The organism is Pseudomonas sp. Y24-6, from assembly GCF_020295325.1.
GTDB classification, from domain to species: Bacteria; Pseudomonadota; Gammaproteobacteria; order Pseudomonadales; family Pseudomonadaceae; genus Aquipseudomonas; species Aquipseudomonas gregormendelii.
This window is the reverse complement of the sequence record NZ_JACBXG010000003.1, coordinates 285,494-343,164: the sequence shown is the minus strand read 5'-3', so window position 1 is coordinate 343,164 and position 57,671 is coordinate 285,494. Positions and strand designations below refer to the sequence as shown.

Below are 57,671 nucleotides of genomic sequence, written 5' to 3'. Positions count from 1 at the left end.
AACATTGAAGTCAACGCAAGCGCGAGAGTCTCTACTGTGGCAGCTGGCGCCTTCTGGACGAAGAGATCGCCATTATTACCATGTTCAAACGCATATAATACAAGATCTACCGCATCGGCCAACGTCATCATAAAGCGTGTCATATTTGGATCGGTAATGGACAACGCTTGGCTTGCTCTTATCTGGTCAATAAACAACGGAATAACCGAACCGCGCGAGGCCATTACATTTCCATAACGCGTGCCGCATATGACAGTCTTGGTTTCATCGACATTTCGAGATTTTGCGACCATGACTTTTTCCATCATCGCTTTCGAAATACCCATTGCGTTAATTGGATACACGGCCTTATCTGTGCTTAAGCACACTACACGCTTGACTTCGTTCTGAATCGAAGCTTCAAGCACATTATCAGTGCCGATCACGTTGGTTTTAACAGCTTCCATCGGGTGGAACTCGCAGGAAGGCACTTGCTTCAGTGCTGCGGCATGGAAAATATAGTCCACCCCGCGAGTAGCGTTTAAAACGCTTTGGTAATCACGAACATCGCCTATATAAAATTTCAGTTTCGGACTGGCATAGCGCTTGCGCATATCATCTTGCTTTTTCTCATCCCGACTAAAGATCCGAATTTCATTGATATCTGTAGAAAGAAATCTTTTCAGAACGGCATTCCCAAAGGAACCCGTACCTCCAGTGATAAGCAGCGTTTTATTTTCGAACATCACCAAGCCCTTATAAAGTCAATATTTGCCGGCATAATCATAGCCCATCAGAGGCAAGCGTTCCATTATCACTCTCACCAGGCAATGAATCCAGCGTGGTTACAGACGGCGCAAATGCAATGGCCGCAGTCGCGAAACCAATCAAAAGCATCCCATTTGAGGAAAATATGTATGGATTAATCGCTGATATCGCAGAATATAGAAATATCGAAGGGGCAATCCATGGATACCCAGACTTCGCTACCTTTCCGCTGAGCGACAGAAATGCAAGCAGGAAAACCAGCATCGCGGTCCCGAACAAACCAAATACTCGAAGGAGCTCTACGTACGTTAGCTCTGTCTTACTAGCCCCCTCTGGCAACATGTTCTGTAGAACCGGTGACCACACATGTGCGTTGAATCCCTGACCGAACAATACCACCTGAGGACTGGCGAAAATTTCGCCATAACTTCCCAGATATCCTATCTTCGTCGCATTACTCTGTTCCCCGGCTCCAAACATCTCATTTACGATAGGTACATCGATAAACACTAAAGCGATAAAAGCCAAGATGATCGATAACAATATCAACGCGATGGCACCTCGTCCAAACCGGTGCCACATCCATACAAAAACAGGAGCGCACAGAGATAAAATTATGCTCGCACGGGTACCTGACAGAAATAATGCAAATACAGGAAGCATTAGAAACACAGCAGCTTTGAGAGAAGGCCTGTCCAACATCTTCCATGTTTCATGACAAAGTAGAAAAATTAGCATTGGCGATGCTATAAAATATATATAGTAGAACGCTACACCTGCGTATTCTCTCTCACCAACGTAAGCCACACCATTAGCAACAAAAAAGTAGACGAAGTCAGTGAACGTACCTGTAGCAATAAATAGGAAGCTAACTAGAATTACAGCACATAAAAGCCGCAGCGATACCACGAGTGCGCGATAGGCCCACCATAGATAACCTGGCGCTAGATACAACAGTGAACAAACCATATAAACAGCAGCTGAGATGTAAGATGTATCTATGAATACGCCAGATACACCCCCTCGCAAGACTGCCATTAACAAGCCATAGGCGGGTAGATAAAGTACAAATAAAACAAATGCAAAAATATAAAATGCATCCAAGCGCATTCTCGCGCTTTCCAGGACAACTGTTAATCCAAGAACAACATAGACAAGAGCTATCGCCGCAAACTTGATGTGATAAATCTGGCCTATCGGATCAAACAGACAGGCAATCCACAGCAAATAAATTGATAAAATGCCCAGCTTCGGTGCCTTGGAAATTTCAGTTTGAATATTCAATGTCAGATCCGCGCGATTCAGATATAAAAAACTGTAGGACTGAGCTTAAAGAGGGGGCTTCCCCCCTCAGGCGCGTTCAGCCTTACTTAACAGTCTTAAAAGCCGGCGCTACTTAACCAACCCTCACTACTGAAAGCCACCTGCAGTTACAGTTTCCACATATCCCGATTCAGCCTGAAGCTCGAAAGATATACAAGCAGGCGGGAAAAATTCATGAATCGGTTTGGCCCTAAAGCGTAAAGCGCCATTTTCATTAGCTTGTTAACTATCAAAAACTTGCTTTTGTTACTTTCAATATCACCAAAACCAGTCGGTTGGTACCCCGACTTGTCGCTGATCAAATAGTTCTTCTTTGCAAATGCTGCTACAGGTCCATTCGAATCAAACGGATCATGACCACGAGGCAGATCATTCAAAACACTCGCATATGCACGTCGCAAAGTTGGCGATACATAATCGCCATTAGACATATAGTCAAAACCATATCTGGTTTTCGAAATCGGAATTTTCAAACGCTGCAATGACTTATTGTAGCGATGGGCCAGTTCAGAATAGTCAGTTCGCCCAGTCTCTCTGTCGGCAAATTCGCGCTTGCTCAATAAATCTGGATTTTTTTCGTCAAAGGAGCTGAAGTGGAAAAAAATCAGACGGTATTCGTTATTAATCAAATACCCGCCCTGCGGATTTACGGAAACTACGCGCTCATGCGCATTCCAGAAGGCCACATTAAAACCAAGATCAAAAGAGATATGCAGCTTCGGAAAAAAACACGGAGCAATACTCACCCACTTTTGATCAGTTGATAATCCAAATTGAGTTTCAAAATAACAAAGATCAAGACAGCGCTCGTTCCACCAATTCAGGAATCTGACACTCTCCGACGAACTATTAACTGCAAAAAACCCCAAGTTAAACGAGCCAAAACGCATCATACCCACATCACCTTCCGGATGAGGAGTTACATAATGCGGCGTAAGAATTATCTCTTCTTCATCAAGAAGATTCAGAATAGGATCAAGCGAGTTAAACAAGCACGTATCAGGATCCAAAAATATTACTTTCTGCGCTGACTCCAGCAGCCTTAGCGCTAACCAGGGTTTCAGGCTAGTACTAAATTCGGTAATATCATATTTAAATGCGTAATGACTGAAGTTTTCTAAACCAAGATCCTCAACCCATTCAAAATCTGCCAAATCATGCGGCAGATCGCCTTCAATTTTCTTATCAAATATAAAGATCTTCAGCTTCGGGTGATTGAAAGCCGCGAGCGACTCAGCCAACACCAAAGCTTTCGGCAAATAAGCCAAATTACAGACGGTGAAAACTTTGTAACCTGTATTTTCTACGCTGTCTGAATTAGACATTTTTATTACGCCTCCAGAAATTGGCAACCCGCACATAAACTTGAGTAACGAGGTAAATAGAAAACAACCGAACGAAAACCTTCAAAAATTTCCACTCACCATTCAGCAGCGAGTATGTAATCAACCTGACGCTGGAAACAGAAGTATCCACGATACGCTTGAACGAATATGGCCTGAACTGATATTCTTTTCCTAGGAATGAGTAAATACTGTCTTCTTGCTCCGTGACATGATCAAAACCTGGCGTGTATGAGCACTCCCCGATCTTCATGTTGTTCTTGGAGGAATCAAGGCAAAACTTATAATCAACACCATCAACAAAATAGCTATGGTCATGCCATCCCAATTTTTTAAGGTTCTTTAAAAAATAAAGGCTTCCGCTATTGATGGCCAAAAGAACATCTCTCAGTCCGTCATTCGTAGCGTCTTTGTCGACATTTTTGGCGTTGAATAAGAAGGCGCTGTATTCCGAAACAAGATGTTTTTTATCTGAATAAAATTGCTCTACGAAATCCAAAGTTTCTTTGCTGAATCCCGTATCCTGATCGAAAAACATCAATGCTTGGAAATTATCTGCCTCCGCCTGAGCACAAACTGTAGAAATGCCATACCCCAGACCGACATTATTGCCACATGTAAAATACTCGATACCTTCTTGATTCTTGGCTAGCTGCTTTACAGAATCATTAGAAGGTGAATTGTCGAATATATATACGCTGTGACCTGCCTCCACGGCCATCTTCAGCCGACCCAGCAGATTTTCACCAGCGTTGTATACAACTATCCCTATGGCTACTTCGCGGCGCATATGGCCCCCTTCTTGTTCCCTGAAAACACATTGCGCGCTAGCACAAACATTAAAGACATATCAATGAATGCCCTCATCACCCAGACCACAACCGCTCCAATCAGGCCGAAATTATGCACAAAGATAAATAGGCAGGGGAAATATATAAAAAATTCTGCCAAATGCACGAGTGCCGTGCCCTTCACATTTCCTGCCGCTTGCGCGGCGGCATGAGGAACTTGTGCGATGGAATTGAACAGAATCCCGACAGCCAATATTGATGCGAGACGCCAGGAGTGCTCGGCAAAATCCTGCCCCAGCCACAGCGTCATTCCCCACAGTGACCCTACGGATGCAACAGAACATATAACCAACATCACAACCGCGATGAGCAATGCAGATTTTTTGAAAAGCCTTTCCGCAGCCGCGATATCTACCGCAATCAGCGCCGACAACTTGGGAAACAGCGCAGCAGTTAACGCCGCTGGAAGTATTAAAAACCTGATCAAAACTTCAAATGGCACAGTGTAATAAGCCACCAAACTGGCGCCCACAACAGATGAAATAACAAATCTGTCCGCAGTTACCATTAAAGGGCTGATGAGATTCGACAAGGTCATCCAAGAACCGAACGTCAGCAACCCCCTCACCTCTTCAGGATGGGATTTCGGTTTGATCCAATAGAATTTTGTTTTCTGACGAACCAAGTAGGCGTGTGCCAAGAAAACGATAAATCTAGACAAGACCAGACTCGCTACCATCCATTCTAACATCGGCCCCCAAATCAGCACTGTGATAGCCGGCATGCCAAAATTTGCCAACCCAAGCAACACTCTCAAAAGATTGACGTTGCCAAACTCTTCATAGGCTTCCAGCACCCCCCTTAGACCGGACGTCAGTGTAGTCAAAGGTATGCCCACAGAGGCTATCAAGAGAGATATGACAACATCATGCTGTAACTCAGGGCTGACACTCAACCATCGCATCCCTAAGGGAAATGCTGTACACGCAAGCAGTACCCCGCCAAAAACTCCAGCCGCCAAAACCATGACAAGACCGAGATTTATAATTCTTGAAACTTCTTCGTTCGTCCCACCGGCGAGTTTTTTAGCAACGGTTTGAGTTAACGCACGACCGAGACCGAAATCAAACAAGCTAAAATAGCCTATCAAAACCCAGACAAGAGTTAAAATTCCGAATATCTCAACACCCGCGCTGTTCAGCAAGAAGGGTATCGTCACAGCCCCCAACAAAAATGGGGCTCCGCTGCCTATCAAGTTCCACAATGTATTCTTTCTAAGAGACATTCTAATAGCTCACGTAATGAAATCATGCGGCCTCCGAACGACTCCAGAGTCCCGGCGTGGATTGCATTCCTCCGGATCACCGCCGAGTCGGCGGTAAACCTTATTTTGTCAGATCCCTGCCAATCTAACAGGCCCGCCTCGCCGGCCAAACATTCTCACGCGATACCGGGACCTCTTCAGTATCTTCTCTAAGAGTTGGATAATTGCGTGAAGCTATGACAAAACTAGGCACCCTTTTTGGTCAGTACCAAATAACGAATCAATGCAACCATGACGCCTAGTACCGTGCCCAGCAGCAGTCCCAGAAGAATGATCAGGCCTTTCTTTGGCTTGATGGGGCGGTCTGGTTGTTCGATAGGACCATCTTGCCGGTAAACAGAAACGGTCTCTGGACTAACCTGCAGATCTTGATAAAAACTTTGCTTGATCTGCAACGCTCTCAGCTTTTCGATGAAGGGGTCATCAGACTTACGATTTTCCAGGTTTTCGATTTCAGCTTTGAGCGCTTTGCTACCACGCATGTAAGTCAACTGTCCATCCATTGCCGCAGACACCTCAGCAGACAGGTTGCTAGAGATAATGGGTGGGTTTTGCAGACCAATTGCCTCGGCAATCGTAAGCGCTTCTCGCAATCGCGTAATAGAGTCCTGGCGGATTCGGCTCTCGGTCTCCTGAATGGTGCTGATCTGCTGACCGAGGTTCCGGGCCCGGACCTCCGCTTCGCGCGTAGTGTTTCTTATCATTTCGTTCTCGGCAGCACTACCCGCCCTGGCTGCAAATGTTTTCACCCACTCAGTGACTTGGGCGGCGTCCTCACCCTCTGCGGCGATTGAATAGCGATCTGGCTGCTCCTTGGTAGGAAAACCGATAGTCAGCTCTCTCAAGAATTTGGAATACAGTACATCTTGCGAACCACCGCGCTCGGACTCTGAGAGTGAAGGCAGGTAAGTGTCCTTAAAAAAGGCGCGACGCAATGTTTCGCTCTGCAGGCAACGTGTGAACACGTCATAGACATCTTTGATCGTAAAAGGTGTCAGTTCTGAGTCTCTGGTCCGCCCGTAGTTAAAATCGGCAATTCCGTTCAAGGTAGGCGGCTGGAGATAAACGCGGGCCTCATAGACAGGCTTACTGACGAATGCATACGTTGCAGCTGCCAGTGTTACGATCAAGGCAACGCCCACGATCAAAAATTTTTGAGCCCACAACGCCACAACCAGTTCATACAGGTTGATCTCATTCATGCCCTGCGTGTTTGCCGGGTTGTTCGCCATATCAGGTTTAACCTTTTCAATATTTCGGTGGATTGGATGCAAATGTCATCCTCTTCAGCATCCATTTATCAGCTTCTGCCTCCCCCATCTGACGCACTGCCATCAGATTCCTTGCGGGCGAGAATCGAACAATGGAAGTCGCGCACTGGCATCCTCCAAAAATCGGTAAAACTTGATGATTTGAGATCAGTAGCAGGTTCTGTTGCTTCCCGCAGATCAGCATCGATACAGGCAATACATATCCTGAACTTTTCTTCTCCAAGACATCACCATCATCTACCGGTGCAGTAATCTATCCCAGGGAACCTTGTCACAGGGATGGATTACTGCATACGTAGGTGCTTAGCGACTTGGATAACCGCTCAGACATCAAGTCTCTCGATTCAATGGGAAGGATTATCCAGCAATTTCTGCAGATACTGACCATAGCCCGTTTTCTTCAATGCCGCTGCTTGAGCGGCCAACTGGTTGGCCGTGATCCAACCGCTGTTGTAAGCGATTTCTTCGAGGCAAGCGACTTTCAGGCCCTGCCGTTGCTCAATTGTATGCACGAAGTGGCTTGCCTCAAGCAGGGAGTCGTGTGTCCCTGTATCCAACCAAGCAAAGCCCCGGCCCAGCATTTCAACATTCAGGGCGTTTTTCGTAAGATAGGCACGATTTACATCGGTGATTTCCAGCTCACCACGCTCAGAAGGTTGAATGCTCTTTGCAATTTCCACGACTTCGTTATCGTAGAAGTACAAACCAGTGACTGCGTAGCTGGATTTTGGCTTAAGCGGCTTCTCTTCGATGCTTAAAGCGCGACCAGACTTATCAAACTCGACAACACCAAAGCGTTCCGGATCGGAAACATGGTAGCCGAACACCGTCGCGCCATGTTGCTGGGAGGCGGCTGAGCGCAAGTTGTCGGAAAAGTGCTGACCGTAGAAAATATTATCTCCCAGAATCAGGCAGCAAGGATCCTTACCAATGAACTCTTCACCGATGATGAAAGCTTGTGCCAGGCCATCAGGGCTAGGCTGCTCTGCATAGGTGAGTTTGATACCGTAAAGACTGCCGTCACCCAGAAGTTTTTTGAAACATGGAAGATCTTCAGGAGTCGAGATGATCAGAATTTCACGCATACCCGCGAGCATTAGTACCGACAAAGGATAGAAAATCATCGGCTTATCGTAAATCGGTAGCATTTGCTTCGAAACACCCAACGTAAGTGGGTGGAGCCGAGTGCCTGAGCCGCCTGCGAGAATGATTCCTTTACGATTTGTTGTAGTCATTTGTTCAAAACTTCCATAAGCATTCGGGATACGCCACTTTGCCAATCCGGCAAGTGCAAAGAAAAATTGTCACGCAGCTTCCGAGTATTCAGTCTCGAATTCAAAGGACGGCGTGCAGGCGTTGGGTACTCAGTAGTATTTATGGGATCTACAGCTTTGACAGCGAGCTGTTCGGCGTTGGCCTTGGCGAATTCGATCACGTAAGTTGCGTAGCCATGCCATGAAACCTCACCGCTTGCTGCCAAGTGGTATAGACCTGACAGTTCTGGGCGCAGCACAACTTGCTGGATCGCTAACGCCGTCACATCTGCAATCAGATCGGCGCCCGTGGGCGCCCCTATCTGGTCAGCGATGACATTTAATGTTTCGCGATCTTTAGCCAGTCGAAGCATGGTCTTGGCAAAGTTGCTTCCACGAGCACCGTATACCCAACTGGTGCGGAATATCAGATGCTTGCATCCGGATTCAATGACCGCTTGCTCTCCCGCCAACTTGCTGGAGCCGTAATGATTTACGGGGGCGACGGCATCAGTTTCCTGCCAAGGCGTAGAACCCTCCCCGTTGAAGACGTAATCGGTGGAGTAGTGAATCAGCCAGGCACTCATCGCTGCAGCTTCTTCTGCCATGACCTTAGTTGCCAGACCGTTAACCGTGTCTGCCAATTCCGTTTCCGACTCTGCCTTGTCCACGGCGGTGTACGCGGCGGCGTTGACGATGATGTCAGGCTTGACCTGACGAATCGTCGCGCGCAATGCGTCGAGATCAGAAAGGTCGCCCGACAAGCCATCATGTGTTTGACGATCCAGTGCGATCAGCTCACCCAGTGGAGCGAGGGAACGTTGGAGCTCCCATCCGACTTGACCGTTTTTGCCCAACAGGAGGATTTTCATGCTTTGCCCGAGCGATCCGAGTAGTTCTGGTCGATCCACTGCTGGTAGCTTCCGCTTTTAACGTGCTCTACCCACTCCGCATTACCCAGATACCATTCAACCGTCTTGCGAATGCCGGTTTCGAAGGTCTCTTCCGGCGTCCAGCCCAGCTCCCGCTGGATTTTGCTGGCATCGATAGCGTAGCGCTGGTCATGCCCAGGACGGTCCTGAACGTAGGTGATCAGGCTGGCATGCGGACGATGTGCGGAGTCTGGACGCAGTTCATCGAGCAATGCGCACAAAGTGTGCACCACTTCGATGTTTTGCTTTTCGTTATGTCCGCCGATGTTATACGTCTCGCCAATTACGCCTTCGGTGACGACTTTATAAAGTGCACGGGCATGATCCTCGACGTAAAGCCAGTCACGTACCTGATTGCCTTTACCGTAAACAGGGAGAGGCTTTCCTTCCAGCGCATTGAGGATGATCAGCGGGATCAATTTCTCGGGAAAGTGGCACGGGCCGTAGTTGTTCGAGCAATTGGTCACCAGTGTTGGCAGACCGTATGTGCGCGCCCAAGCACGGACCAGGTGATCGGAACTGGCCTTGCTGGCGGAGTACGGCGAGCTCGGCTGGTAGGGTGTCGTTTCGGTGAAAAGATCTTCGGGACCTTCCAGGTCTCCATATACTTCATCAGTTGAAATATGATGAAAACGGAAACTGGCTTTACGCGTATCTTCTAGCGCCAGCCAGTAATGCCGTGCGGCTTCCAGCAAGGTGTATGTGCCGATGATATTGGTCTGGATGAATTCAGACGGACCGGAGATGGAACGATCGACATGAGACTCTGCGGCCAGGTGCATGATCGCGTCCGGCTGGTGTTCGCGCAAAACCCTATCGACCTGGTCACGGTCACAAATATCAACGCGCTCGAATGCATACCGGGCGTCTTGGCTGACCCCTGCCAAAGACTCAAGGTTACCGGCATAAGTGAGCTTATCGACGTTCACGACAGAGTCGGAAGTCTTGGAGATGATATGACGGATCACCGCCGAACCAATGAATCCGGCGCCGCCGGTTACGAGAATTTTCACGCGAAAACATACCCTTGAGTTACTGACAGGGCCGCCAACCGAGCACTGTCTAATCCATTAATGCAAAAGCCGGCAATGAACCGAGGCTACTTGCAGAGTCAGTCTGCCCGACCTCGGAACCAGCCGCTTTCGGACAAGCGAAGCATTTTACAGCTTAATGACTTTTTTACTAATGGATGTAGACAAGCAGCGGCTAAAGGAAAACACATTTTTCGACACCGGCCATGCTCAACCGGGATATTTGGACCGTACGGATTTGCGCTTGATGAACCAACCCAGGAATGGCCCGATCAACATGCCCATCAGTAGGGCGCAAAGCATCGCCAGTGAAACAGGTAGCTGAGGTCCTGACCAACCAAGGAACAGCAAGGAAACCGATTGCTGGTTCTCGAGCACGAATGCGAGAGTCGCAAGAACCAGCAACAGGACAAATACTGCCAGCACCACGCGCTTCAAGTTACGCATCAGCAACTCCTTGAAAATCAAAGGCTGTCAAACCCCCTCCTCCTCATCTTCATTCACCCGATCCCGCAGCTCCTTCCCCGGCTTGAAATGCGGAACGAACTTGCCATCCAGGCTAACCGACTGCCCGGTCTTGGGATTGCGCCCTACCCGCGGTGCGCGGTAGTGCAATGAGAAGCTGCCAAAACCTCGGATCTCGATTCGATCCCCGGTGGCCAGGCATTGGGACATTTGTTCAAGCATGGTCTTGATGGCCAGCTCTACATCCTTGGATGAGAGCAGCCCTTGATGGGTGACAATTCGTTCGATCAACTCCGACTTCGTCATATTTTTCCCTTCTTTTTCAAGCAGCTAGATCAGCGCTTCAAAGGTTTTAGCACGCTCGGAGCCATTTGAACAGTCCAAGATTTGACATATCGTTACCGGCTTTGAGTCGCCCTATTTGCGGGCGTCTCAAGCTGGCGGGCCGCTTGTTCTGTCACCTGCAAATCACCAGCATGGTGCGTGTCAGGTAGCCTGCGGGATTAAAACCGAATGGGTATTCATCCTCGTCCTTGGCGTCATCCGACCTTGCAATAACCTTGTAGCCTGCCGCTTTGCATTCCTTGTCGGCGCGCTTGCGGCATTTCTCCCAACCCGAGCCCAGGCCGGAACAATCGATCTCTATCCCGCTGACACCACGCACCGCATGGGTCTTGGCGCTGGTGGTGCAGCCTGCCAGTGCCAGTACTGCTATGGCGACCATGAGCTTGTTCATGCACTTCCTTATTAGTCAGGCACCCTACCGGAGGGTGCTTGCGCCCTATGCTCTAGAGTAGCTGCAAATAAGCGATTGATCCTGTTAAAGAAAGGGACAGTTTGATGGGGGTGTTGGTTCAGCGGATGATGCGCGTGAGGCCGATAAAGATCAGAAGATCAGAAGATCAAAAGATCAAAAGATCGCAGCCTTCGGCAGCTCCTACGGGGGGATTGGGGATATTTCGGGATTGAGGGGGAATTGGGGAATGGGGGGGTTGCTGAATTGCGGGCACAAAAAAGGGCGACCGAAGTCGCCCTTTTTCTATGGTCTGACAGAACTTAGTTCTGTTTTTCCATTTGTGCACGCAACAGGTCGCCCAGAGTGGTAGGACCAGGAGCAGCGGTATCCGAAGCTGGCTTGTCGCGCAGGCTTTGGATTGCTTCTTTCTCTTCTTCAACGTCTTTCGACTTGATGGAGAGCTGGATTACACGGCTCTTGCGGTCAACGCTGATGATCTTGGCTTCTACTTCTTCGCCTTCTTTCAGAACGTTGCGCGCGTCTTCAACGCGGTCACGGCTGATTTCGGAGGCTTTCAGAGTCGCTTCGATATCGTCGGCCAGAGTGATGATGGCGCCTTTAGCGTCAACTTCTTTCACGATGCCTTTAACGATTGCGCCTTTGTCGTTCTCTTGAACGTACTCGGAGAACGGATCGCTTTCCAGTTGCTTGATGCCCAGGGAGATGCGCTCGCGCTCTGGGTCAACCGACAGGATAACGGTGTCCAGCTCGTCGCCCTTCTTGAAGCGGCGAACGGCTTCTTCGCCCACTTCGTTCCAGGAGATGTCGGACAGGTGAACCAGACCGTCGATGCCGCCGTCCAGACCAATGAAGATACCGAAATCGGTGATCGACTTGATGGTGCCGGAGATTTTATCGCCCTTGTTGAACTGGCCAGAGAAATCTTCCCATGGGTTAGATTTGCACTGCTTGATGCCGAGGGAGATACGACGACGCTCTTCGTCGATGTCCAGAACCATAACTTCCACTTCGTCGCCGACTTGTACGACTTTCGAAGGGTGGATGTTCTTGTTGGTCCAGTCCATTTCGGAAACGTGTACCAGGCCTTCAACGCCTTCTTCCAGCTCAGCGAAGCAGCCGTAGTCGGTCAGGTTGGTTACACGAGCGGTAACGCGAGTGCTTTCTGGGTAACGGGCTTTGATAGCAACCCATGGATCTTCGCCCAGCTGCTTCAGGCCCAGGGAAACACGATTGCGTTCGCGATCGTACTTCAGAACCTTGACATCGATCTCGTCGCCAACGTTGACGATTTCCGATGGATGCTTGATGCGTTTCCAAGCCATGTCGGTAATGTGCAGCAGGCCATCGACGCCACCCAGATCGACGAATGCGCCGTAATCGGTGAGGTTCTTGACGATACCTTTGACTTGTTGGCCTTCCTGCAGGGATTCCAGCAGAGCTTCACGCTCAGCGGAGTTCTCGGCTTCGAGGACGCTACGACGGGAAACGACAACGTTGTTGCGTTTCTGGTCAAGCTTGATGACCTTGAATTCCAGCTCTTTGCCTTCCAGGTGCGTGGTATCGCGCACAGGACGGACGTCAACCAGGGAACCTGGCAGGAACGCACGGATGCCGTTAACGTCGACAGTGAAGCCGCCTTTAACCTTACCGTTGATAACGCCCTTGACCACTTCCTCAGCTGCGAAGGCTGCTTCCAGAACGATCCAGCACTCGGCGCGCTTGGCTTTTTCACGGGACAGCTTGGTTTCACCGAAACCGTCTTCTACCGAGTCCAGAGCAACGTGAACTTCGTCACCGACATTGATAGTCAGATCGCCAGCGTCGTTGTAGAACTGCTCAAGCGGGATGAGTGCTTCAGACTTCAGGCCAGCGTGAACGGTTACCCAGCGAGCTTGGTAATCGATATCAACGATAACACCGGTGATGATGGAGCCTGCCTGAAGGTTCAGGGTTTTTAGGCTTTCTTCAAAGAGTTCCGCAAAGCTTTCGCTCATTTTAATTCCTGAGTATAAGGGCGAAGAATACGCCCATCTCCACATCCCAGACGACGTGGGTTACGTTCATTTAAAGAAGCACTGCAGGACTATGACTGGTCCCCTGTTGCGCTTCTTGGTCACCCGGCGATATCGCGAATGGCGATCTCGCTCATGATGCGTTGCAGCACCTGGTCGATGGATAATTCCGTGGAATCCAGCTGTATGGCGTCAGCCGCCGGCTTGAGCGGGGCTACCGCTCGCTGGGTGTCACGCTCGTCGCGGACACGTATCTCATCTAGCAGACTCGACAGACTAACACCATCGACTTTCCCCTTCAACTGCAAGTATCGACGGCGCGCACGCTCCTCGGCACTGGCGGTGAGGAAAATCTTCAATGGCGCGTCCGGAAAAACCACCGTACCCATGTCGCGGCCATCGGCTACTAGCCCCGGCGCTTCCTGAAAAGCCCGCTGGCGCTGCAGCAGAGCATCGCGCACGGCCGGCAAGGCGGCCACTTGGGAAGCCCAGGCGCCGACCTGTTCGTTGCGCAAGTCATCGGTCACATCGTCGCCTTCGAGGATGATGCGCTGTGGATGACCCTCGGTTGCGCCGACGAACTGCACGTCCAGATGAGCGGCCAGCAGCTTCAGCGACTCTTCATTGGTCAGGTCGACACCGTGATTGCGTGCGGCAAAAGCCAACAGGCGGTACAGCGCACCGGAATCCAGCAGGCACCAGCCCAGGCGCTTGGCCAGTATGCCGGCGATGGTGCCCTTGCCCGACCCGCTTGGGCCGTCGATGGTAATGACCGGTGGCTTGATGTTCACGACTGAGCCTCTTGAGCAACGCGGATGCCGACCTGCGCGCACAGCGCGAGGAAGTTGGGGAACGAGGTCGCGACGTTCGCGCAATCATGGATGCGAATCGGCGCGGTGGCGCGCAGCGACGCAACGCTGAAGGCCATGGCGATCCGGTGGTCGCCGTGACCGTGCACTTCGCCGCCGCCAATCAGGCCGCCGTCGATGATAATGCCGTCCGGGGTCGGTTCGCATTTCACGCCCAGCGCCAACAGGCCGTCGGCCATGACCTGGATGCGGTCCGACTCCTTGACCCGCAGTTCTTCGGCGCCACGCAGGATGGTCCGACCTTCGGCGCACGCAGCTGCGACGAACAATACCGGGAACTCGTCGATCGCCAGTGGAACCAGCGCTTCCGGAATCTCGATACCCTTGAGCTTAGCTGCACGAACGCGCAGGTCCGCCACCGGCTCGCCGCCCACTTCACGCTGGTTCTCCAGGGTGATGTCGGCGCCCATCAGGCGCAGGATGTCGATCACGCCGGTACGGGTCGGGTTGATGCCGACGTGCTCGAGCACCAGCTCAGACCCCTCAGCGATCGACGCTGCCACCAGGAAGAACGCCGAAGACGAGATATCGCCCGGCACTTCAATGTGGGTAGCGGTCAGTTTGTGCCCGGATTCGACCGACGCGGTAGCACCCTCGACGCTGACCGGGTAGCCGAAGCCACGCAGCATGCGCTCGGTATGGTCGCGAGTCGGTGCCGGCTCGGTGACGGTGGTCTTGCCTTCGGCGTACAGACCAGCGAGCAGCAGGCAGGATTTAACCTGGGCACTGGCCATTGGCATGGTGTAGGTCAGGCCTTTGAGCTTGTTGCCACCGCGAATGACCATCGGCGGACGACCTTCGGCAGCCGTCTCGATCACTGCGCCCATTTCGCGCAGCGGGTTGGCGACGCGGTTCATCGGGCGCTTGGACAGCGAGGCATCGCCGGTCAGGGTGCTGTCGAAGTCCTGCGCAGCCAGCAGGCCGGACAACAGGCGCATCGAAGTACCGGAGTTACCCAGGTAGATCGGGCCTGGTGCAGGCTTGAGGCCATGCAGGCCGACGCCATGGATGGTCACGCGCCCATGGTGCGGACCTTCAATCACGACGCCCATGTCACGGAAGGCTTGCAAGGTCGCCAGGGCATCTTCGCCCTCGAGAAAACCTTCCACTTCGGTGACGCCTTCGGCGAGGGAGCCGAGCATGATCGAGCGGTGGGAAATCGATTTGTCGCCTGGTACTCGAATCCGCCCAGTCAGGCGGCCACCAGGTTGTGCCAGGAAAATCAGGTCGTTGGAGTTCATAGCGTCCACATAAGCCCGGCGGGCCAGGATTTTACTGAAATGTTCGCGGGCAACCCGGGCGCGAGTGAATACGCCCAACAATTGGTGCCCATCCCCTGCATCGACCGCGTCGCGCAAGGCGTCGAGGTCGCTGCGAAATGTATCGAGTGTGCGCAGGACAGCTTCGCGGTTGGCGAGGAAGATGTCGTGCCACATGACCGGGTCGCTGCCCGCGATTCTCGTGAAATCGCGGAAACCGCCGGCAGCGTAACGGAAGATCTCAAGATTTTCATTGCGCTTGGCCAATGAATCGACCAAACCGAATGCGAGCAGGTGTGGCAAATGGCTGGTAGCCGCCAATACTTCATCGTGACGCTCGACCTGCATATGCTCGACATCGGCACCCAGTTCGCGCCACAGGCGATCGACCACCGCCAAAGCGGCCGGATCCGTTTGCGCAAGCGGCGTCAGGATGACTTTATGACGACGGAACAGCTCGGCATTGGAGGCTTCCACCCCGCTCTGCTCGGAACCGGCAATCGGATGCCCCGGCACGAAGTGCGACGGCATGCCGCCGAACGCCTCGGTGGCCGCACGCACCACGTTGCCCTTGGCGCTGCCGACATCGGTCAGGATCGCCTGGCCCAGGTCCATGCCGGCCAACCGGACGAGCATTTTCTCCATGGCCAGGATCGGCACGGCGAGCTGGATCACGTCGGCGCCCTGACAGGCCAGCGCCAGGTCTTCTTCGCAGCGATCCACCACACCCAGCTCAACCGCCAGTTTGCGCGACTGCGGATCAAGATCGACCCCCACCACTTCGCGGCACAGGCCACTTTCGCGCAGCCCCTTGGCAAAGGAACCACCGATCAAGCCCAGGCCGACCACCACCAGGCGCCCGATCATAGGCGCCGCAGGTTGCAGTGCAGTGACATCAACCACGGGCCAGAACCTTGGTCAGCGCCTCGAGGAAGCGGCTGTTTTCGGCAGGCAAGCCGATGGTGATGCGCAGGTGGTTCGGCATGCCGTAGTTGGCCACCGGCCGCACGATCACGCCTTCACGCAGCAACCCCTGGAAGACCGGCGCCGCGACGCGACCCAGGTCCACGCAGATGAAGTTGCCTTTGGACGGGATCCAGCTCAGTCCCAGCTCACGGAAACCCGCTTCCAGCTGCTGCACGCCGGCTTCGTTCAGGCGTCGGCTTTCAGCCAGGTAGTCGCTGTCCTGCAACGCCGCACAGGCCGCGGCGAGGGCGAGGCTGTTGACGTTGAATGGCTGGCGCACCCGATTGAGCACATCGGCCACTACGGCGGTAGACAACCCGTAACCAACGCGCAGCGCCGCCAGGCCATAGGCCTTGGAGAAGGTACGCGATACCAGCAGGTTCGGGTAAGCCGCCAGGTAGTCGAGGCCGTCCGGCAGGTCGCTGCCTTCGGCGTATTCGATGTAGGCCTCGTCCAGCACGACCAGCACATGCTCCGGAACGTCCTGGAGGAATTCATCCAGGGCTTCGGCGCCGAACCAGGTGCCGGTCGGGTTGTTCGGGTTGGCGATGAAAATCACGCGGGTATTGGCATCGATCGCCGCCAGCATGGCCGTCAGGTCGTGCCCCCAGTCTTTCGCCGGGATCACTCGCGCCTCGGCGCCAACGGCCTGGGTCACGATCGGATAAACGGCAAACGCGTGCTCGCTGAATATCGCGTTCAGGCCCGGCGCCAGGTAAGCCCGCGCAACCAGTTCGAGGATGTCGTTGGAACCGTTGCCCAGGGTCACCTGATCCAGTTCGACGCGGCACTGTTGGGCCAGCAGGGTCTTGAGGGCAAAACCGTTGCCGTCCGGATAGCGGGTCAGCTCGGCCAGCGCTTCGCGGATCGCGGCCAGGACCTTGGGACTGGCGCCCAGCGGGTTTTCGTTGCTCGCCAGTTTGACGATGCTGGCCGGATCGATGTCCAGCTCGCGTGCCAGTTCGTCCACGGGCTTGCCCGGAACGTAAGGCGAAAGTTGTTGCACGCCCGGCTGTGCCAGAGCGAGGAAGTTACCACTCATGTGCTATCGCCCTTAGAGAACTGCTTTGGGGTAGGAGCCCAGCACTTTAAGCGCCACAGCTTCCTGACTGATCTTTTCCAGTACACCCTTGATCAACGGATCACGGTGATGGCCGACGAAGTCGATAAAGAACACATAGGTCCATTTACCACTGCGCGAAGGACGCGTCTCGATTCGAGTCAGGTCGATGCCATTGTCGTGGAAAGGCACCAGCAGCTCGTGGAGCGCGCCCGGCTTGTTGCTCATGGAAACGATGATCGAGGTCTTGTCATCACCGGTCGGCGGCACTTCCTGGTTGCCGATCATCAGGAATCGCGTGGAGTTGTCCGGGCGATCCTCGATTTTCTCAGCCAGGCGCGTCAGCCCGTACAGGCCTGCGGCCATGTCACCGGCAATCGCCGCCGAGTTCCACTCGCCCTTGACCCGCTTGGCCGCTTCGGCGTTGCTGGAAACCGCCACGCGCTCAACGTTCGGGTAGTGCGCATCAAGCCACTTGCGGCACTGGGCCAGGGACTGGGCATGGGAATAGATGCGGCTGATACTGTCGGTCTTGGTGTTTTCACCGACCAGCAGGTGGTGGTGGATGCGCAGCTCGACTTCGCCACAGATCACCATGTCGTGTTCCAGGAAGCTGTCGAGGGTGTGGTTGACCGCGCCTTCGGTGGAGTTTTCCACCGGCACCACGCCAAAATTCACCGCCCCCGCCGCCACTTCCCGGAACACTTCATCGATCGCCGCCATCGGCTTGCTGATCACTGCATGGCCGAAGTGTTTCATGGCAGCTGCCTGGGTGAACGTACCCTCAGGGCCGAGGTAGGCCACTTTCAGCGGCTGCTCGAGGGCCAGGCACGAGGACATGATTTCGCGAAACAACCGCGCCATCTCTTCGTTGCCCAGCGGCCCCTGGTTACGCTCCATCACGCGCTTGAGCACCTGGGCTTCACGCTCAGGACGATAGAACACCGGCACTTCGCCTTCGGCCAGGGAGGCCATCTTTACTCGCGCAACTTCCTGGGCACACCGTGCACGCTCGCTGATCAGCTCCATGACCTTGGTGTCCAGGGCGTCAATGCGAACGCGCAGTGCCTTGAGTTCTTGCTCAGACATTAGCCGTGTTCCTTCTCGAACTCTGCCATGTACGAAATCAGTGCGTTGACCGCAACGATATCGACGGCGTTATAGATGGAGGCGCGCATGCCGCCCACGGAACGATGGCCCTTGAGGTTCAGCAGGCCACGTTCGTCGGCACCGGCCAGGAACGGCTTGTCGAGACGGTCGTCCGCCAGGCGGAACGGCACGTTCATCCACGAGCGGTCGGATTTGTTGATCGGGTTGCTGTACAGGCCGCTGGCATCGATGAAGTCATACAGCGTGCGCTGCTTCACTTCGTTGAGCTTGCCGATGGCCTCGACGCCGCCCTGCTCCTTGAGCCATTCGAACACCAGGCCGGACAGGTACCAGGCCAGAGTCGGCGGGGTGTTGTACATCGAGCCGTTGTCGGCAGCGACCTTGTAGTTGAGCATGGTCGGGCACAGGGAACGGGCGCGCCCGAGCAGGTCTTCGCGAACGATGTTGACCACGATACCGCTCGGCCCGATGTTCTTCTGGGCGCCGGCGTAGATCATGCCGAAGCGCGACACATCGATTGGACGCGAGAGGATGTCCGAGGACATGTCGGCAACCAGCGGGACGTCACCGGTTTCCGGGACCCACTGGAATTCCAGGCCGCCGATGGTTTCGTTCGGGGCGTAGTGAACGTAAGCGGCGTCTTTGGACAGCTGCCACTCGTTCTGGCCAGGAATGGCGAAGTAGTCGTAGGGCTTGGCAGTGCCGGCAACGTTGACGTGACCGTAGCGCGAAGCTTCTTCGATGGCTTTTTGCGACCAGATACCGGTGTCGATGTAGTCGGCAGAGCCGCTTTCCGGCAGCAGGTTCAGCGGAATCTGGGCGAATTGCTGGCTGGCGCCCCCCTGCAGGAACAGCACTTTGTAGTTGGAGGGGATATTGAGCAGATCACGCAGATCCTGCTCGGCCTTGGTGGCGATGGACACGAACTCATCGCTGCGATGGCTCATTTCCATGACCGACAGGCCCTTGCCATGCCAATCAAGGAGTTCACCCTGAGCGCGCTTCAGGACAGCTTCAGGAAGCGCCGCAGGACCGGCACAGAAGTTATAGGCTCTCTTGCTCACATCCAATCTCGCTCTGATTTGGTGGTAGTCACGCAATAGTACGGTGTGATCGTCCCGCCAATGGCTGGCGCGATCAACTGTAGGAGCGAGCTTGCTCGCGATGGATTCGAAGACGCCGCGTTTAATCAGAAAACCCGGGGCATCGTTGACGTCCATCGCGAGCAAGCTCGCTCCTACAGGCATCATTAATTCCAGAGAGACAAACAACAAGGGGGCGAATTTTCATCCGCCCCCCCTGTGTGTCCACTTACTCTTGTGGCTCTTCGTCAGCAGCGGCATCGAGTTGCTGGTCTTCACCAGCGTCGTCGATCACGACTTCACCGTCGAACACTGCACCTTCTTCACCTTCTTCCAGTTCTTCGCCCTCGACTTCCGACGGCTCCTGAACCCGCTCCAGGCCTACCAGCGTTTCGTCGCTGGCCAGCTTGATCAGGGTCACGCCCTGGGTGTTACGACCCAGGCTGGATACTTCGTCGACTCGGGTACGAACCAGGGTGCCCTGGTCGGAAATCAGCATGATCTCCTCGCCATCGAGTACCTGAACCGCGCCAACCAGGCGGCCGTTGCGATCGTTGCTGACCATGGCGATGACGCCCTGACCACCACGCTTGTACTCAGGGAACTCGGAGATCGCCGTGCGCTTGCCGTAACCACGCGCCGAAGCGGTGAGGATCTGGCTGCCTTCTTCAGGGATCAGCATCGAAATCAGCTTCTGCCCTTCTGGCAGGCGCATGCCGCGCACGCCGCGGGCCGTACGGCCCATGGCACGTACGTCGGATTCCTTGAAGCGAGTGACCTTGCCGCCGTCGGAGAACAGCATGACTTCACGCTCGCCGTCGGTGATCGCGGCGCTGATCAATACGTCGCCTTCATCCAGCTCCAGCGCGATCAGGCCAACGCTGCGTTGACGGCTGAAGGATTCCAGCGGGGTCTTCTTCACGGTGCCTTTGGCAGTCGCCATGAAGATGAAGTGACCTTCGGTGTATTCCTCGACCGGCAGCATGGTGGTGATGTATTCATCACTGTCCAGCGGCAGCAGGTTGACCAGCGGACGACCACGGGCAGCGCGGGACGCTTCCGGGATTTCGTAGGTTTTGAGCCAGTACACCTTGCCTTTGCTGGAGAACAGCAGCAGCGTGGTGTGGCTGTTGGCTACCAGCAGGTGAGCGATGTAGTCCTCATCCTTGACGCCGGTGGCCGACTTGCCTTTACCGCCACGACGCTGGGCCTGGTACGCAGCCAATGGCTGGGTCTTGGCATAGCCACCGTGGGAGATGGTCACGACGCGTTCTTCTTCCGGGATCATGTCACCCAGGGTCAGGTCGAGACGGGCATCGAGGATTTCGGTGCGACGCACGTCGCCGTATTCGGCGCGAATCACTTCCAGCTCTTCGCGGATCACTTCCATCAGGCGCGTGGCGCTGTTGAGGATGCGGATCAGCTCGCCGATCTGGTTGAGAATCTCCTGGTATTCGGCCAGCAGCTTCTCGTGCTCCAGACCGGTCAGGCGGTGCAGGCGCAGTTCCAGGATGGCTTGCGCCTGCTCTGGCGACAGGAAGTACTTGCCTTCGCGCAGGCCGTATTGCGGGTCCAGGGTCTCTGGACGGCAAGAGTCAGCACCGGCGCGTTCGACCATCGCAACCACGGCGGAAGATTCCCACGCAGTTTTGATCAGGGCTTCCTTGGCTTCCGATGGTGTCGGCGAAGCCTTGATCAGGGCGATGACCGGGTCGATGTTCGACAGGGCAACCGCTTGACCTTCCAGGATGTGACCACGTTCGCGGGCTTTACGCAGTTCGAACACGGTACGACGGGTAACGACTTCGCGACGGTGACGAACGAAGGCTTCCAGCAGGTCCTTGAGGTTCAGGATCCGCGGGCGGCCGTCGATCAGCGCGACGATGTTGATACCGAACACTGCTTGCAGCTGGGTCTGCGCGTAGAGGTTGTTGAGGATCACCTCAGGCACTTCGCCGCGACGCAGCTCGATCACGACGCGCATACCGTCCTTGTCGGACTCGTCGCGCAGTTCGGTGATGCCTTCGAGCTTCTTCTCTTTGACCAGCTCGGCGATCTTCTCGATCAGCCGGGCCTTGTTCAGCTGGTAGGGCAGTTCGGTGATGACGATCTGCTGGCGACCACCGACCTTGTCGATGTCTTCGATCGTGGAGCGGGCACGCATGTAGATGCGCCCGCGACCGGTACGGTAGGCTTCGATGATGCCGGCGCGACCGTTGATGATCGCGGCGGTCGGGAAGTCCGGACCCGGGATGTATTGCATCAGCTCATCGATGGTCAACTCAGGGTTGTCGATGAGGGCCAGGCAACCGTCGATGACTTCACCGAGGTTGTGTGGCGGGATGTTGGTCGCCATGCCCACGGCGATACCGCTGGAGCCGTTGACCAGCAGGTTGGGAATACGGGTTGGCATGACCGCCGGGATCATTTCGGTGCCGTCGTAGTTCGGCACCCAGTCCACGGTTTCTTTATGCAGGTCAGCCAGCAGCTCGTGCGCCAGCTTGGTCATGCGCACTTCGGTGTATCGCATGGCCGCGGCGTTGTCGCCGTCCACCGAACCGAAGTTGCCCTGGCCGTCTACCAGCAGGTAGCGCAGCGAGAATGGCTGCGCCATCCGAACGATGGTGTCGTACACCGCGGTATCACCGTGCGGGTGATACTTACCGATCACGTCACCGACAACACGGGCAGATTTCTTGTACGGCTTGTTGAAGTCGTTGCCCAGCTCGCTCATCGCGAACAGCACACGCCGGTGCACGGGCTTCAAGCCATCGCGCGCATCCGGCAGTGCCCGCCCGACAATTACGCTCATTGCGTAGTCGAGGTAGGACTGCTTCAGCTCGTCTTCGATATTGACCGGGAGGATTTCTTTGGCCAGTTCGCCCATGAGAAGCCTGATTCCTTTTTCTGGTGAAACCTCGTCACATCCATATGGGACGAACGAAGCTCGCCGCTGCAGGCTGAGTGCCATGCACCGACTTACGACAAATCACGAGTTATGACATGGATCTGCGCAGTAAAGGCAGCCGCATCGGGCTACCTTGGAAACCGCCGAATGTTATCACAAGAGCCGCCACGCACCTATCCCCCTGATGCGCATGGAGTGTAGTTAGTTGACTGGTGGCGGGCTTGAAGGAGACGAGAGAGGCTCAGAGCTGCTGAAAATGCAGAATCAGGCGCCGAATTACGAAGGTTTACTGACTTTCAGACCCTAATCGCCAGCAGGCTGGCTCCCACATTGATCTGAATCGGTCACAGACCCTATGAGAACCAGCCTTACTGACTTTCAAACCCTAGTCGCCAGCAGGCTGGCTCCCACATTGATCTGAATCGATTACAAACCCTGTGAGAACCAGCCTTACTGACTTTCAAACCCTAGTCGCCAGCAGGCTGGCCCCACACTGATCTGAATCGATTACAAACTCTGTGAGAACCAGCCTTACTGACTTTCAAACCCTAGTCGCCAGCAGGCTGGCCCCACACTGATCTGAATCGATCACAAACCCTGTGAGAACCAGCCTTACTGACTTTCAAACCCTAGTCGCCAGCAGGCTGGCCCCACACTGATCTGAATCGATTACAAACGCTGTGAGAACCAGCCTTACTGACTTTCAATCCCTAGTCGCCAGCAGGCTGGCCCCACACTGATCTGAATCGATCACAAACCCGGTGAGAACCAGCCTTACTGACTTTCAAACCCTAGTCGCCAGCAGGCTGACCCCGCACTGATCTGAATCGATCACAAACCCTGTGGGAGCCAGCCTGCTGGCGATGGCGTCCCGTGGAACGCCACTAATAATCAATGCAGACGCTTGCGGCACATCAACTGCGCCATCTTCGCGGTGTCCGGACGTTCGACGATGCCTTTTTCAGTCACGATCGCATCGATCAGGTCCGCAGGCGTCACGTCAAACACCGGGTTGAACGCATCGACATCGGCCCCGACCCGCTTGCCGCCGACTTCCAGCAACTCGCGCCCGTCACGCTCCTCGATCGGAATGTCGTCGCCGCTCGCCAGTTGCATGTCGATGGTCGAACTCGGCGCCACCACCATGAAGCGCACGCCGTGGTGCATGGCATTGACCGCCAGCTGATAGGTGCCGATCTTGTTCGCCACATCGCCATTGGCCGTGATCCGGTCAGCGCCGACGATGACCCAGGTAATGCCCTTGGTCTTCATGATATGCGCTGCCGCCGAGTCGGCATTGACCGTCACCGGGATGCCTTCATTGGCCAGCTCCCAGGCCGTCAGCCGGGAGCCCTGCAGCCATGGCCGGGTTTCGTCGGCATAGACGCGCTCGACCATGCCTTCGATGAACGCACCGCGGATCACCCCCAGCGCCGTGCCGAACCCGCCAGTGGCCAGCGCGCCGGTGTTGCAATGGGTGAGGATCGCCTGGGCGTTACCCTGGTGCTTGCGGATCAGGTCCACACCCAGTTGCGCCATGGTCAGGTTGGCTTCGCGATCACTTTCGTGAATGGCAATGGCTTCAGCTTCCAGTGCCGCCAGCGGGTCAGCCTGACTCTTCACGCGATCAAGCCGGTCATGCATGCGCCCCAGGGCCCAGAACAGGTTGACCGCAGTAGGTCGAGAGTCGGCCAGCAGGGCAAAATCCTCTTCCAGCGCCGCATACCAGTCGCCGCCTTGGGCAACCCGGGCGCGCGCCGCCAGCACGATGCCATAGGCCGCACTGATGCCAATCGCCGGGGCGCCACGCACCACCATCGAGCGAATGGCCTCGGCGACACCGGCGGCGTCGGTATAGGCGATCCAGGTTTCCTCGAACGGCAGAACACGCTGATCCAGCAGGTACAGGGCGCCATCGCGCCAATCGATGGCCTTCACTTTCTCCGCAGCCAACAGTCGATCGCGCATTATTCACCCCGCACTCAGAAACAAAGCCGCCGATTATAGCGATCCCCCCGCCAAGACGCTCGGGTATACTTCGCCATCCTTTACAAAAGCCCTGGAACCGATCCTCGATGCCGAACACTGCCGCTGCGCTCGACCTGTTATTGCTGCCGACCTGGCTGGTACCCGTCGAACCCGCTGGCGTAGTCCTCAAGGAGCACGCCATCGGCATCCGCGAAGGGCGCATCGTATTTATCGGCCCACGCAGCGCAGCATTGAAGCTTGAGGCCCGCGAAGTACGGGAATTGCCGGACATGCTGCTCAGCCCGGGCCTGATCAATGCCCACGGCCATGCGGCCATGACGCTGTTCCGTGGCCTGGCCGATGACCTGCCCCTGATGACGTGGCTTGAAAACCACATCTGGCCCGCCGAAGCCAAGTGGGTCGATGAAGACTTCGTGCGTGACGGCACCGACCTGGCAATCGCCGAACAGATCAAAGGCGGCATCACCTGCTTCTCTGACATGTACTTCTTCCCCAAGGTTGCCAGCGAGCGCGTGCACAACAGCGGTATTCGCGCGCAAATCGCCATTCCGATCCTCGACTTCCCCATTCCCGGCGCCAGCACGGCGGACGAAGCCATTCGTCAGGGCGTGGAGCTGTTTGGCGATCTCAAGCACCATGAGCGCATCAGGATCACCTTCGGCCCCCATGCACCCTACACGGTGGGCGACGAAAACCTGGAGAAAATCCGCGTGATCGCCGAAGAGCTCGATGCCTCCATTCACATGCACGTGCATGAGACAGCTTTTGAAGTGCAGCAGTCGGTAGAACAGCGCGGCGAACGCCCGCTGGCCCGGCTCGCTCGCCTGGGACTGCTGGGGCCGCGCTTCCAGGCGGTGCACATGACCCAGATCAGCGATGAAGACCTGCAACTGCTGGTAGAAAGCAATACCAACGTTATTCACTGCCCCGAGTCGAACCTCAAGCTGGCCAGCGGATTCTGCCCGATGGAGCGTTTATGGCAGGCCGGGGTCAATGTCGCCGTGGGTACCGATGGTGCCGCCAGCAACAATGACCTGGATCTGCTCGGCGAGACCCGCACCGCTGCGCTGCTGGCCAAGGCCGTCGCCGGCTCGGCCACCGCCCTGGATGCCCATCGTGCACTGCGCATGGCCACGCTCAACGGCGCCCGGGCGCTGGGGATTGATGCCGAAGTGGGTTCGCTGGAAGTCGGCAAGGCGGCGGACATCGTGGCGTTCGATCTGTCCGGGCTGGCGCAACAACCCGTGTATGACCCGGTTTCGCAGCTTATATATGCCACCGGTCGCGACTGCGTGAAACACCTGTGGGTCGCCGGCAAGCAATTGCTCGACGACCGTCGCCTGACCCGCCTTGACGAAGAGCACCTGTGTGCCACCGCCAAGGCCTGGGGCCAGCGCATCAGCGGCCGCACCGAATCGTAAGCCCCCCGGAACAGATTCCGGGGCAACAGGATTTTTCAAGTTTTAGAGGACTGAACCATGAGCAACGTCGACTACGCCGAAATCGCCAAATTCGAAGCCCTGGCCCATCGCTGGTGGGACCGCGAGAGCGAGTTCAAGCCGCTGCACGATATCAACCCGCTGCGGGTCAACTGGATTGACGAACGCGTCAACCTGGCCGGCAAGAAAGTCCTCGACGTCGGTTGCGGCGGCGGCATTCTCAGTGAGGCCATGGCCCAGCGCGGCGCGACGGTCATGGGCATCGACATGGGCGAAGCCCCGCTGGCAGTCGCTCAATTGCACCAGCTGGAATCGGGTGTCACCGTCGAATACCGGCAGATCACTGCCGAAGCCCTGGCCGAAGAAATGCCCGAGCAGTTCGACGTCGTTACCTGCCTGGAAATGCTCGAACACGTACCGGATCCGTCCTCAGTGATCCGCGCCTGCTACCGCATGGTCAAGCCCGGCGGCCAGGTGTTCTTCTCCACCATCAACCGCAATCCCAAGGCCTACCTGTTCGCCATCGTCGGCGCCGAATACATCATGAAGCTGCTGCCTCGCGGCACCCATGACTTCAAGAAATTCATTCGCCCCTCGGAACTGGGTGCCTGGAGCCGCATGGCCGGCCTGACGGTCAAGGACATCATCGGCCTGACCTACAACCCGCTGACCAAGCACTACAAACTGGCTTCCGACGTGGACGTCAACTACATGATCCAGACCCTGCGCGAGGAGTAAGCCGATGCGTATCAGAGCGGTCCTTTTCGACATGGATGGCACGCTGCTCGACACCGCGCCGGACTTCATTGCCATTTGCCAGGCCATGCTCGCCGAGCGCGGGCTGCCGGCCATCAATGACAAGTACATCCGCGACGAAATCTCCGGTGGCGCCAAGGCGATGGTCGCAGCGACCTTTGCCATGGACCCGGAGGCGCCCGGCTTCGAAGCGCTGCGCCTGGAATTCCTCGAGCGCTACCTCAAGGGATGTGCGGTGCACAGCAAGCTGTTCGACGGCATGGGCGAGCTGCTGGCCGACATCGAGAAAGCCAACCTGATCTGGGGCGTGGTCACCAACAAGCCGGTGCGCTTCGCCGAGCCGATCATGCAGCAGCTGGGCCTGGCCGAGCGTTCGGCACTGCTGATCTGCCCGGATCACGTGAAGAACAGCAAGCCGGACCCGGAGCCGTTGATCCTTGCGTGCAAGATGCTCGACCTGGACCCGGCCAGCGTGCTGTTCGTGGGCGATGACCTGCGCGATATCGAGTCCGGCCGTGATGCCGGGACCCGCACTGCGGCGGTCACCTATGGCTACATTCATCCGGACGATAACCCGCGGCACTGGGGTGCGGATGTGGTGGTGGATCATCCACTGGAGTTGCGCAAGGTGCTTGATAGCGCCCTCTGCAGCTGTTGAAAGCTGGCTCCAGACTCTGGGGATGTGGTGTGAATGCTGACGCCTTCGCGGGCAAGCCCGCTCCCACAGGTTTTTGTTGGTGGATACGAAATGTGTGGCCACCTTCAATCCTTGTGGGAGCGGGCTTGCCCGCGATGGCCGCGCCGCGATCTGTTTTTGTTTTAGTCGAGGTTTTTTATGTTTGATTATTCCGCCCGCCCTGAATTGCTCAAGGACCGGGTCATTCTGGTCACCGGTGCAGGGCGCGGCATTGGCGCTGCGGCTGCGAAAACCTACGCAGCCCATGGCGCAACCGTATTGCTGCTGGGCAAGACCGAAGCCAACCTGACCCAGGTCTACGACGAGATCGAAGCCGCTGGCCACCCGCAACCGGCCGTCATCCCGTTCAACCTCGAAACCGCCCTGCCCCATCAATACGATGAACTGGCGGCGATGATCGAAACCGAGTTCGGCCACCTCGACGGCCTGCTGCACAACGCCTCGATCATTGGCCCGCGTACGCCGATCGAACAGCTGTCGGGCGAAAACTTCATGCGCGTCATGCAAGTCAACGTCAATGCCATGTTCATGCTTACCAGCACCCTGCTGCCGCTGCTCAAGCTGTCCCAGGACGCCTCGGTGGTGTTCACCTCCAGCAGCGTCGGGCGCAAGGGCCGGGCGTACTGGGGCGCTTACGGTGTGTCCAAGTTCGCCACCGAAGGCCTGATGCAAACGCTGGCCGACGAGGTCGATACCGTTGCGCCGGTGCGCTCCAACAGCATCAACCCGGGCGCGACCCGCACCAGCATGCGCGCCCAGGCTTACCCTGGGGAAAACCCGCTGAACAACCCGACCCCCGAAGAGATCATGCCGGTCTATCTCTACCTGATGGGCCCGGACAGTTCGGGTATCAACGGGCAGGCCTTTAACGCCCAGTGATACCGCACGTCGCCTTGCGTGCCGCGCCGGCTTTTCGCCGCGGCACCTGTCGGGCCACGCAACTGAGCCTATTTTAAGTCAAACATCCGTCGCCGGTTCCTGACCAAACGCCTTAGCCAGCGGACAACCTGTTGATTTAAAGTAATTTTTATTCAAATGAACCGAATGGCATGAGTTTCGCTCTAATTTTGCTCAGACACGCGAGTGATAGCAGATAGGGGCAGGGCTCCAGTCGATAGGTTACTAATCGTCGGCAAAGCGGACTAGACTTGGCACAGATGTCCTACGGGACTGACGGATCAGTATGACGCGCAGCCCACAAGCCGCTCTCACCCAGCTTGTAAGACAGTCTTACTGCTCAGGGGCGCATGCAATATGAAATCACCTTCCCAGACCAACGCAATTGACTTCGACAGTGCCAAATTGCAACGCCTGGGCTTTGGTCAACAGCCACGGATTCTGGAAAGGCCCATCAGTCTTGCGCAAGTACGCCAGCAGCTGGTGTTGCAACTGCAAACCAGCCTGGAGCCACAGCGCATACTCGGGCTCTTCTTCCGGGAGATCCAGCGACTCGTACCGCTCGATGCCTTGAGCTACCAGCACAAGGCCAGCGACCTGCGCCTGGAATTCGGCCAGCGCGGCCATCACTCCATCAGCTACAGCCTGAGCCATGAGGGCGAACATCTGGGCGAGCTGACGTTCCGCCGCAATCAGCGCTTCACCGAACAGGAGCAGGGCAACCTCGAATCACTGTTGTCTGCACTGCTGTTTCCGATGCGCAACGCCCTGCTCTACCGCGTGGCCACGCAAAGCGCCTTGCGTGATCCGCTGACGGACACCGGCAACCGTGTCGCCATGGACCAGACGCTGCAGCGGGAAATCGACATGTCGCGCCGGCATTTGCAGCCACTGTCGCTATTGATGCTGGACATCGACCATTTCAAGCGCATCAACGACACTCACGGGCACAGTGCGGGTGATGAAGTGCTCAAGGCTGTTGCTGCCTCGATCAAGGGCCAGTTGCGCAATGTGGACATGGTGTTCCGCTACGGCGGCGAGGAGTTTCTGATTCTGCTGTCCAACACCGGCCGTGAAGCGGCGGCCATGGTCGGCGAGCGCCTGCGTTTTGCCACCCAGGCCAAGGAGTACCTGGCGGACGGTAAATCCATTGAATTGACGGTGAGCCTCGGCTGTTCGACCTTGCTGCCCGGCGAATCCGCCGAGAGCCTGTTGCGCCGGGCCGACAGCGCTCTGTACGTGGCCAAGCGCGAAGGCCGTAACCGGCTGGCCATGGCCGGCTGAGTTCGCCTGCGGGCACGCTGATCACGCGGCCCGCGGCGACTGATTCAGCGCACCGCACCCCGCAGCTCGCCCACCAGGTGTTGCAGCTTGGCCGGCTCGGCGCCCTCGACGGGCACTGCGGCCCCGGCCACCAGGGTCACCCTCGACCACAATCGACGAAATAATCCCTTGCCCGGATCGCGGCTGAAGAAACTCCCCCACAACCCCTGCAACGCCAGCGGAATCACCGGCACCGGCGTTTCTTCGAGTATGCGCGTCAAACCGCCCCTGAACTCGTTGATTTCGCCATCGACGGTCAGCTTGCCTTCCGGAAAGATGCACACCAGCTCGCCCTCCTTCAGGTATTGAGCAATGCGCGTGAAGGCCTTCTCGTAGATCTGGATATCTTCCTGGCGCCCGGCGATCGGGATCGTCCCGGCTGTGCGAAAGATGAAATTGAGCACCGGCAGGTTGTAGATCTTGTAGTACATCACAAAACGAATCGGCCGCCGTACCGCCCCGCCAATCAGCAAGGCGTCAACAAAGGATACGTGATTGCACACCAGCAGTGCCGCGCCTTCATCAGGAATCTGCTCCAGGTTGCGATGCTCGACGCGGTACATGGAATGGCTGAGCAGCCAGATCATGAAGCGCATGCTGAACTCGGGAACGATGCTGAAGATGTAGGCATTGACGCCGATGTTGAGCAGCGACACCACCAGGAACAGCTGCGGGATCGACAGCTCGACCATGCTCAGCAGAACGATCGAGACAATCGCCGAGACCACCATGAATAGCGCGTTGAGGATGTTGTTGGCAGCGATGACCCGCGCCCGCTCGTTCTCCGGCGTGCGCGACTGGATCAGCGCGTACAGCGGAACGATGTAAAAACCGCCAAATACGCCGAGTCCCAGGATGTCGATCAACACCAGCCAGGTATGGGCGAACCCCAACACTTCAAGCCAGCTGTGGCCCGTGACGCTGTCCGCAATCCCGCCGGAATGCCACCACAGCAACAGCCCGAACACCGTCAGGCCAAACGAGCCGAACGGCACCAGGCCGATCTCGACTTTGCGCCCCGAGAGCTTCTCGCACAGCATCGAGCCCAGCGCGATGCCCACCGAAAACACCGTCAGGATCAGCGTCACTACGGTCTCGTCGCCGTGCATCCATTCCTTGGCGTAAGCCGGGATCTGCGTCAGGTAGATCGCGCCGACAAACCAGAACCAGGAGTTGCCAACGATCGATCGCGACACCGCCGGAGTTTGCCCCAGGCCCAATTTCAAAGTCGCCCAGGACTGGCTGAAGATGTTCCAGTTCAGGCGCATCTGCGGGGATGACGCGGCAGCACGCGGAATGCTGCGACTGGCGAGGTAGCCGAGCACGGCCACGCCGATGATCGCGGTGGAAACAATCGGTGCGTAATGACTGGACGACATCATGATGCCGGCGCCGATGGTGCCCGCGAGAATCGCCAGGAAGGTGCCCATCTCCACTAGCCCGTTGCCGCCCACCAGCTCCTCATCGCGCAAGGCCTGGGGCAGGATCGAGTATTTCACCGGACCAAACAGCGCGGAGTGAGTGCCCATGGCAAACAGCGCCAGCAGCATCAACCACAGGTGGTCGAACATGAACCCCACAGCGCCGACCGCCATGATGGCGATTTCCCCGAGCTTGATCAGGCGGATCAGCGCGTCCTTGGCAAACTTCTCGCCGAACTGGCCGGCCAGCGCCGAGAACAGGAAAAACGGCAGGATAAACAGCAACGCACACAGATTGACCCAGATCGAGCGATCGCCATCAATGGTCAACTTGTACAGGATGGCGAGGATCAGCGACTGTTTGAATATGTTGTCGTTGAATGCCCCAAGAGACTGTGTCACGAAAAACGGCAGGAAACGCCGGGTGCGCAGCAAGGTGAACTGTGAGGGATGACTCATCTTCCGTGTGTCCCCGTTATGATTTTGGGTAATGAGTGGCGTGCAAACCAGTGCATACAGTACTTGGAGTGACAAATCCTGATTCAGGCCACAAATTACCTGTGTTCGCCGTTTATTTCCTTAAAACTGCAATGCAAGGTGAGACAAACAGCTCGCCGCGCCACGCGCCTTGCACCGTGCGTTTACCGACGATCAGCCACATCACCGCGAGCATGGCCACCAGCAGGCAGCCGAACAGGCTGAAGAACATCAAGTTCAGGACGCTGGCCAGTTTCAAGGTGGCCAGGGCATACACGCCGAGGGGAAAGGTGAAGCCCCACCAGCCCAGGTTGAACGGAATGCCCGCACGCAGGTAGCGCACAGTGATCAGCAGCGCAATCAGCATCCACCACAGGCCGAACCCCCACAGCGTGATCCCGGCGATCAGGCCCAGGCCGGCAGCTATTTCCCCGATGCCGCCCATTGCATTGGCCGCGAAGATCGCCGGTGCATCGCCGCCCAGCAGCAACATGCCGAGCGCACCGGTACCAATGGGGCCCAGCGCCAGCCAGCTCGAAGCGGCCATGTTTTCGTGAGGCAGTTTGTGCAGGGCCATGCGCAGCATCAGGATGGTCAGGATGCTGAAGGCCACTGGCAGGGAGAAGGCCCAGAGTACGTAGCTGGTCACCAGCACCACCAGCTGCGAATGTGCGGCGGCCAGGTGCGGCGCGAGCAAGCCACCACTGGCCGCGGCCACCTCCGCCGCGACCACCGGCAACAGCCAGACGGCGGTCATCTGGTCGATGCTGTGCTCTTGCCGGGTGAACATCATGTAGGGAATCAACACCCCGCACGCCAGCGCCATCGCCACGTCCAGCCACCACAGCACCTCGGCCAGTTGAATCACCCCCTCACCCCAGCGCGGCAGGCCAAACACCAGGAAGCCGTTGATGATGGTCGCCAGGCCCATGGGGATGGTGCCGAAGAACATCGATACCGTGGAATGCCCGAAGATGCGCCGCGCCTCGTGAAAAAACCACGTCCAACGCGCCGCATACAGCACGGTGAACAACGCGAACAAACCGATGTTGAACAGCCACAGCGCTTCGGCTGCAGCGCGCAGGCCCGGCAGGTTAAATGGCAGCTGAGCAAGCGCCAGGGCCAATACGCCGGTGCCCATGGTGGCGGCGAACCAGTTCGGCGTGAACTGGCGAACGACTTCGCGGGGGTGCTGCAACTGAGTGAAGGGCTTGAGGGTGGTGCATGTCATGGCGAACTCCTGTCCTCTGGTGAGGTGGAATTCATGGTAGATCCGAATCGAATATCTATATAACGGGTAATATCTCTAACTGTTATCTGTTTTACAGATATAGGCCATACCGGTTACCGGACCTCGCTACACACTTTCACTGGCGGCTGGCGCACCAGCGCAAACAACGCCCCCAGCGCCAGTATTATCAATACCGCGCCATAGGCGTCGGTCGAGGCCACCAAGCCGAAGGTGCGAGTCAGGCTGCCGGCCAGCAACGCCGGCAGGCAGAACGCCAGATAGCTGAGCACGTAGAACGCCGACATCAACCCGGCCCGCTCGTGGGGCAAGGCCAGCGGTACGAGGCTGCGCACCGCGCCAAGAAAACCCGCGCCGAAACCGCACCCTGCCACCAGGGTGCCGACAAAGAACAGCGCCAGGCTGGCAGTGTGCACGGCGATCAGGATCAACGCGACGCCCGCTGGCAGTAGGGTGGCGCCCAGTTGCAGCACCTTGTCGCCTGGCCGGTTGCGCAGGCAGTAGATCATCAGGGCTCCGGTCACCGTCAATGCCGCAACTGTCGCACCGCCAATCAGGTTCGACGTGGAGCCGGTCGCGGTGCGCACCAGCGAAGGGGCCAGGGATGCGTAGAAACCACCGAGGGCCCAGACCGCTGTGTTGATCGGCAACACCATCCACAAGGTGCGCCGGGCCTGGGGCGGTACATGCAGGGTCGGTCGCAACGAGGCCCAAGCGCCCGGTTGCCGGCTGACGCTTTCCGGCAAACGCCAGACATACAGCGCCTGCAGCACGAACATCACCAGCAACAGCCAATAGGTGAGCTGCAATGGCAGCGGCGCAAACTCAGCCAGCAGGCCACATCCCATTGCCCCCATTGCCATTCCCAGCAGCGGCGCAACACTGTTGATCAGCGGCCCCTGCTGTCGATTGGCATCCAGCAATGCGGCGCTCAACACCGCCGTGGCCATGCCGGTGGCGAAGCCCTGCAAGACGCGGGCGGCAATCAACCAGGCAACCGAGTCGGCCTTGATAAACAGCAGCATCGCGAGGATGTTCAGCATCACGGCGGTAAAAATCACCGGCTTGCGCCCCAGGAAATCCGACAGCGACCCCACGGTGAGCAACGCGACGAGCAAACTGATGGCGTAGACCCCGAAAATCACGGTCAAGGTAGCCGCTGAAAAATGCAGATGCTCCTGATACAGGTGATAAAGCGGCGTTGGCGCAGTGGAAGCGGCGAGAAAACTGAGTAAGGTGAACGCCAGAAACCACAGGCTGGAACGGTTGGACGTTGTACCGGGCATGCTATATCTCCGCAAAAGCTAATATTTTGCTTTTGCGGAGTGTGCGGCTGGCTGGCGCTTAAAGCAAATTCTTTGTGTTAAGGTCCGATGCATGGCTATTAAAGAAGGTTTACGTCCCGGTGGCCGCAGTGCCCGGGTGCAGGAGTCGATTCATTCGGCGGTCCGCGAACTCCTGGAAACACATCAACGCTCGACCCTGACCGTGCCGCAGATCGCTGCGCGCGCCGGTGTCACGCCGTCAACCATTTACCGGCGCTGGGGCGATCTGGCCGTGTTACTGGCCGACGTCGCCCTGGCACGCATGCAGCCCGATGGCGAGCCGGCCAACACCGGCAGCCTGCTCGGTGACGTGCGAGCCTGGGCCGAGCAATATCTGGACGAGATGAGCTCCGAACCAGGCCGCAACATGCTGCGCGATGTCCAGTGCAGCCAGACTCCGGGTTATTGCGTGACGATCATCGGCGCCCAGTTACAGGCCATTCTGGATCGTTACCCCGATCAGCCCGGGCCGAGCGTTGATCGGCTGATCAATTTGCTGGCGGCACCGACCGTGTTTCGCATCCTGTTTTCAGCGGCGGCGCTGGAGGTGGAGGAGTTGCATCAGTTGGTTGATATTGCGCTGGGGCAGTGACACGGGCCTGCATAAGGACTGCGACACCCCGCCACGCCACGACCTTGGTCGACACTGACTAACCCCTTGCATCGTGCGAGACTGTCTGACCGGGATGGAGTCCCGGATGTCTTTGCCCTGGAGTTCTCATGTCGCTGTCCAGCGGGCTGATCGCCGCCGTCGCCCTGGCCTATATGGCCATCATGTTTGCCATCGCCTTCTACGGCGACCGTCGCGCCACGCCGCTGCCGCCGCGGGTGCGTGCCTGGGTCTATAGCCTGTCGCTGGCGGTGTATTGCACCAGCTGGACGTTCTTCGGCGCCGTGGGCCAGGCCGCCGAACAGCTCTGGTCATTCCTGCCGATCTACCTCGGGCCGATTCTGCTGCTGGTGTGCGCGCCGTGGGTGCTGCAGAAGATGGTGATGATCAGCAAGCAGGAGAACATCACCTCCATTGCCGACTTCATCGCCGCGCGTTATGGCAAATCCCAATCCCTGGCGGTAGTGGTGGCGTTGATCTGCCTGGTCGGGGTATTGCCCTACATCGCTCTGCAGCTCAAGGGCATCGTGCTCGGCGTGAACCTGCTGATCGGCGCCGGTGCCGACGCCATGGGCGTGCGGGCCCAGGACACGGCACTGATCGTGTCACTGGTACTGGCACTGTTCACCATTGTGTTCGGCACTCGCAACCTCGACGCCACCGAACACCACCGCGGCATGGTGCTGGCCATTGCCTTTGAATCGCTGGTCAAGCTGTTCGCCTTTCTCGCGGTGGGTGCGTTCGTGACCTACGGTTTGTACGACGGTTTCGAAGACCTGTTTGACCAGGCCATGCTGGCACCGCGCCTGGAGCAGTACTGGAAGGAGACGATCAACTGGCCATCGATGATCGTGCAGACCGGGGTGGCGATGATGGCGATCATCTGCCTGCCCAGGCAATTCCACGTGACCGTAGTGGAAAACATCGACCCGCAGGATCTGCGCCTGGCCAAGTGGGTGTTTCCGGCCTATCTGGCCCTGGCCGCGCTGTTTGTCGTGCCGATCGCCCTGGCCGGGCAGATGCTGTTGCCCAGCTCGGTGCTGCCGGATTCGTTTGTCATCAGCCTGCCGCTGGCCCAGGCCCACCCTGCCCTGGCGCTGCTGGCGTTTATTGGTGGTGCCTCGGCGGCGACCGGTATGGTGATCGTGGCGAGTGTCGCGCTGTCGACCATGGTTTCCAACGACATGCTGTTGCCATGGTTGCTGCGGCGCAACAATGCCGAGCGCCCGTTCGAAGTGTTCCGTCAGTGGATGCTGTCGGTACGCCGGGTGAGCATTGTGGTGATCCTGCTGCTGGCGTACGTCAGCTATCGCCTGCTGGGCTCCACCGCGAGCCTGGCGACCATCGGCCAGATCGCTTTTGCCGCCGTGACCCAACTGGCCCCCGCCATGCTGGGCGCACTGTACTGGAAGCAGGCCAACCGCCGCGGCGTCTTCGCCGGCCTGGCCGCCGGCACCTTTCTCTGGTTCTACACCCTGGTGCTGCCGATCGCGGCGCACAGCCTGGGCTGGTCGCTGAGTACCTTCCCCGGCCTGGCCTGGCTGCAGAGCAATCCGCTGAATCTGCCCATCACTCCACTGACTCAAGGGGTGGTGCTGTCGCTGGTGGGCAACTTCACGTTATTCGCCTGGGTCTCGGTACTGTCGCGCACACGGGTGTCCGAACACTGGCAGGCCGGTCGATTCATTGGCCAGGAAATCAGCGCCCGGCCAAGCGCACGCTCGATGCTGGCGGTGCAGATCGACGACCTGCTGCAGCTCGCCGCACGCTTTGTCGGTGAGGAACGTGCCCGCCAGAGTTTCATCCGCTTCGCCTATCGCCAGGGCAAAGGCTTCAACCCGAACCAGAATGCCGACGGCGAGTGGATCGCCCACACCGAGCGCTTGCTGGCGGGCGTGCTGGGTGCCTCTTCAACTCGCGCAGTAGTGAAAGCGGCGATTGAAGGCCGCGAGATGCAACTCGAGGATGTCGTCCGAATCGCCGACGAAGCCTCCGAAGTCCTGCAATTCAACCGTGCGTTGCTGCAAGGCGCGATCGAGAACATCACCCAGGGCATCAGCGTGGTCGACCAGTCGCTGAAGCTGGTGGCGTGGAACCGGCGCTACCTCGAACTGTTCAACTACCCGGACGGTTTGATCAGCGTCGGCCGGCCGATTGCCGACATCATTCGGCACAACGCCGAGCGCGGCCTGTGTGGCCCGGGCGAAGCTGAAGTGCACGTCGCCCGCCGCCTGCACTGGATGCGCCAGGGCCGCGCCCACACGTCCGAGCGGCTGTTTCCGAATGGCCGGGTGATCGAGCTGATCGGCAACCCGATGCCCGGTGGCGGCTTCGTCATGAGTTTCACCGACATCACCGCGTTCCGTGAGGCCGAACAGGCGCTGACCGAAGCCAATGAAGGCCTGGAACGCCGGGTGACCGAACGCACCCACGAACTGTCGCAACTCAACGTCGCCCTCACCGAGGCCAAAGGTACCGCCGAGTCTGCCAATCAGTCCAAGACGCGCTTTCTCGCGGCGGTCAGTCACGACCTGATGCAGCCACTGAACGCCGCACGACTGTTCTCCGCCGCCCTCTCCCACCAGGATGACGGCCTGTCCAGCGAAGCACAGAAACTGGTACAGCACCTGGACACCTCGTTGCGCTCTGCCGAAGACCTGATCAGCGACTTGCTGGACATTTCCCGCCTGGAAAACGGCAAGATCAACTCCGATTCGAAGCCGTTCGAGCTCAATGAGCTGTTCGACGTGCTGGGTGCGGAGTTCAAGGCACTCGCCAGGGACCAAGGCCTGAAGTTCCGCGTGCGCGGCAGCAAGTTGCGGGTCGAAAGCGACATCAAATTGCTGCGGCGCATTTTGCAGAATTTCCTTACCAACGCTTTCCGCTATGCCAAAGGCCCGGTGCTGCTGGGCGTCCGGCGACGCCAGGGCGAAGTGTGGCTGGAGGTCTGGGATCGCGGGCCGGGCATTGCCGAGGACAAGCAGAAGGTCATTTTCGAAGAATTCAAACGCCTGGACAGCCATCAGACTCGCGCCGAGAAAGGCCTGGGCCTGGGCCTGGCGATTGCCGACGGCCTGTGTCGGGTTTTAGGCCATCGCCTGCAAGTGCGTTCACGGCCGGGGCGTGGCAGTGTGTTCAGCGTGTGCGTGCCTCTGGCCCGGGCGCAGGCGGCGTTGCCGGTCAAGACTGCCGAGCTTAACGGCAAATTGTTGAGTGGCGCCCAGGTGCTCTGCGTCGACAACGAGGACAGCATCCTTATCGGCATGAACAGCCTGCTAACCCGCTGGGGCTGCCAGGTGTGGACTGCGCGCAATCGCGATGAGTGCGCGGCCCTGCTCAGCGAAGGGATGCGCCCGCAACTGGCGCTGGTCGATTACCACCTGGACGACGGCGAAACCGGCACCGAATTGATGGCCTGGCTACGCACTCGTCTGGGCGAGCCGGTGCCGGGGGTGGTGATTAGCGCCGATGGTCGGCCGGAGATGGTCGCCCAGGTGCATGCGGCGGGGCTTGGGTACCTGGCCAAACCGGTTAAGCCGGCGGCGCTGAGGGCGTTGTTGAGCAAGCATTTGCCGCTTTAAATGCCAGATCAAAAGATCGCAGCCTTCGGCAGCTCCTACAGGGCTGTACACCATCCGATGTAGGAGCTGCCGGAGGCTCGGGCCGTGTTCGGACGATCTTTTGATTCTGGGGCTTCTACTCCGGCAACTCCGCCAACCCATCCACATCCGTCATCGCCCGCTCCAGCAGATCCGCCGGCAGGCTCTTGCTCGCCCGCGCGCCCAGCAACTTCAGCTGCTCACTGCGACTGACCAGGTTGCCCCGGCCCTCTGTCAGCTTGTTGCGTGCCGAGCTGTAGGCCTTGTCCAACTGTTGCAGGCGATTGCCGACCTCGTCCAGGTCCTGGATGAACAATACGAACTTGTCATACAGCCAACCGGCCCGCTCGGCGATTTCCCGCGCGTTCTGGCTCTGGCGCTCCTGTTTCCACAGGCTGTCGATCACTCGCAGAGTCGCCAGCAAGGTGGTCGGGCTGACGATCACAATGTTGCGGTCGAATGCTTCCTGGAACAACGTCGGCTCCGCTTGCAGCGCCGCCGAGAACGCCGCTTCGATCGGCACGAACAGCAACACGAAATCCAGGCTGTGCAAGCCGTCGAGACGCTTGTAGTCCTTGCCGGACAAGCCTTTGACATGGGTGCGCAGGGACAGCACATGTTGCTTGAGGGCGATCTGGCCGATGGCCTCATCATCAGCCGCCACGTACTGCTGGTAAGCCGTCAGGCTGACCTTGGAGTCGACCACCACCTGCTTGTCGCCCGGCAAGTAGATGATGACGTCCGGCTGGAACCGCTCGCCGTCAGGACCTTTGAGCGTGACCTGGGTCTGGTACTCGCGGCCTTTCTCCAGGCCCGCGTGTTCCAGCACCCGCTCAAGGATCAGCTCACCCCAGTTGCCCTGGGTTTTCTGCCCCTTGAGTGCGCGGGTCAGGTTGGTGGCTTCGTCGCTCAACCGCAGGTTCAACTGCTGCAGGCGCTCCAGTTCCTTGGCCAGCGAGAAACGCTCCCGCGCCTCAGCCTGGTAGCTTTCTTCGACACGCTTTTCGAATGACTGGATGCGCTCTTTCAGCGGATCCAGCAGCTGGCCCAGGCGCTGCTGGCTGGTCTCGGCGAACCGCTGCTCGCGCTCATCGAAGATCTTGCCCGCCAGTTCGGCGAACTGGGCACGCAACTCATCCCGCGAGCCCTGGAGGTCGCTGAGCCGTTGCTGATGGCTTTCCTGTTGTTCGCGCAGCTCGGCATGCAGGGAAGCGGCTTGGGCGTCGAGACGGCGCAGCTCAGCCTCTTTGCCAGCACGCTCGATGTTCCAGGCATGCGCGGCGTCCCGGGCGTCGTCGCGCTCGACCTGCAACAGTTCGACTTCGCGGCGCAGCGCGGCCAGCTCGGCCTGCCTGGACGTGTTGATCTGACTGAGGTCAGCGATTTCATCGCGACTGGTTTCCAGCTGGGCGTTCAGGCCGTCCTGCGCCAGCAGGGACATCGCCAGCCGCTCCTGCAGCAATGCCACTTGCGCCTGCGTCACGCTGGCGCGGCGCTGCAATTGCCAGGCTAATACCAACAACGGCAGGGCAGCCCCCGCAAGACCAAGCAAAATGCTGGTCAAGTCCATAGCCATAGCCGCTCCTGCCGATGAGATAAAGCTTGAAGGTTAACCAAGGCGTCAGGTCTTGGACAGCTCAGTCTTCGACCAGGCCCAGTTCCCGCTGTGCGCGCCGATCCCCTGCCCGCGCCGCCTGGCGCAGCAGGTCCTGGCCGATGCGGCGATCGCGGGCATTGCCGCACTCACGACACATCAGCTGGCCGAGGCGGCTTTGCGCTGCCACCACGCCTTCACGTGCCGGCTGCTTGAGCAGACGTCCGGCGAGGTGTTTCACGTTCGGGTTGTCGCCCAGGCGCGGGCTGTCCAGAAGCCACTCGGCCACACGCATGGAAAAGCGTTTGGGTGGGACAGCGGCGGTGGGTGAAGAGGTTACGGAAACTGATACTGAACGAAACTTCATAAAACACTGTAGGGCAGATCGGAAGGCGCGCCACTCTACTCTTTTTTTCCTACAGGTAAAGCTTAAAAAAACCGGCACGCCCGTCCTAGAGCAAGCGCTCGGGACAATCCACAGAAGCTGTGGATAACTCAGTGGACAACCTGCCTTGAACTCTCGCAAACCCCTATGGAATGGGGCTCGCAGTCAAACTGACGATTTTTTCACCAGTAAAAAAAAGCGATGTTTTTCATTGACTTAAATTTTGGTTACAGGCACCCACTGCGCTTGCGAGTCAGATGACAGTGCCGTGACAGCGTGCGCAACTAATGTGCACAAGTACCTTCGCGACGGTTATATCAATGCGCTTTTTCGGCGCGTTTTGCGTTACGAACCTGTTGATTACTCGTTCACAACCCTTGATCCAGGCCGGTCTGGGGCCAAGCCTGCGTGCTCAACCAGCGGTCGGATTCTGTGCTACTGCACAGCGCACCCGACCAATGGCCATGCCTGAAAAACCCGCTCGATTGTGCTCGCCACGGTCTCTTTGCTTATACCCCTTCCATTACCAATATTGTTTTGTTAGTATCTACGGCGTTAGTACCAAGCTGAAAGTCAATTCTGGTCGAACAAATCCTCCCGGACAGCCTTCATAAACGAAGCCCTTCCGAATAAGCGGGATCGACCACCTCGATGGTTTCCAGGTAAACCTTGCGTCAATACAGCCTTTGATCGAAAGCAAAGGGTATTGCCAGGCCCACTTACTCTGACCGAACCAGCCTGCAAATTGATCAGGATCTTCACCCCGGGCCCAGAACCTTTGCCCTTGATGTGTTGCCTGCCCTCCTAAGTACCTACCTGCCAGCCCAAGCGCGCCAATTATCAGCGCTTCAAACTGGCTGCTTTGTTCCAGTCGGGTTCTTCGGTCGACCAACGGTGGTCGTCGTCACTGGAACGTTTTAATTTTGCACGGCTCTTATCCGTGTCGCTTGTAGGAACACCCAATAATGACTACTCAAATCCACACCCAGGATGCTATCCGCACCCTAACCAACGCTTTTGCACCAATGAACTGCCTGATCATGGCCGCTCGCAAAGGCTGCTTCAGCTTCACTCTGGTTAACGAACACGGCATCGCTCGTCACAGCGAACGCCTCTACCCCGATCAGTACTCCAGCGCCGAACCGCTGCAGGCCGTGATCGAGCGTACCCGTCAGGCACTGGTTGCCTGATACGCCAGAAAGACTGAGACATCAAAAGCCTCGCTTAAAACGCGGGGCTTTTTATTGCCTGATATTTCCCTTCCAGCCGCCAAAGCTTAAGCACCAACCGATATAACGGTTATAACTGGCCGACGGAAATATTTTAAAAACAGGCCTTTACGTCGCGAATATGACACTACACTTCAACTCAAGCGGCTTGATCCGCTTCCGGCGAGCCTGAACCGATCCATCGCTGCCAAGGCCCCCTTTCAGGTATCGCCGACCACTTCCGCTCCGAGGGCTTTATGGGTATCGCTGCCAGCGAACTGTGCCGCTATGTGATTCGTCCGACCTTACTCTACCTCGGACGCCACAGCGCAACTGCCGAATCCCTGCTGCTGGGTATCGCCGCCAGCCAGTCAGCCCTTGGTTCCGCCCTGCACGACCGCCGTGGCCACGGCCTGTACCGAATCGCCGAACCGCGCCACCAGGCGCTCTGGGATCATTACCTGGCCCTGGACCCGGAGCGCGCCAGCCTGGTGCGCGGCCTGGCGAGCCAGCATGCGTTCCTCAGCAGCCCGCATCTGGAATTGACCGTCAACCTGCGTTACGCCACCGCCATCGCCTGGCTGCTGGTAGAAGAACAAAACACCTCGCTCCCCGAAGCCGATGATCTGCTCGGCATGGCCCGCATCTGGCGCCAGACCTTCCAGCCCCAAGGACGCCTCCGTGATTTCACCTATGCCTGGCATACCTGTGTTTCAACGCTGAATCAGGTTGCCTGCTGAACCACACCTCTCACAAGATCGCCCAACTCGCGGCGAATCCGGTCTGATTGTCCTACAAAACCGCTCTAACTCAAGCATTACAGCCTATAGCGCTGGGACGAAAATGTTGGTAATTTTCGCCCCGGTGATCACCAGGAGTTCTAATAATGAAAAAAGTAATGCTCAAAACCACCCTTAGCCTCGCCGTTACCTTGGCATCCACCCAGATCTTTGCAGCTGGCTTTGCCATCAACGAACAAAGTATCAGCGGGATGGGTACAGGTTTTGCCGGGCGATCTTCCTCTGCCGATGACGCAAGCACCATTTTTGGCAACCCTGCCGGCATGTCGCGCATCAAGCGCGAACAAGTCACCGGCGGCGCTGCAATGCTCGACGCACACACCGATATCAGCCACGCCAGCTCCAGCCCGAACGGCGGCACCAACCACGGTGATATGGTCCCGTTCATCGCCGTACCGATGGGCTATTACGTCAAGCCGATCGATGACAAGTGGGCAGTAGGCGTAGGCGTCTACGCACCCTTCGGCCTGGTGACCGACTATGAGAGCAACTTCGGCGGCCGCTACTTCGGCAGCAAGAGCGACGTTAAAGTCGTGACCCTGCAACCAACCGTCAGCTACGCCTTCAACGACAAGGTGTCGATCGGTTTCGGTCCGACCATCAACCGCATCGACGGCAAACTGGAATCGAACCTGTCGATCACCCAGGCCGCCGGCGATGGCGAAGTCAAGATCAAGGGTGACGACACCGCGCTGGGCTACAACATCGGCGTGCTGGTACAAGCCACTGACAGCACCCGCCTGGGCCTGACTTACCACTCGAAAGTGAAGTACAAGCTCGAAGGCAACACCAAGGTCAACTACAACGTCCTGGGCCTGATCGGCCAGAACCCGAGCCAGAAGTACGACGCATCCCTGGACCTGACGACGCCTGAGTCGGTCGACTTCTCCGTGACCCATCAGCTTGATGACCAGTGGACCCTGTACGCCGGCAGCACCTGGACCCGCTGGAGCCGCCTGAAAGAAATCACCGTGGAAAACAGTGGTGTACCCGGGGTGCTCAATGGCCAATTCGGCAGCATCACTGAAGACCAGAACTGGCACGACACCTGGGCTCACGCCATCGGCGCGTCCTACCAGCTGAACAAGCAATGGGTACTGCGTACCGGCCTGTCCTTCGACCAGGCGCCGACCAACAACGTCGACCGCTCCCCACGCATTCCGACTGGCGATCGCAAGATTTTCAGCCTGGGCGCCGGCTGGAGCCCGACCGACGACCTGACCATCGACGTGGCGTATTCGTACCTGCGCGAAGAAGCAGTCAAGGTCAACAACAGCAACGACCGTGGCCAGAGCTACAACGCCAAGTATGAAAACTGGGCGAATGGTTTCGGTGTAGGCGCGACCTACCGCTTCTGATGAGAGACGCCTTGCGCGCCTGAATCAAAAAAGCCCCGCTCTGTGTGACAGAAGCGGGGCTTTTTAATGGGCGTCGATCAGGGTTGCGAGGCGATGGCCTTCTCGACAGCAGCGATAAACTCGGGGTCGTCGGGCTTGGTCAGGCTGGAGAAATTGGCGATCACCTTGCCCTGGCGATCGACCACGTATTTGTAGAAATTCCATCTCGGCGCGCCAGTCTGTTCGGCAAGCACCTTGAACAGGTGAGTCGCGTCGTCACCCCGCACTTTCTGCGGCTCGGTCATGGTGAACGTCACACCGTAATTGACGTAGCAGACCTTGGCGGTCTCGGCGTCGTCCTTGGACTCCTGCTTGAAGTCGTTGGAGGGCACGCCGATCACCTCCAGGCCCTGCGCCTTGTAACGCTGATTGAGCGCTTCAAGGCTCTTGAACTGCGGGGCGAACCCACAGAAGCTGGCGGTATTGACCACCACCAGCGGCTTGCCAGCAAAGCGCTGGCACAAATCGATCGATTCCTTGGCGCGCAACTTCGGTAGCGAGCCCTGTAGCAGTTCCGGGCATTCGGCTGCCTGGGCCAGTCCAGAAAACGCAATCAGTAACGCGGGAACGGCTAACCAGCGCGTCAACATATCCGTGCATCCTTGAGAAGGTCGTCAGAGCGAAGTTACTCGCGCGCACCTCTTTCTAGCAAGCACCAGTCAGGCAAACAGCTCTAACAAACGCCCATGCCCAACTGCATCAATGCCAGCCCGCCCTGGTGCCAGCCCCACCACGCCAGGGCCAGCAGCAAGGCACCAGCCGCCGCCAGGGCAATACGCGACCAAAGACGGCTCACGACGCACTCAACTGGGTCTGCAACCGCGCCACGGGCCGCTCGCGCACCGGCCAGTTAAGGGCCGCCGCCAACAGGCTGAGGAGAATCGCCACTTGCCAGATCAAGTCATAGCTCCCGGTCCGGTCATACACCACCCCGCCCAGCCAGCCGCCCAGGAACGAGCCCAACTGGTGAAACAGGAAAACAATGCCCCCGAGCATGGACAGGTTTCGCACGCCAAACAAGGTGGCGACGGTGCCGTTGGTCAATGGCACCGTGGACAGCCACAGGAAGCCCATCGCCATGCCGAACAGGTACGCGGTGGTGGTGGTGACGGGCGCCCACAGGAACAACCCGATGACCACCGCGCGCAGCAGGTACAACCCGGTCAGCAGGCGCGGCTTGGACATGCGCCCGCCGAGCCAGCCGGCGGTGTAGGTGCCGAAGATATTGAACAGGCCGATCAGCGCCAGCACCGTGGTGCCGACCGTTGCCGGCAGGTGCTGATCCACCAGGTAGGCCGGCAGGTGCACGCCGATGAATACCACCTGGAAACCGCAGACGAAAAAGCCGAACGCCAGCAGCCAGAACCCCGAATGGGAACAGGCTTCGCGCAGCGCTTCACCCAGGGTTTGCTCATGACCGAGGGACGGCAGGGGTTTGTCCTTGAGCATGCCGACCAAGGGGACGATCAATGCCACCAGCAAGCCCAGCACCAGCAAGGCTGCAGACCAGCCCAGCCAACCGATCAGCCCCAGGGTGCCGGGCAGCATGGCGAATTGGCCAAACGAACCGGCCGCACTGGCGATGCCCATGCCCATGCTGCGTTTTTCCGGTGGTACCGCCCGCCCGACCACCCCGAGAATCACCGAGAACGAAGTGCCCGACAGTCCGATCCCGATCAGCAGGCCGGCACTCAAGGATAAGGTCACTGCCGAATCGGAAAGGCCCATGCACACCAGGCCAGCGGCGTATAGCACCCCGCCGATCAGCACCACCTTGGCCGCGCCAAAACGATCCGCCAGGGCGCCGGTGAAGGGTTGCGCCAGGCCCCAGATCAGATTCTGCAGGGCGATGGCAAAGGCAAAGGTTTCGCGGCCCCAGCCAAACTCGGCACTCATCGGCGCCAGGAACAGACCAAAGCCATGGCGAACGCCCAGCGACAACGCAAGAATCAGCGCACTGCCCAGCAACACCCAACCGCACGTACGCCACATCGATGTCATTATTATTCTCCGATAGCGGGTATATACCCGCTTATGATCGAACGCGCCGGCTTCAAGCCAGTTCGTCCAGCAGTTTGAGCAAGGTTTCGCGTTTTTCCGCCCCCAGGCGATCAACCAACCGCTGTTGCGCAGCCTCCCAGGCAGGCAAGGCCGCCGCCAGGCGTTCGGCGCCGGCGTCGGTGAGCTTGACGATGCGATTGCGCATGTCCTCGCCCTCGACCAGCATCACCAGCCCTTCCCCTTCCAGCACCCGCAGATTGCGCCCCAGCGTGCTGCGATCCAGGCCCATGGCCTCGGCCAGGGTGGAAATACTCGGCTGGTCCAGGCGTTGCAGGTTGCACAGCAAAGAATACTGGGCAACGTTGATTCCGAAGCCATCGAGAGCGCCGTCGTAATGCCTGCTGACGCCACGAGCGGCGCGACGCAGGTTGATGCATAAACATTGGGAGTCGAGCATGATGCGTGTATATACCCGCGAGTGAGATTAATCAAGTTTTCTGCAGCAACCGTAGGAGCAAAGCTTGCTCGCGATGGGGATGTGACATTCAGCAGTCATGTCGCCTGGTAGCACGCGATCGCGAGCAAGCTTTGCTCCCACAGGTAATCATGTCTAATCAGACCAACACCAACCCAACCAACACCCCAACCTCCAGCAACTCCAGCAGCGCCCCCGCCGTATCCCCGGTGGTCCCACCCAATCGCCGCAGCATCACCTGCCGCAGCCAGGCAAACGCCAACCCGGCCATGATCAGCGCAAACACCCCATTGAGCCCCGCCAGTAACACACAGGCCAATGCACTGAGTGCCAGCACCCGCTTGCCCGCCGAGCGCGGCAGATGATCAGCCAGCGCCTGCCCCAGCCCCCCGGCACGCACATAAGGCGTGGTCAGAAACAGCCCCAGCAAGGCAGCGCGCCCAATCAGCGGGACTACCAGCAAATAAACCCCATGGTGCTGATCGATCAACGCCAGCAACGCGGCAAATTTAAGCAGCAATACCAGCACCAGCGTAACCACTGCGATCGGTCCGCTGCGCGGGTCCTTCATGATGGTCAGGGTGCGTTCACGGTCGCCAAAACCGCCAAGCCACGCATCAGCGCTGTCGGCCAGGCCATCGAGGTGCAAGCCGCCGCTCAACAGCACCCAGGCCGTCAGCAACAGTGCGGCGTGCAGCACTAAAGGGCTGCCATTGAGGAGGCCGTTCAGCCCCCACAAAATTACGCCAAACAGCAACCCCACCAGCGGATAAAACAGCAGTGAGCGCCCGAGCTCCTGAGGTGTCGGCATGCCCGGGAGGCGTACCGGCAGGCTGCTGAGGAATTGCAGGGCGATCCAGAATGGCAGCATGCTCAGTTCGCTTCCCGCAACAGTCCAGCGGATTCAACGGCCAGGGCAAACATCGTACCGTGGCCGACTTCGACATTCAGCAGTTGCTCACGGGGCAACCCCCGGGCCCGCGCCAGCAGCAGGCGCATCACTCCGCCGTGACTGACCAGCAAGACCCGCTCCCCCGCATATGTGGCGCGCAAACGCTCGACGGCGCCCAGCACCCGCGCGGAGAAATCCTCGACCGGCTCGCCCTGAGGCGGGGTGAACGAATACGGATCGGCCCAGAACAAGCCCAGGCCCTCGGCGTCGGTTTCCATCAGCGCCGCAGCGCTCTGCCCTTCCCAGGCGCCGAAATGCAGCTCCTGCAGAGCCTTGTCCTGATGCACCGGCACGCCCAGTTGCGCGCCGAGCTCCTCTGCAAACCGCGCGCAGCGTTGCAAGGGTGAGCTGACCAGGCGATCCCAAGGCCCCTGATCCGCCACCGCGGCACGCATCTGTGCCCAACCGGCGTCGGTGAGCGCGTCGTCGATGCTGCCGCGCAGGCCGCCGCCCAGTTCGGTTTCACCGTGGCGCAACACGTCCAGGCGCAGGGTCATGCCGGGCGGTCCGCGACGGCGGCTTCGGCAAAGGTCGCCATCTGCCCGTGAAGGTCACAGGCCAGGCGCAGCAAGGGCACGGCCAGCGCGGCACCAGTGCCTTCGCCCAGGCGCAGGCCGAGCGCCAGCAAGGGTTCGGCGTCGAGCGTCTCGAGCACCTGCCGATGCCCCGGCTCGGCGCCACAATGCCCAAACAACAGCCATTGCCGGCACGCCGGATTCAGCCGCACGGCCACCAGCGCGGCAACGCTGCAGATAAAGCCGTCCACCAGCACCGCCACCCCTTCCTGGGCACAGGCCAGATAGGCGCCCACCAGTGCGGCAATCTCGAAACCGCCGAGGTTGAACAGCGTCTGCAACGGATCGCCACGCTGGGCACTGTGCAGTGCCAGCGCGCGCTCGATGACCTGGGCTTTATGGCTGACGCCTGCGGCGTTCAGTCCGGTGCCAGGCCCGGTCATTTGCACTACCGGGCAATCGAGCAATGCACAGGCCAGGGCGCTGGCGGCGGTGGTGTTGCCAATGCCCATTTCACCGCCGATAAACAGCTGGGCGCCGCCAGCTATGGCACGGTGGACGCTGTCGCGGCCCGCCTGCAAAGCCAGCGCGCCCTGCGCTGCAGTCATCGCCGCAGTCACGGCGAAATTCGCCGTGCCCGGGCCGATGTTCAGGTGCCGCACGCCTGTGAGGTCGAGGCCCGGGTTGACGGTACCGAGATCGACCACTTCCAGGGCCGCACCCAGTTGCCGTGCCAGCACGCTGATTGCCGCGCCGCCGCTGACGAAGTTGTGCAGCATCTGCCCGGTCACTTCCTGGGGATACGCAGAGACGCCTTCGGCAACGACGCCATGGTCGCCGGCAAAAATGCCGATCCACACCTGATCAAGCGTCGGCTTCAGTTGACCCTGCAACCCGGCCAGTTGCACCGCCACAGACTCGAGCCGCCCCAGCGAACCCGAAGGCTTGGTCAGCTGCTGTTGGCGGGCCTCAGCCTGTTCGACGGCGTGAGTGTCTATGGATTTGCACGGGTTGAGCCACCAGGCTTGGGTCATAACGCGGTTCCTTTGAGAGTCAGGGGCAGGCCGGCCACGGTGAGGACGACTCGCTGGCAGCGCTCGGCCAGCGCCTGATGCAGCCAGCCGGCCTCATCGACGTAGCGCCGGGTCAACTCGCCCAGCGGTACGACGCCCATGCCGGTCTCGTTGCTGACGAAAATGGTTTCACCCGGCAAGGTCGCCAGGCAGTCGAGTAAAGCGTCGCGTTCGACCGACAGGCGTTCGGCGTTGTCCAGCATCAGCAGATTGGTGAGCCACAGGGTCAGGCAATCCACCAGCAGGCAGCGATCGGCGCGGGCGTTTTCGCGCAGTACGCGGGCCAGTTCCAACGGTTCTTCGATCAATGCCCATTCGGCCGGCCGCCGCGCACGATGGTGGGCGACCCGTTCGCTCATTTCGCCGTCCAGCGGCTGGCTGGTGGCTATATAGGTGACAGCCAGTTCACTGTCAGTGGCGAGTCGTTCGGCCAGGCGGCTTTTGCCGGAGCGGGCGCCGCCGAGGATCAGTTGCAGCATGGTGGATTCCTTGAAATCTTCGGTGGGGCGATAGGGCACTCAGATACCACACAGTTCACGCAACAGCCCGGTATCGAGGTGCTGCTCCACCAGATCCGCCAACCGCTCGATATCCCGCTCTCGCAGCCCGTGATAGTCCACCTCCTGCGCATCCTGCAAACCGGCCCAGCGCAGCAGCGCACTGCAGGCCGCCGGCGACTCGAACAAACCGTGCAGGTATGTGCCGAAAATCTGCCCGTCGGCGCTCTGCGCGCCATCACAGCGGCCATCGTCCAGCAGCACTGCCGAATTCTCCAGCGCAGGGCCGGTGGTCACGCCCGCATGGATTTCGTAGCCGCTGACCGGCGCATCTTCCAGTGCCAGGCGACCACGCACATTGCGCAGTTGCTTCTCCTGTTCCAGCCGGGTTTCAAAGGCCAGCAGGCCCAGCCCTGCGCTGGAACCGGGCGCCCCTTCCAGACCCAGCGGATCATGCACCTGCGCACCGAGCATCTGCAGGCCGCCGCAGATGCCCAACAGCTTGCCCCCGTAACGCAGGTGACGGTCAATCGCCGTGTCCCAGGCATTGGCGCGCAGGTAGGCAAGATCACTGCGCACGCTTTTCGAGCCGGGCAGGATGATCAGGTCGGCGGGGGGAATGGCCTGGCCGGGGCCGATGAACTGCAAGTCCACCTGCGGGTGCAGGCGCAGCGGATCGAAATCTGTGTGGTTGCTGATGCGCGGCAAGACCGGCACCACCACCTTGAGCACCTGGTCCGCCTTGTCGGCCTGGCGTTGATCGATGCCATCCTCGGCTTCCAGGTGCAGGTCCATCACGTACGGCAGTACTCCGATCACCGGTTTGCCAGTGCGCGCTTCCAGCCAGTCCAGGCCAGGTTGCAACAAGGCGATGTCACCGCGAAAACGGTTAATGATGAAGCCTTTAACGCGCGCCTGCTCACTGGCGGACAGCAACTCCAGGGTGCCCACCAGGTGCGCGAAAACCCCGCCGCGGTTGATGTCTGCAATCAACACCACCGGACAATCGACAGCCTCGGCGAAGCCCATGTTGGCGATGTCGCCGGCGCGCAGATTGATTTCCGCAGGCGAACCGGCGCCTTCCACCATCACCACCGGATAGGCTGCGCTCAAGCGTTGATGGGAAGCGAGCACCGCCTGCATCGCGATGGCCTTGTAGTCGTGGTAGGCGACCGCGTTCATGCTCGTCACCGCCCGCCCATGGATGATCACCTGGGCGCCGGTGTCGCTGTTGGGCTTGAGCAGCACCGGATTCATGTCGGTGTGAGGCTCGAGATTCGCGGCCTGGGCCTGCACCGCCTGCGCACGACCGATCTCGCCCCCGTCGGCGGTCACTGCACTGTTGAGCGCCATGTTCTGCGGCTTGAACGGCACCACGCTCACGCCCTGGCGCACCACCCAACGACACAGCGCGGTCACCAGGGTGCTCTTGCCAGCGTCGGATGTCGTGCCCTGCACCATCAACGTAGTCATTGTGCTTCCTCGACGAAGGCTTCAAGGGCTGACACCAGGCGTGCCCAGTCGGTTTCCTCGGCGGGCAGGCCAAAACGCAGGCTGCTGTTGTGGGTGAACAGGCGCAACAGGATGCCGCGCCGCGCCATGAACTCATACAGTGCTTCGGCGCGCTCGGTGATCAGCCACTGGAACAGCGCGCAGCCGCCCTGTGGTACGAAGCCGTATTGCTCGAGCAGCAGCGCCAGGCGTTTGCTGGCGGCCTCGGTGCGCAAACGTTGCCCGATGTGCCCTTGGGTATCCAGCAGACAGGCCTGGCCGAGGATGCGGGTCGGCCCACTGACCGCCCAGGGGCCGACTTGCTCGGCGAGCAATTTAAGGAATCTGCGCTCGGCCAGTACAAACCCCAGCCGCACGCCCGCCAGGCCAAAGAATTTGCCGAACGATCGCAAGACGATCAAGCCGACCTGATGGGTATAAGCAGCCACGCTCAATTGCGGCGTGTTGTCCATGAAGGCCTCGTCCACCACCAGCCAGCCGCCGCGCTGGGCCAATCGCGAATGCCAGTCGAGCAGGCGCTTGGGGGACAGGCTAAGGCCCGTGGGGTTGTTCGGATTGACCACCACCAGCACGTCCAGGTTGTCGATAAAAAAATCCACTTCCTGCTCCAGCACTTCGCGCACGATGTAGCCGCTGCGGCGCCAGGCTTCGGCGTGCTCGGCGTAACAGGGTGACAGCACGCCGACCTTGCCGGCCCGGCGCAAACGCGGCAGCAGCTGGATTGCCATTTGCGAACCGGCCACTGGCAGCACCTGGGCAGCACCGTAATAATCGCAGGCAGCCTGCTCCAGGCCGTCATCGCTTTCCGGCAGCCGCGCCCACGCTCTCAGCGGGATCTGCGGGATGGGAAACGGCCAGGGCGAGAGGCCAGTGGACAGGTCGAGCCAGTCGGCTTCGGCGATACCGTAGTCGATTGCCGCTTTGCGTAAGCGCCCGCCGTGTTCAAGCATAAAACTCCGCCCCTACGCAGATAATCAACAGCCACAACCATACCCCGCGCTGGACCAATTGCCAGCCACGGTCGATGGAATCCGCGTCCGCCGGTACGCCCTCACCCAACGGCGGGCGCTGGTGCAGCTCACCGTGGTAAATCGCCGCCCCGCCCAGCTCCACGCCCAGCGCGCCGGCACCTGCGGCCATGACCGGACCGGCATTGGGGCTGTCCCAGGTCGGCCCCTGGGTCCGCCAGCATTTGAGTGCCAGTCGGGTTTTGCCCAGCAAGGCGTATGTCAACGCCACCAGCCGCGCAGGAATGTAGTTGAGGACGTCGTCGATTTTCGCCGCCGCCCAGCCAAACCGCTCGAAGCGTTCGTTGCGATAACCCCACATGGCATCCAAAGTGTTGCTCAAGCGGTAGAGCACCACCCCCGGCGCGCCAGCGACGACAAACCAGAACAGGGCGGCAAATACCGCGTCGCTACCATTCTCCAGAACGGATTCGGTGGCCGCGCGGGCGACTTCGGTTTTATCCAGCTCGCTGGTCTGGCGGCTGACCAGGTAACCGACGCGAGTGCGCGCTTCATCCAGGTCATCGCTGCGCAGGGCCCTGGCCACCGGCTCGACGTGCTCGCCAAGGCTGCGCATGCCCAGTGCGCAATAAAGTGCCAGGATCTCGACGATCCAGCCCACCAATGGCGCCCAGGACAGCGCGGTCGCCAGTAAGGTCAGCGGCACTACGGCGAGTACCCAGGCCGTCACGCCATGGCTGCGCCAGCCTCTACCACCACTGTTGAAGCGCTGCTCGATGCGATCGGCAAAGCGCCCGAACGCCACCAGCGGATGCCAGCGCCTGGGTTCGCCCAGCAGCGCATCCAGCCCCACCGCAGCGACGGTCAACAACGCCACACTCATTGCCTCTCTCCCCAGACATTTTCATACAGCAATTCACCCAGCGGCCGCGACTGCGCCCAGCCTTCGAGAACCAGCATCGGCGCCGGATAAAATTCCTGCACCGGCCCCAGGCACAACACCGCCATCGGTTTTGCTCCCGGCGGCATGCCCAGCAGATCGGCCAGGGCTTGCGGCTCGAATAGCGAAACCCAACCCATGCCCAGCCCTTCGGCACGGGACGCCAGCCACAGGTTCTGGATGGCGCAGGACAACGAGGCGATGTCCATTTCCGGCAAGGTGCGCCGGCCGAAGATGTGGCGTTCGCGATCATCCATCAGCGCAGCGACCAGCACTTCGGCGCAGTCGTTGATGCCTTCGACTTTGAGCTTCATGAATTCGTCAGTGCGCTCGCCCAGGGCTTGGGCGGTACGGATCCGCTCTTCTTCCACCAGGCCCTGGATTTGAGCGCGCACAGTGCGATCGCTGATGCGCAGGAACCGCCAAGGCTGCATCAGGCCGACACTGGGGGCCTGGTGCGCGGCTTCGAGCAGGCGCCGCAGCAGCTCGGGCTCGACAGTGCCACCGCTGAAGTGGCGCATGTCGCGGCGTTCGGCGATGGCGCGGTAGACCGCATCGCGTTCGGCCTGACTGAATGTGGCGTCGGTCATGGCCTTTTCGCGAGCAAGGCGCCCTCCCGGTCAGGCAAAAACAGTGCCGCCACCGCAACCGGATTCGACGGAAAATAAAAGTGCACATAAGAAGCCGTCATCCGCCCCTGACGATAAACCGCCTCCGCCCCACGTCCGCCATTCGGGCTCAGCCCGCGGGCAATCGGTGCCAGCTCGGTGCTGGTCAACGAGTGATGGTAGGTATGCCCACGTAATGCGCCCTCGGGCAGTTCCACCACCTGCAAGGCCAATGCAGCCAGGCGCTTTTGCATCACCGCATCTCCGGCCAGCAACCCCACCAGTTCGGCACGCGTGCCGTCGACGTCGGTCAACGAATCGAGCAGATAAAGCATCCCGCCGCACTCGGCCAGCAACGGTTTGCCCGCGCCATGGTGCGCGCGGATCGCCGCCAGCATCGAGGTGTTGCCAGCCAACGCCGCATGGTGCAATTCCGGGTAACCGCCTGGCAGGTAAAGGCTGTCCGCCTCGGGCAACGCGGCATCACGAATCGGCGAGAAAAACCGCAACTCGGCGCCCATCGCCCGCAACAGGTCCAGGCTCGCACCATAGGTAAATGCAAAGGCCTCATCACGCGCCACGGCGATGCGCACGCCTGCGAGCAAAGGTTCGGCAACAACCAGATCAGGCGCGGCAAATTCCACCGCCGGGGGCAACGCTACTTCACAACTGCTGGCCAAGGCGTTAGCGGCGGCATCCAGACGCAGATCGAGGTCGTTCAATTCGCTGGCCTGCACCAGGCCGAGGTGACGACTGGGCAACTCGATCCCGGTCTCCCGGGACAGCGCGCCATACCAGCGCACCCCCTCAGTCAGGCTGCCTTCGAGCAACTGCGCATGGCGCAAGGTGCCCACGCGATTGGCCAGCACCCCGGCAAACGGCAAATCCGCCTGATAGCGCGCCAGCCCCAGAGCCAGGGCGCCAAAGGTCTGCGCCATGGCCGTGCCGTCGATCACCGCCAGCACCGGCACGCCAAAATGCCGCGCAAGGTCGGCACTGGAAGGCGTGCCGTCGAACAGCCCCATGACCCCTTCGATCAGGATCAGGTCCGCCTCGCCAGCGGCCTCCCACAAGAGGCGTCGACTGTCCTGCTCGCCGACCATCCACATGTCCAGTTGATAGACCGGCGCACCGCTGGCGCGCTCAAGGATCATCGGGTCGAGAAAGTCCGGGCCACACTTGAATACGCGCACCTTGCGCCCCTGGTTGCGATGCAACCTGGCCAGCGCAGCGGTCACGGTGGTCTTGCCCTGACCGGAAGCCGGCGCTGCAATCAATACCGCCGGGCAACAGCGAGGCTGACTCACAACTCGACGCCTTTTTGCGCCTTGATCCCGGCGTGGAACGCGTGCTTGACCACGCCCATCTCGGTCACGGTGTCGGCCAGTTCAATCATCTCCGGCTTGGCACCGCGACCGGTCACCACCACGTGCTGCATGGGCGGACGAGCCTGCAAATCACTGAGCACCTGATCGAGATCGAGATAACCGTGCTTGAGCGCGATGTTCAATTCATCCAGCACCACCAGGCCGATCGAGGGGTCACGCAGCAGTTCGCGGGACACTGCCCACGCCGCTTCGGCGGCGGCGATATCGCGCTGGCGATCCTGGGTTTCCCAAGTGAAGCCTTCGCCCATCACATGAAACCGCACCTGCTCCGGGAAGCGCCGGAAGAACAACTCTTCACCGGTGCTGTTGCGGCCCTTGATGAACTGCACCACGCCGCACTGCATGCCATGGCCCATGGATCGTGCGAGCATGCCGAACGCCGAGCTGCTTTTGCCCTTGCCATTGCCGGTGAGCACCAGCAGCAAGCCGCACTCATTCGGCGAGTTGGCGATGCGTTCGTCGATCACGGCTTTTTTGCGCAACATGCGCGCCAGGTGACGTTCGTCACGATCGGGGGTATCAGTCATGGGGAAGCTCTCCGTTGGGGCTGGATAACGGCGGGCAGGCACAAGAATAGACGGCAAGAAGCCTGGCATCGCCCACCGTGATGCCGCTGGATGGATCAGGCCGGTCTCCGGGCTCATGAGCGGCTGTTGGCCTGACTGCGCGCCTTCCCATCTCGATTGCTCGACACAGTGGCACAAGGCGCAGTCTTCACTCATTTACCGTTGCGGGGGCAGCGCCGGGATCATGATCAGTCTTTGCTCGAAAGCGACCACTCACCGGCTTCCCTGTTTCACCCTGTCGACGACGTCACAGGGCACCTGAAACAAGCCGCGAAGGTTAGAGGGTTGGGGGTGGAGCGTCAATTAAAGTCCGGCCTGCGGTGCTGAATTGATTTACCCCCGTTGAACCATCGCGCATTTGCGCTTCTCTACTAAACAGGTCAATGCATTCATAGGGAAGGTCAGCATGCGCAAGCCCCAGCTCGTTTTCGTCATCGCCCTCGCCGGAGGACTCGCCGCTTGCGGTGAAACTTCCAGCCTGCAAGTCTCCGACGGCACCGGTCCGTCACCCAAATTGCCGGAACCGAACAAGACCCTGATACCGACGGTGAACATCGCCCCGGCCATCGGCTGGCCCGACGGTACCAAGCCGACCGCTGCCGCCGGTACCCAGGTGGCCGCATTCGCCGAAGGCCTCGACCACCCTCGCTGGCTGTATGTGCTGCCCAACGGTGATGTGCTGGTGGCTGAAACCAACGCCCCGCCCAAACCCGAGGACGGCAAAGGCATCAAGGGCTGGGTCATGAAAAAAGTCATGGGCCGCGCCGGTGCGGGCGTGCCCAGCCCGAACCGCATCACGCTGCTGCGGGACAAGGACCATGACGGCGTCGCCGAGACCCGCACGGTGTTTCTGGAAAATCTCAACTCGCCGTTTGGCATGACCCTGGTGGGCAACGACTTGTATGTCGCGGACACCGATCGGTTGCTGCGCTTCAACTATCAAAGCGGCGATACGACGATCAAGTCTCAACCGATCAAGGTGGTCGACCTGCCGGGCGGTACGCTGAATCACCACTGGACCAAAAACGTCATTGCCAGCAAGGACGGCAGCAAGCTGTACGTCACGGTAGGATCGAACAGCAACGTCGCGGAAAACGGCATGGATCAGGAAGAAGGCCGCGCAGCTATCTGGGAAGTGGATCGTGCCACCGGCAATCACCGCATCTTCGCCTCCGGCCTGCGCAACCCGAACGGCATGGCCTGGGAACCCCACACCGGCGCTCTCTGGACCGCGGTCAATGAACGTGACGAAATCGGCAGCGACCTGGTGCCGGACTACATCACGTCGGTCAAGGACGGGGCGTTTTACGGCTGGCCTTACAGCTACTACGGCCAGCACGTCGATGTGCGCGTCGAGCCCCAGAATCCGGACCTCGTCGCCAAGGCCATTGCCCCGGATTACGCGGTCGGCCCGCATACCGCCTCTCTCGGCCTGACCTTCGCCGAAGGCAATACCTTGCCAGCGCAGTTCAAGGAAGGCGTTTTCATTGGCCAGCACGGCTCGTGGAACCGCAAACCCCACAGCGGCTACAAGGTGATCTTCGTGCCGTTCAACGCCGGCAAACCGACCGGGCAACCGATCGATGTGCTGAGCGGTTTCCTCAACGACGAGGAAAAAGCCATGGGCCGGCCGGTGGGTGTGGTGATCAATCAGCAGGGGGATCTGCTGGTGGCGGATGATGTCGGGAACAAGGTATGGCGGGTGTCGGCCACTCAGTAACGCTGCACGCCGAAACCTGTAGGGGCCGGCTTGCCGGCTCCTACGGATTGCGTGCCAGATGTTCCGGCTGTAACACGCGCTTGGCACTCAGATACGCTTTTTGCCAATAGGCCTTGGACAGGCTGTCCAGCTTGACCGTCCCACCCGTGGCAGGCGCATGCACAAAGCGCCCTTCGCCGACATAAATTCCGGCATGACTGACCTGCGAACCGCCATTGGTGGCGAAGAAAATCAGGTCGCCCGTCTGCAACCCTTCCTTGCCCACACTGGCCGCCTGCATCCCGATCATCTCGCGGGTCGTGCGCGGCAGCGTGATACCCGCGACATCGCGGTACACATAGCCGATCAGCCCGCTGCAATCAAAACCGGCGTCTGGCGTATTGCCGCCCCAGCGGTAAGGCGTACCCACCAGACCCAGGGCGCGAAACAGCACGTCTTCGGCTTCAGGGGAAAAGGGTTGGGCAGGACCAAAAACCAGGGGGGCGCGAATCACCTGTGCCGGAGCTGGCGGCGGAGTGCGGCTGGCGCAGGCGCTGAGCAGCGCTGCGGCGATCATGAGTACAAGGCGGGCCGACGTCTTCATATACAGAACACCCTGATCTGGCTGCGGCTGTTTCCACCGGAAGGGCAGAAAAGAAAACCGCCGGCGCAGTGCGCAGGCGGTTAGCCATCAATAATAGATCAGGATTCTAGACGCTATACAGCAAACTTCAAGTAAGACTTTAAGTTCGCCTTACAAACTGTAGGCTTACTTGCGAGCAGTGACGATAGTCGGTGCCATCGCGAG

The 57,671-nt window shown here is 58.9% G+C and carries 52 protein-coding genes and 1 riboswitch (2 of these 53 running past the window's edge); of the genes, 11 read left to right on the top strand and 41 right to left on the bottom strand.

The features are described 5' to 3' along the window. The 20 genes from HYI44_RS07945 to mtnA form a co-directional block, all read right to left on the bottom strand. On the bottom strand, window positions 1–725 hold the 5' portion of the coding sequence (locus HYI44_RS07945) for a polysaccharide biosynthesis protein (RefSeq protein WP_045060273.1). It extends 310 nt beyond the left edge of the window; only the first 725 of its 1,035 coding nucleotides appear in the window; it begins with the start codon at window positions 723–725; its stop codon lies off the left edge, out of view. A gap of 37 nt (window positions 726–762) precedes the next feature. After that, a complete protein-coding gene (locus tag HYI44_RS07940) occupies window positions 763–2,031 on the bottom strand; it encodes a hypothetical protein (RefSeq protein WP_225569116.1) in 1,269 nt (422 codons plus the stop codon). Window positions 2,032–2,177: 146 nt separating this feature from the next. Further along, on the bottom strand, window positions 2,178–3,395 hold the full coding sequence (locus tag HYI44_RS07935; RefSeq protein ID WP_225569115.1) for a putative nucleotide-diphospho-sugar transferase: 1,218 nt from the start codon (window positions 3,393–3,395) through the stop codon (window positions 2,178–2,180). Next, window positions 3,388–4,203, bottom strand: coding sequence for a glycosyltransferase (locus HYI44_RS07930; protein WP_225569114.1), 816 nt, complete (start codon window positions 4,201–4,203; stop codon window positions 3,388–3,390). The genes HYI44_RS07935 and HYI44_RS07930 overlap by 8 nt, the downstream gene beginning before the upstream one ends. Next, window positions 4,188–5,489 carry a flippase gene (locus HYI44_RS07925; RefSeq protein ID WP_225569113.1) on the bottom strand — a complete coding sequence of 434 codons (1,302 nt, stop codon included), beginning with the start codon at window positions 5,487–5,489 and terminating at the stop codon, window positions 4,188–4,190. Before HYI44_RS07925 ends, HYI44_RS07930 begins: the two co-directional genes overlap by 16 nt. Before the next feature lie 224 nt (window positions 5,490–5,713). After that, window positions 5,714–6,760, bottom strand: a complete 1,047-nt coding sequence (locus HYI44_RS07920; RefSeq protein WP_225569112.1) for an LPS O-antigen chain length determinant protein WzzB — start codon at window positions 6,758–6,760, stop codon at window positions 5,714–5,716. A gap of 383 nt (window positions 6,761–7,143) precedes the next feature. Next, entirely contained in the window at window positions 7,144–8,034 is an 891-nt protein-coding gene (gene rfbA, locus HYI44_RS07915) for a glucose-1-phosphate thymidylyltransferase RfbA (protein WP_225569111.1), read from the bottom strand. Continuing rightward, a complete protein-coding gene (gene rfbD / locus HYI44_RS07910) occupies window positions 8,031–8,924 on the bottom strand; it encodes a dTDP-4-dehydrorhamnose reductase (protein WP_225569110.1) in 894 nt (297 codons plus the stop codon). Before rfbD ends, rfbA begins: the two co-directional genes overlap by 4 nt. Next, entirely contained in the window at window positions 8,921–9,997 is a 1,077-nt protein-coding gene (rfbB, locus tag HYI44_RS07905) for a dTDP-glucose 4,6-dehydratase (protein WP_225569109.1), read from the bottom strand. Before rfbB ends, rfbD begins: the two co-directional genes overlap by 4 nt. A gap of 228 nt (window positions 9,998–10,225) precedes the next feature. Next, window positions 10,226–10,462 (bottom strand): lipopolysaccharide assembly protein LapA domain-containing protein, encoded by a 237-nt coding sequence (locus HYI44_RS07900; protein ID WP_045060269.1) that lies wholly within the window; start codon window positions 10,460–10,462, stop codon window positions 10,226–10,228. A 27-nt stretch (window positions 10,463–10,489) separates the two neighbouring features. Beyond that, window positions 10,490–10,786, bottom strand: a complete 297-nt coding sequence (ihfB, locus tag HYI44_RS07895; RefSeq protein ID WP_003218804.1) for an integration host factor subunit beta — start codon at window positions 10,784–10,786, stop codon at window positions 10,490–10,492. A 151-nt stretch (window positions 10,787–10,937) separates the two neighbouring features. Continuing rightward, window positions 10,938–11,216 (bottom strand): hypothetical protein, encoded by a 279-nt coding sequence (locus tag HYI44_RS07890; RefSeq protein WP_045060271.1) that lies wholly within the window; start codon window positions 11,214–11,216, stop codon window positions 10,938–10,940. Between the two features lie 320 nt (window positions 11,217–11,536). Further along, the gene (gene rpsA / locus HYI44_RS07885) at window positions 11,537–13,231 is read right to left on the bottom strand and encodes a 30S ribosomal protein S1 (protein WP_045060593.1); all 1,695 of its coding nucleotides are present in this window, start codon (window positions 13,229–13,231) and stop codon (window positions 11,537–11,539) included. Window positions 13,232–13,350: 119 nt separating this feature from the next. Further along, window positions 13,351–14,040, bottom strand: coding sequence for a (d)CMP kinase (gene cmk, locus HYI44_RS07880; RefSeq protein ID WP_045060592.1), 690 nt, complete (start codon window positions 14,038–14,040; stop codon window positions 13,351–13,353). Next, window positions 14,037–16,244 carry a bifunctional prephenate dehydrogenase/3-phosphoshikimate 1-carboxyvinyltransferase gene (locus HYI44_RS07875; RefSeq protein WP_240890207.1) on the bottom strand — a complete coding sequence of 736 codons (2,208 nt, stop codon included), beginning with the start codon at window positions 16,242–16,244 and terminating at the stop codon, window positions 14,037–14,039. Before HYI44_RS07875 ends, cmk begins: the two co-directional genes overlap by 4 nt. A 28-nt stretch (window positions 16,245–16,272) precedes the next feature. Next, a complete protein-coding gene (hisC, locus tag HYI44_RS07870; protein WP_225569107.1) occupies window positions 16,273–17,385 on the bottom strand; it encodes a histidinol-phosphate transaminase in 1,113 nt (370 codons plus the stop codon). A 12-nt stretch (window positions 17,386–17,397) separates the two neighbouring features. Next, a complete protein-coding gene (gene pheA, locus HYI44_RS07865; RefSeq protein ID WP_007908404.1) occupies window positions 17,398–18,492 on the bottom strand; it encodes a prephenate dehydratase in 1,095 nt (364 codons plus the stop codon). Continuing rightward, window positions 18,492–19,577, bottom strand: coding sequence for a 3-phosphoserine/phosphohydroxythreonine transaminase (gene serC, locus HYI44_RS07860; RefSeq protein ID WP_122838619.1), 1,086 nt, complete (start codon window positions 19,575–19,577; stop codon window positions 18,492–18,494). Before serC ends, pheA begins: the two co-directional genes overlap by 1 nt. A 247-nt stretch (window positions 19,578–19,824) precedes the next feature. After that, entirely contained in the window at window positions 19,825–22,482 is a 2,658-nt protein-coding gene (gyrA, locus tag HYI44_RS07855) for a DNA gyrase subunit A (RefSeq protein WP_045060588.1), read from the bottom strand. Window positions 22,483–23,394: 912 nt separating this feature from the next. Continuing rightward, window positions 23,395–24,471: an S-methyl-5-thioribose-1-phosphate isomerase gene (gene mtnA, locus HYI44_RS07850; protein ID WP_122838021.1), complete on the bottom strand. Its 1,077-nt coding sequence runs from the start codon at window positions 24,469–24,471 to the stop codon at window positions 23,395–23,397. Window positions 24,472–24,578: 107 nt separating this feature from the next. Here mtnA and HYI44_RS07845 point away from each other — a divergent pair, with 107 nt between their 5' ends. The 5 genes from HYI44_RS07845 to HYI44_RS07825 all read left to right on the top strand — a co-directional run bounded on the left by HYI44_RS07845 (window position 24,579) and on the right by HYI44_RS07825 (window position 29,565). Next, window positions 24,579–25,913 (top strand): TRZ/ATZ family hydrolase, encoded by a 1,335-nt coding sequence (locus HYI44_RS07845; RefSeq protein WP_225569106.1) that lies wholly within the window; start codon window positions 24,579–24,581, stop codon window positions 25,911–25,913. A 57-nt stretch (window positions 25,914–25,970) separates the two neighbouring features. Next, entirely contained in the window at window positions 25,971–26,669 is a 699-nt protein-coding gene (gene ubiG / locus HYI44_RS07840) for a bifunctional 2-polyprenyl-6-hydroxyphenol methylase/3-demethylubiquinol 3-O-methyltransferase UbiG (protein ID WP_045060585.1), read from the top strand. A 4-nt stretch (window positions 26,670–26,673) separates the two neighbouring features. Beyond that, window positions 26,674–27,345, top strand: a complete 672-nt coding sequence (mupP, locus tag HYI44_RS07835; RefSeq protein WP_122838019.1) for an N-acetylmuramic acid 6-phosphate phosphatase MupP — start codon at window positions 26,674–26,676, stop codon at window positions 27,343–27,345. A 177-nt stretch (window positions 27,346–27,522) separates the two neighbouring features. After that, window positions 27,523–28,263, top strand: coding sequence for a YciK family oxidoreductase (locus HYI44_RS07830; protein WP_225569105.1), 741 nt, complete (start codon window positions 27,523–27,525; stop codon window positions 28,261–28,263). 375 nt (window positions 28,264–28,638) lie between these two features. Further along, window positions 28,639–29,565, top strand: a complete 927-nt coding sequence (locus tag HYI44_RS07825; protein ID WP_122838017.1) for a GGDEF domain-containing protein — start codon at window positions 28,639–28,641, stop codon at window positions 29,563–29,565. A gap of 44 nt (window positions 29,566–29,609) precedes the next feature. On the opposite strand, the gene HYI44_RS07820 is transcribed toward HYI44_RS07825, so the two are convergent. From HYI44_RS07820 to HYI44_RS07810, 3 genes are all read right to left on the bottom strand, one after another. Next, window positions 29,610–31,484, bottom strand: coding sequence for an MFS transporter (locus HYI44_RS07820; protein WP_225569104.1), 1,875 nt, complete (start codon window positions 31,482–31,484; stop codon window positions 29,610–29,612). Window positions 31,485–31,596: 112 nt separating this feature from the next. Further along, window positions 31,597–32,733 carry a TDT family transporter gene (locus tag HYI44_RS07815; protein ID WP_225569103.1) on the bottom strand — a complete coding sequence of 379 codons (1,137 nt, stop codon included), beginning with the start codon at window positions 32,731–32,733 and terminating at the stop codon, window positions 31,597–31,599. Between the two features lie 113 nt (window positions 32,734–32,846). Beyond that, entirely contained in the window at window positions 32,847–34,037 is a 1,191-nt protein-coding gene (locus HYI44_RS07810) for an MFS transporter (protein ID WP_225569102.1), read from the bottom strand. A 91-nt stretch (window positions 34,038–34,128) separates the two neighbouring features. Here HYI44_RS07810 and HYI44_RS07805 point away from each other — a divergent pair, with 91 nt between their 5' ends. Together HYI44_RS07805 and HYI44_RS07800 are read left to right on the top strand one after the other, a co-directional pair. Then, a complete protein-coding gene (locus HYI44_RS07805) occupies window positions 34,129–34,668 on the top strand; it encodes a TetR/AcrR family transcriptional regulator (RefSeq protein ID WP_225569101.1) in 540 nt (179 codons plus the stop codon). 128 nt (window positions 34,669–34,796) lie between these two features. After that, window positions 34,797–38,267, top strand: coding sequence for a PAS domain-containing hybrid sensor histidine kinase/response regulator (locus tag HYI44_RS07800; protein ID WP_122838012.1), 3,471 nt, complete (start codon window positions 34,797–34,799; stop codon window positions 38,265–38,267). Between the two features lie 115 nt (window positions 38,268–38,382). Here HYI44_RS07800 and rmuC read toward each other — a convergent pair whose 3' ends face one another. Together rmuC and HYI44_RS07790 are read right to left on the bottom strand one after the other, a co-directional pair. After that, complete coding sequence (gene rmuC / locus HYI44_RS07795; RefSeq protein ID WP_163019378.1) at window positions 38,383–39,747, bottom strand: DNA recombination protein RmuC; 1,365 nt, start codon at window positions 39,745–39,747, stop codon at window positions 38,383–38,385. Between the two features lie 175 nt (window positions 39,748–39,922). Then, window positions 39,923–40,246 (bottom strand): hypothetical protein, encoded by a 324-nt coding sequence (locus tag HYI44_RS07790; protein WP_082069201.1) that lies wholly within the window; start codon window positions 40,244–40,246, stop codon window positions 39,923–39,925. Between the two features lie 983 nt (window positions 40,247–41,229). On the opposite strand from HYI44_RS07790, the gene HYI44_RS07785 reads away from it, so the two are divergent. The 3 genes from HYI44_RS07785 (at window position 41,230) to HYI44_RS07775 (ending at window position 43,630) form a co-directional block, all read left to right on the top strand. Further along, window positions 41,230–41,454, top strand: a complete 225-nt coding sequence (locus HYI44_RS07785; protein WP_008031832.1) for a hypothetical protein — start codon at window positions 41,230–41,232, stop codon at window positions 41,452–41,454. A gap of 275 nt (window positions 41,455–41,729) precedes the next feature. Next, entirely contained in the window at window positions 41,730–42,212 is a 483-nt protein-coding gene (locus HYI44_RS07780) for a hypothetical protein (RefSeq protein ID WP_045060574.1), read from the top strand. A gap of 146 nt (window positions 42,213–42,358) precedes the next feature. Next, complete coding sequence (locus tag HYI44_RS07775) at window positions 42,359–43,630, top strand: OmpP1/FadL family transporter (protein ID WP_122838011.1); 1,272 nt, start codon at window positions 42,359–42,361, stop codon at window positions 43,628–43,630. A 77-nt stretch (window positions 43,631–43,707) separates the two neighbouring features. Here HYI44_RS07775 and HYI44_RS07770 read toward each other — a convergent pair whose 3' ends face one another. The 14 genes from HYI44_RS07770 to cobO form a co-directional block, all read right to left on the bottom strand. Beyond that, the gene (locus tag HYI44_RS07770) at window positions 43,708–44,259 is read right to left on the bottom strand and encodes a glutathione peroxidase (protein ID WP_225569100.1); all 552 of its coding nucleotides are present in this window, start codon (window positions 44,257–44,259) and stop codon (window positions 43,708–43,710) included. A gap of 83 nt (window positions 44,260–44,342) precedes the next feature. After that, window positions 44,343–44,465, bottom strand: coding sequence for a hypothetical protein (locus tag HYI44_RS29295; protein WP_263868409.1), 123 nt, complete (start codon window positions 44,463–44,465; stop codon window positions 44,343–44,345). Then, a complete protein-coding gene (locus tag HYI44_RS07765; RefSeq protein WP_122838009.1) occupies window positions 44,462–45,670 on the bottom strand; it encodes an MFS transporter in 1,209 nt (402 codons plus the stop codon). Before HYI44_RS07765 ends, HYI44_RS29295 begins: the two co-directional genes overlap by 4 nt. A 52-nt stretch (window positions 45,671–45,722) precedes the next feature. Further along, window positions 45,723–46,127 carry a MarR family winged helix-turn-helix transcriptional regulator gene (locus HYI44_RS07760; protein ID WP_045060570.1) on the bottom strand — a complete coding sequence of 135 codons (405 nt, stop codon included), beginning with the start codon at window positions 46,125–46,127 and terminating at the stop codon, window positions 45,723–45,725. Window positions 46,128–46,284: 157 nt separating this feature from the next. Continuing rightward, window positions 46,285–47,016: an adenosylcobinamide-GDP ribazoletransferase gene (locus HYI44_RS07755; RefSeq protein ID WP_225569099.1), complete on the bottom strand. Its 732-nt coding sequence runs from the start codon at window positions 47,014–47,016 to the stop codon at window positions 46,285–46,287. A gap of 2 nt (window positions 47,017–47,018) precedes the next feature. Further along, window positions 47,019–47,594: an alpha-ribazole phosphatase family protein gene (gene cobC, locus HYI44_RS07750; RefSeq protein WP_122838007.1), complete on the bottom strand. Its 576-nt coding sequence runs from the start codon at window positions 47,592–47,594 to the stop codon at window positions 47,019–47,021. After that, window positions 47,591–48,646 (bottom strand): nicotinate-nucleotide--dimethylbenzimidazole phosphoribosyltransferase, encoded by a 1,056-nt coding sequence (gene cobT, locus HYI44_RS07745; protein WP_225569098.1) that lies wholly within the window; start codon window positions 48,644–48,646, stop codon window positions 47,591–47,593. The genes cobC and cobT overlap by 4 nt, the downstream gene beginning before the upstream one ends. After that, window positions 48,643–49,164 (bottom strand): bifunctional adenosylcobinamide kinase/adenosylcobinamide-phosphate guanylyltransferase, encoded by a 522-nt coding sequence (cobU, locus tag HYI44_RS07740; RefSeq protein WP_225569097.1) that lies wholly within the window; start codon window positions 49,162–49,164, stop codon window positions 48,643–48,645. The genes cobT and cobU overlap by 4 nt, the downstream gene beginning before the upstream one ends. A gap of 39 nt (window positions 49,165–49,203) precedes the next feature. Continuing rightward, complete coding sequence (locus HYI44_RS07735; protein ID WP_225569096.1) at window positions 49,204–50,655, bottom strand: cobyric acid synthase; 1,452 nt, start codon at window positions 50,653–50,655, stop codon at window positions 49,204–49,206. Continuing rightward, window positions 50,652–51,644, bottom strand: a complete 993-nt coding sequence (cobD, locus tag HYI44_RS07730; protein ID WP_225569095.1) for a threonine-phosphate decarboxylase CobD — start codon at window positions 51,642–51,644, stop codon at window positions 50,652–50,654. The genes HYI44_RS07735 and cobD overlap by 4 nt, the downstream gene beginning before the upstream one ends. Next, window positions 51,637–52,545, bottom strand: coding sequence for an adenosylcobinamide-phosphate synthase CbiB (cbiB, locus tag HYI44_RS07725; RefSeq protein WP_045060563.1), 909 nt, complete (start codon window positions 52,543–52,545; stop codon window positions 51,637–51,639). The genes cobD and cbiB overlap by 8 nt, the downstream gene beginning before the upstream one ends. Next, complete coding sequence (gene bluB / locus HYI44_RS07720) at window positions 52,542–53,192, bottom strand: 5,6-dimethylbenzimidazole synthase (RefSeq protein ID WP_225569094.1); 651 nt, start codon at window positions 53,190–53,192, stop codon at window positions 52,542–52,544. Before bluB ends, cbiB begins: the two co-directional genes overlap by 4 nt. Then, complete coding sequence (locus HYI44_RS07715; RefSeq protein WP_225569093.1) at window positions 53,189–54,517, bottom strand: cobyrinate a,c-diamide synthase; 1,329 nt, start codon at window positions 54,515–54,517, stop codon at window positions 53,189–53,191. Before HYI44_RS07715 ends, bluB begins: the two co-directional genes overlap by 4 nt. Next, window positions 54,514–55,125, bottom strand: coding sequence for a cob(I)yrinic acid a,c-diamide adenosyltransferase (cobO, locus tag HYI44_RS07710; RefSeq protein WP_225569092.1), 612 nt, complete (start codon window positions 55,123–55,125; stop codon window positions 54,514–54,516). The genes HYI44_RS07715 and cobO overlap by 4 nt, the downstream gene beginning before the upstream one ends. Before the next feature lie 80 nt (window positions 55,126–55,205). Next, window positions 55,206–55,441: riboswitch (cobalamin riboswitch) on the bottom strand. Between the two features lie 129 nt (window positions 55,442–55,570). Here cobO and HYI44_RS07705 point away from each other — a divergent pair. Next, the gene (locus HYI44_RS07705; protein ID WP_225569091.1) at window positions 55,571–56,884 is read left to right on the top strand and encodes a PQQ-dependent sugar dehydrogenase; all 1,314 of its coding nucleotides are present in this window, start codon (window positions 55,571–55,573) and stop codon (window positions 56,882–56,884) included. Between the two features lie 40 nt (window positions 56,885–56,924). On the opposite strand, the gene HYI44_RS07700 is transcribed toward HYI44_RS07705, so the two are convergent. Together HYI44_RS07700 and HYI44_RS07695 are read right to left on the bottom strand one after the other, a co-directional pair. Further along, entirely contained in the window at window positions 56,925–57,467 is a 543-nt protein-coding gene (locus HYI44_RS07700; protein ID WP_225569090.1) for a C40 family peptidase, read from the bottom strand. Between the two features lie 165 nt (window positions 57,468–57,632). Beyond that, a protein-coding gene (locus HYI44_RS07695; protein WP_225569089.1) for an NlpC/P60 family protein crosses the window boundary here: on the bottom strand, window positions 57,633–57,671 show its 3' end. Its footprint extends 603 nt past the window's final position; 39 of the gene's 642 nt are visible here — the last part of the coding sequence; its start codon lies beyond the right edge, outside the window — the gene reads right to left on this strand; the stop codon is at window positions 57,633–57,635.

What these genes read in the sequence shown, in the direction of transcription:
- mtnA (WP_122838021.1), bottom strand. Translation starts at nt 24,471, where the DNA reads ATGCGCGATCGACTGTTGGCTGCGGAGAAAGTGAAGGCCATCGATTGG.
- cobO (WP_225569092.1), bottom strand. Translation starts at nt 55,125, where the DNA reads ATGACTGATACCCCCGATCGTGACGAACGTCACCTGGCGCGCATGTTG.
- HYI44_RS07900 (WP_045060269.1), bottom strand. Translation starts at nt 10,462, where the DNA reads ATGCGTAACTTGAAGCGCGTGGTGCTGGCAGTATTTGTCCTGTTGCTG.
- HYI44_RS07920 (WP_225569112.1), bottom strand. Translation starts at nt 6,760, where the DNA reads ATGGCGAACAACCCGGCAAACACGCAGGGCATGAATGAGATCAACCTG.
- HYI44_RS07935 (WP_225569115.1), bottom strand. Translation starts at nt 3,395, where the DNA reads ATGTCTAATTCAGACAGCGTAGAAAATACAGGTTACAAAGTTTTCACC.
- bluB (WP_225569094.1), bottom strand. Translation starts at nt 53,192, where the DNA reads ATGACCGACGCCACATTCAGTCAGGCCGAACGCGATGCGGTCTACCGC.
- HYI44_RS07890 (WP_045060271.1), bottom strand. Translation starts at nt 11,216, where the DNA reads ATGAACAAGCTCATGGTCGCCATAGCAGTACTGGCACTGGCAGGCTGC.
- mupP (WP_122838019.1), top strand. Translation starts at nt 26,674, where the DNA reads ATGCGTATCAGAGCGGTCCTTTTCGACATGGATGGCACGCTGCTCGAC.
- HYI44_RS07805 (WP_225569101.1), top strand. Translation starts at nt 34,129, where the DNA reads ATGGCTATTAAAGAAGGTTTACGTCCCGGTGGCCGCAGTGCCCGGGTG.
- HYI44_RS07830 (WP_225569105.1), top strand. Translation starts at nt 27,523, where the DNA reads ATGTTTGATTATTCCGCCCGCCCTGAATTGCTCAAGGACCGGGTCATT.
- HYI44_RS07705 (WP_225569091.1), top strand. Translation starts at nt 55,571, where the DNA reads ATGCGCAAGCCCCAGCTCGTTTTCGTCATCGCCCTCGCCGGAGGACTC.
- HYI44_RS07815 (WP_225569103.1), bottom strand. Translation starts at nt 32,733, where the DNA reads ATGACATGCACCACCCTCAAGCCCTTCACTCAGTTGCAGCACCCCCGC.
- HYI44_RS07925 (WP_225569113.1), bottom strand. Translation starts at nt 5,489, where the DNA reads ATGTCTCTTAGAAAGAATACATTGTGGAACTTGATAGGCAGCGGAGCC.
- HYI44_RS07825 (WP_122838017.1), top strand. Translation starts at nt 28,639, where the DNA reads ATGAAATCACCTTCCCAGACCAACGCAATTGACTTCGACAGTGCCAAA.
- HYI44_RS07735 (WP_225569096.1), bottom strand. Translation starts at nt 50,655, where the DNA reads ATGACTACGTTGATGGTGCAGGGCACGACATCCGACGCTGGCAAGAGC.
- HYI44_RS07785 (WP_008031832.1), top strand. Translation starts at nt 41,230, where the DNA reads ATGACTACTCAAATCCACACCCAGGATGCTATCCGCACCCTAACCAAC.
- cobD (WP_225569095.1), bottom strand. Translation starts at nt 51,644, where the DNA reads ATGCTTGAACACGGCGGGCGCTTACGCAAAGCGGCAATCGACTACGGT.
- gyrA (WP_045060588.1), bottom strand. Translation starts at nt 22,482, where the DNA reads ATGGGCGAACTGGCCAAAGAAATCCTCCCGGTCAATATCGAAGACGAG.
- pheA (WP_007908404.1), bottom strand. Translation starts at nt 18,492, where the DNA reads ATGTCTGAGCAAGAACTCAAGGCACTGCGCGTTCGCATTGACGCCCTG.
- HYI44_RS07760 (WP_045060570.1), bottom strand. Translation starts at nt 46,127, where the DNA reads ATGCTCGACTCCCAATGTTTATGCATCAACCTGCGTCGCGCCGCTCGT.
- HYI44_RS07790 (WP_082069201.1), bottom strand. Translation starts at nt 40,246, where the DNA reads ATGAAGTTTCGTTCAGTATCAGTTTCCGTAACCTCTTCACCCACCGCC.
- HYI44_RS07700 (WP_225569090.1), bottom strand. Translation starts at nt 57,467, where the DNA reads ATGAAGACGTCGGCCCGCCTTGTACTCATGATCGCCGCAGCGCTGCTC.
- cobT (WP_225569098.1), bottom strand. Translation starts at nt 48,646, where the DNA reads ATGACCCAAGCCTGGTGGCTCAACCCGTGCAAATCCATAGACACTCAC.
- HYI44_RS07755 (WP_225569099.1), bottom strand. Translation starts at nt 47,016, where the DNA reads ATGCTGCCATTCTGGATCGCCCTGCAATTCCTCAGCAGCCTGCCGGTA.
- HYI44_RS07800 (WP_122838012.1), top strand. Translation starts at nt 34,797, where the DNA reads ATGTCGCTGTCCAGCGGGCTGATCGCCGCCGTCGCCCTGGCCTATATG.
- HYI44_RS07775 (WP_122838011.1), top strand. Translation starts at nt 42,359, where the DNA reads ATGAAAAAAGTAATGCTCAAAACCACCCTTAGCCTCGCCGTTACCTTG.
- rpsA (WP_045060593.1), bottom strand. Translation starts at nt 13,231, where the DNA reads ATGAGCGAAAGCTTTGCGGAACTCTTTGAAGAAAGCCTAAAAACCCTG.
- HYI44_RS07765 (WP_122838009.1), bottom strand. Translation starts at nt 45,670, where the DNA reads ATGACATCGATGTGGCGTACGTGCGGTTGGGTGTTGCTGGGCAGTGCG.
- cobC (WP_122838007.1), bottom strand. Translation starts at nt 47,594, where the DNA reads ATGACCCTGCGCCTGGACGTGTTGCGCCACGGTGAAACCGAACTGGGC.
- ubiG (WP_045060585.1), top strand. Translation starts at nt 25,971, where the DNA reads ATGAGCAACGTCGACTACGCCGAAATCGCCAAATTCGAAGCCCTGGCC.
- hisC (WP_225569107.1), bottom strand. Translation starts at nt 17,385, where the DNA reads ATGAGTGGTAACTTCCTCGCTCTGGCACAGCCGGGCGTGCAACAACTT.
- HYI44_RS07875 (WP_240890207.1), bottom strand. Translation starts at nt 16,244, where the DNA reads ATGATCGGGCGCCTGGTGGTGGTCGGCCTGGGCTTGATCGGTGGTTCC.
- cbiB (WP_045060563.1), bottom strand. Translation starts at nt 52,545, where the DNA reads ATGAGTGTGGCGTTGTTGACCGTCGCTGCGGTGGGGCTGGATGCGCTG.
- HYI44_RS07930 (WP_225569114.1), bottom strand. Translation starts at nt 4,203, where the DNA reads ATGCGCCGCGAAGTAGCCATAGGGATAGTTGTATACAACGCTGGTGAA.
- ihfB (WP_003218804.1), bottom strand. Translation starts at nt 10,786, where the DNA reads ATGACGAAGTCGGAGTTGATCGAACGAATTGTCACCCATCAAGGGCTG.
- HYI44_RS07770 (WP_225569100.1), bottom strand. Translation starts at nt 44,259, where the DNA reads ATGTTGACGCGCTGGTTAGCCGTTCCCGCGTTACTGATTGCGTTTTCT.
- HYI44_RS07845 (WP_225569106.1), top strand. Translation starts at nt 24,579, where the DNA reads ATGCCGAACACTGCCGCTGCGCTCGACCTGTTATTGCTGCCGACCTGG.
- rfbA (WP_225569111.1), bottom strand. Translation starts at nt 8,034, where the DNA reads ATGACTACAACAAATCGTAAAGGAATCATTCTCGCAGGCGGCTCAGGC.
- HYI44_RS07820 (WP_225569104.1), bottom strand. Translation starts at nt 31,484, where the DNA reads ATGAGTCATCCCTCACAGTTCACCTTGCTGCGCACCCGGCGTTTCCTG.
- rfbD (WP_225569110.1), bottom strand. Translation starts at nt 8,924, where the DNA reads ATGAAAATCCTCCTGTTGGGCAAAAACGGTCAAGTCGGATGGGAGCTC.
- HYI44_RS07780 (WP_045060574.1), top strand. Translation starts at nt 41,730, where the DNA reads ATGGGTATCGCTGCCAGCGAACTGTGCCGCTATGTGATTCGTCCGACC.
- cobU (WP_225569097.1), bottom strand. Translation starts at nt 49,164, where the DNA reads ATGCTGCAACTGATCCTCGGCGGCGCCCGCTCCGGCAAAAGCCGCCTG.
- HYI44_RS07810 (WP_225569102.1), bottom strand. Translation starts at nt 34,037, where the DNA reads ATGCCCGGTACAACGTCCAACCGTTCCAGCCTGTGGTTTCTGGCGTTC.